We start from the raw sequence: 57,671 nt of genomic DNA on the forward strand, positions 1-57,671 counted from the left end.
ATGTGTAGAATTCCACACGGTCATTTACAGCTAGCGACATGATCCACTTAGATGTCTCAACATGCCAGAATACTTTTGGATCTCGAAAATCAAGCGTTGTATCTGGGAACAAGACCGGGTTACCCAAGTACTTTGTCCAAGTTCGTCCCTTGTCTTTACTGTAGGCAATGCTTTGAACCTGCGGTTTATCAGGAGTGGCCGTGTTACCGTTGTTCGTATAGATTGCCACAAGTCCGGAACCTTCCTCATCAAAAAAACCACTGGTATTTTGCTTGTCGACTACGGCACTACCTGAAAAGATAGCTCCGTCTTCACCTGGCGACAAGGCAGGAGGAAGCTCCTCCCAATGTACAAGATCCGAGCTTACTGCATGCCCCCAATGCATTTTTTCAAAATTTGGTTGGTTTGAAAAAGGGGTATACTGATAGAATAGATGGTACTCACCTTCGTAGTAGGCCATTCCATTCGGATCGTTCATCCAGTTTTTCTCAGGCGTGTAGTGAAACTGGGGACGGTACTTCTCTGTATAGTTCATATTCTTCTCTCCCATTAGATAATAAAAGCAAGAAGACTGTCCGCCTGTGATATGTCGGCAGCAGAATGAGTTTTTGCTCATTTTATGATAAGATCTTTAGCTTATTCTTCCTTTATTAACCCTCTATGAGTAGACTCCATTCCTTTACTTGGAACATCTCATTATATACTTCCATAACCTTATTAGGATCAATATTCTTTAACTTTAAATACTACTCTGGGTCCTAATTTAACAATACATTTCCCAAATCAAATATAATTTTTTTTATCATAGATCTTCTTCTGTTTACCCATGGATTATATTTCAAATCACGATAATCCATTTCTACTAGCTCATGCAAGTCAAAAATATTATACGTCAATCTCTTTAATCACTTTTGCTGGATTACCGCCAACAATCGTATTGTCTGGAACATCCTTTGTCACAACGGCTCCTGATGCAATAACCACATTATGACCGATTGTTACCCCTGGATTAATTACAGCGCGTCCGCCGATCCATACATTATTGCCAATCGTCACTGGTTTTCCGTATTCTGGCCCCTTATTCCGTTCATTTGGGTCTATGGGATGAGTTGCTGTATATATGTGGACACCGGGTCCGAACATACAATTAGAGCCTATTCGCACCTCACAAACATCAAGAATAGTACAATCAAAGTTCACATAAAAGTTTTCACCGACATGTATATTGTAGCCATAGTCAAACCGAATATTTGGCTCCATACCCAGATTATCCCCTGTCGAACCAAGCAGTTTTTTAAGTATTTTAACTCGTAGTTCATCATCCAATTCGGTAGATTGATTGTATATACGCGTCATCTTTCTAGCATAAGCTCGATCACGTGTAAGTTCTTCGTCCCAAGCCATATATAGTTCGCCATCTATCATTTTTTGTTTTTCTGTTTTCATGTTAATTACCCTTTCCTCTGTCAATTTGAAGTGAAGTATTTTGAATTTGTAAAGGTCTAGCCGATCTTGTCAAAGAAGCCGAGATGACTATGCCAATGAGGACAACAATCAAAGCATTTAGTAATCCAAAATGCTCTCCCAAGAAGCCTAGCGCAGGCGGACCGACCAGAGATGCGATGTAGCCCACAGTCGCAACAGCTCCAACTTTCGCAGCAGCACCTTGAGGTTCATCCCCCGCTGCGGATAATCCTACCGGAAAACCAAGTGAAGCTCCAAGTCCCCAAAAAAAGACACCTACCGAAGCGACGAAATAGTGTTGACCCCAGATTACAAGCATCAATCCCAGGATCGCCGCAATAGCACACCCCGATAAGACTCGCACCCTTCCATAACGATCTAAAACCCATCCTCCTGAAAAACGTCCCAGAGTCATTGCTGCAACAAATACGCCATACACTAATGAACCGGTCAGTGAATTGACCCCGTAACCATCTACCATGATCAGTGGCAACCAGTCATTTGCAGAACCTTCCGCAAATGCCATTCCCAGAACCATAATCCCAATTAAGATAATTCTCTTCTCTTTGAATACCTCTAGCTGTTGCTTAGCAGCCGATCTTTTATGAGCAACACCTTCTACCTGTTCCTTTCCAGTTTCCTCTGGTAGATGACGAAAGAAATATATAACAGCGACAGCCATCAACAGAGCGAGAATCGAGAAATGAACCATGATCGGAAGATGGATAGCTACAGCTCCGACTCCCAGAGCCGCTCCAATGAGTGTCCCTACACTAAAAAAGCCATGAAAGGCTGGTAAAAGTGTACGATTCAATGCCTTTTCAACAGCAGAACCTTCTACATTCAGCGCGACCTCTGCTGCACCATAACCACAGCCAAAAATGATCAGCCCCATCATAACGATACTCATCATTGTCAACGCTGCACCAATTCCGATAGTCACAAATCCAATGACAATCATTAAAGTGCTGACCAGTATGACATGGCGCGCGCCTTTTCGTGCGATTACTGAACCTGCCGTAAGTAGACCAATAAGGGATCCTACTGCGATCGCAAATATAATGATACCCATCTCTGCAGTTGAGACTTGCAGCAAATCCCTAATGGCAGGCGTACGGGAAACCCAAGAAGCAAAGGACAGCCCCGGTAAGGCAAACAGCAGAAACAAGATGTTGCGTACCGTTCGGGGATTCTGTTGGTAAACAGTTTTCATGAGTTTTGCTTCACCTCCGCTTCTCTACCAGTTTTAACGAATAGGACAAGCTTTCCAGTGTCATTGTAATCAATCCGTACATGTAGTCCTCATCCGGATGTTCGAGCAGCGTAAGCTTCGGTATATGCATCTCCGGAATATACTTCAGACATTCCTGACGAATGAGATCTAAATCAGAGGAGTCTACCAAGCTCCCCGTCAGAGCAATAGTCTCTGGGTTCATTATTGCAATCAAGCTAGCTACGGCATGACCGGACAAATAATGAAAAGTTGTCCGATCATGCAACTGGCGGTACAGCTCATCATGAGACATGCCAAATGGTAAGAAGGCAATCTCTCCTGCAAAGCAAGTAATGCCTCTGTGGATATGTCCGCCCACCATCATGCCTGCTCCTGGCAAACAACCTTCAATAAAAGTCGCAACCGCAACTGACTTTTCTTCATCATATCCCTGCTTCTGGTAGAATCCATACACGGTCAGATTCATGTCGTTCTCCACGATGACCTCAACCTCATGATTTTCTTGAATGGAGGCTGCTAGCGGAACATTAATAAGTTCCTGGATATCACTGGTATTTATGATCCCCTGATTAACAGCACCCGGCACCCCAATACCAACAGCTCGGATCTGGGGGAAAAGATCTATGAGCTGATCAACCAGTTTGTCGATCACTGTTGAGTCGATTCGATTGTTTTCCTGATATCCTTCACTGATCGTCTCTCCTGCCAGGTTAGCAATAGTATAAGTGAGAGAATGAATCTTCACACCAGCTCTGATGATAATGCAGGCAACATAAGAAAAGTTCTCATTAAAACGATACAATCTTGCCGGCCGGCCGCCGCTTGATTCCTCCATCCCCAACTCCAACAGCTCGCCGGTGTCCAGTAACTCATTTAGAAGGTTACCGCAGGTCGCTATACTTAAACCTGTAGTTGCAGCAACCATGGACTTTGTACCCTGTTTCATTGTTTTAAGAGCCTGCCGTACCATCTCTTGGTTCATTTTTTTGACTCGCACTGTATTATTTGTAATTGAATTATGTATGGTACCTTCACTCCTTTTTTATTTTTATAAGACTTATAATAAGTCATACTTTATATGGTTTTGATCTAGATGTCCACCCTAAAGTTAAAGTAATTAGATATTTCTCGTGTTCAGCGATTTAACATAAACAGGGTATAGTTTTATTTTGTAGCATAGTGGCTTAATATTATGTGATTCCGAATCGGTAACTGAGATAAATCGGCATCGTATATCGCCCAATAGAGTATACGATGCCGCAAATGTAACGAAAATAAATATATTTACCCTTACAAATAACAAAAAGTCGCTATTAAAGCGACTCTCGATCTAAATGTATTTATGCCTTAAGAAGAGTACATGCTCATTATCATACTATTCGGAGGATGGAAATCGTCAATTATTTAAGTTTTTTGACCATTCTGTACAGCGACACAGAGGGTTTATTTATTTCAGATGAGATTTCATATCCAAGTTTAGCGTATAATTTTGCGGCGAGATGGTTTTCTTTTTTAACAGTTAGAGAACTTAGGGTATACCCTTGCTTAATCGCCTGCTCTTCCGCATGCTGAATGAGTAGCGATCCGATTCCCAACCCTCTTACTCTCAGGCATTGTCGCAAGTGTAGCAATATGATACTCCTCTTCAAACCCTTCTTTCAGGGTTAGAGTGGAAAATAGTGCAAGTGGGTGTAGAAGATTGTAAGCGATTAATCCCAGTTTTCTGTAAGAAAATAGTTGTTTTGCTGTAGGACTAGCCAATCGCTCCAAAATGGTAATTGGTAAACACGTAATCATTCCTAAAGTTTTATCCCCCATTTTTGCCTCAAAAGCATATTCATGACTGAAGCGATTGTTCTTATACTGCCATAGTCTTCTAAATGTAGAATCTAGGATGCCTTGTTTACTTGAACCCGCAAGGGTATAAGCCATATTGCCAACCGCCATTAAATTAAGTTTAGCTCCAACTAATGACTGCGAATGAGCTTTTACAATTGAAATATTTGTCATCTTGATCAAGACTCCTGTCGATTGGTTTTATTACTCAAGGAAAGAGGGATACTTCCAGTCTCAATTTTATATTACGGATATACCAGTCAATGTCCTGCATTGCTTCACAACATCAAGTAACTGATTGCAATCGAGTTCGGGCCTGTGTGTGAACCAATCACACAACCGCCCTCAATCACAACCACTTCCTTAAAATGTTTATGCTCTAACAAACGAGCTTGAACCATATCAGTCATTTTCTCCGCAAGCGTTTGAGCGATAATCAAAATGTTTGGACAGATCTGATTCTTCTGACTCATAATTTTCTCTATCGTACCCTCCAAAGCTTTTTCCATTCTGCCACGATATTTTTGTACAGAACGCACCTCCCCATCAAGAATGTTTAAAATTGGGCGCACTCTCAGTACATTAGCAATAAGATGTTGTATACTATTTACGCGACCTCCTTTATGTAGATAATCGAGCCTATCCACCAGTACTTCTATCTTAACCTTCTCTCTCACATTCTCTATATCCGCAGCCACTTCCACAATAGTCCGACCCATTTCAATCGCACGTGCAGCACGAATTACTAACATCGCATAACTTGCTGATAGATGCAGTGAGTCAATGATATGAACACGTCCGGTCGGAAGTTCTCTAGCAGCTATATGGGCATTATGATTGGTAGAAGATACTTTAGATGACATGCTGATATATAAAATATTTTTACCGGCTAGGATCTCTTCATTAAAGACTCGATAAAAATCGGAGGGGGATGGAGCTGCTGTTTTCGGGATGCCCCCTTCTTCCTCGGTGCGACGATATAGCTCAGCTGGAGTTATTTCCAAATTATCTTTATAAGTCTGACGTCCCATTGTAACGTAAAGTGGGACAACACTTATGTTGTATTGTTTAATCCAATCACTCGGTAAATCTGATGTGCTGTCGACTACTAATTTTATAGCATGGTCTACTTTCATAATATTCATCCTTTCACTTTCATCCATATTCCTCTGTTATACTAATAAACCATTACGTAAACGATCATTTTAACCCCACTCTATATAGTGAAATCTAAAATCTCAATTAAAGGATAATCCCACAATAGTGACGTTAACGCGGGCAATAACTAAACCAGTGAAGTTTTCAACAGCTTCCCGAATATTTGACTGCAACTGCCGACCGACTTCTAGCATCATCAAACAATATTGAATAGTTACACGTACGTGAATATCTAAACCTTTATCCGAATTCTTTATCTCAACTCCCTTTTGGGTGCTGCTTCCACCTATCCAATTTGTGATGTTAGTAATCATTCCGTTTGTTGATTCACATAAGATACCACTAGTCTCATTCACTGATTTGAGAATGATTTTCGAAACAATTTGTTCTGAAACAGTAATCTTCCCCAATACATTTTGAATTAGCATGTGCTACCCTACTTTCACTATAATTTCCGAAAATAAGTATCCACTAATCTGCTAAATAAAAATTATACTTATCAAATGATATTGATACATATCAAAAATGAGCATGGATCAACTTTATTTTGAAAGTTGATCGTATGCTTTTTGAGAAAATTTTATAAGCTAAATAAGTTCATACAATGATCTAAAGCTTTTTAAAACCATGATAAAATGTATTTACTAGCAAGTCAGCTGCCGAATTTTTAGCAATATTCCCCTCCGCCACCTGTTGCCAGGTAAGAAATAGCAGTGAATACAAAACATTAACAATCCAATTCTTGTCTACATCTTCACGAAAATGTCCCTTCTGCTGTAGCAAACCGATTGCATTCAGTAAAGGCTCCCTTAAAATTTGGTCCTCTTTCTCGATCTCTTTGTCGCTATTGACGGTAACGTCATGGTTTAGAAAATATATTTTGTCACCTAACGGTATTAACTCCTTAATTAACTCGGGTATATAAGCTTCGTAATTTTCCTCATCCATTTTTATATCTTGCATTGTCTCAGCAACAACTTCAATTGCGCGAAATCCTAAATGGATCATCAGTTGTTCCCTACTCTCAACATAACGATGCAAAGTCGCAATACCAATACCTGCTGATTCGGCAATTTCATGCATTGAAGCACTTGGATTCTCAATCAAACATTTTGTTGCTTCATCCAAAATTGAATTTAAACGCAACTGTTTAATTGAAGTAAGTTCTTTTCTTTTCATAGTTACACCTCTTATTGAGTAATGCTACTTTATTCATAATCGTTCATTGATAATATACATATGGCAAGGTCTCAATCTCTTTTTGTTTATTGTTTTCCTATGGTTGAAGCGTAAACTTAAGTTTTTCTTCAGATCAAAAGTTGAAAATCATACACATTTAAAAGGGATCACGCCTTTGAAACCTCGATTTGCCTAGGATACTAACTTTAAACCAACGATACTTAAAATTATTCCGCCTACAAGAGCCAACTTTTTCACATTTTTAGGCTCTTTGAAAAGATACATCCCTAACAGTACACTCCCCGAGGCACCTATACCTGTCCAGATCCCATACCCAATACTGATTGGGATGTCTTTCAGGGACAACGAGAGAAATATAAAGCTCAGACCAAAGAACAAAGCAAAAGTTAATGTATGTTTTAACTTAGTAAATCCTTCAGATAATTTCAAGAATATAACGCCACCTACTTCAAAAACACCTGCTAAGATTAAGAGAATCCAACTCATATTCTATACACCTGCTTCTTCTTTTGGTTGATTAGAAACTAATTTTAAGCCAATAATACAAAAAATTAATGTAAGGACTAAAAGAATTTTAAGTGCACTTACTTTATCTCCTAAAAATAGCATTCCGACAGTTGCAGTCCCGAAGGAGCCTAATCCTGTAAAAACTGCATAAGCTGTGGATACGGGTAAAATTTTTATTGATTTCGCAAAAAAGTAAAAGCTACCCACCATTAAAATAACGGTAGGAATTACAATCTCAATTTTTGAAAATCCATCAGAAAATGATAAGCCTAAAGCCCAACCTATTTCTAGAACTCCCCCTAAGATAAGAAATAACCATGCCATTTAAATCTCTCCTCTTTGTCTTTAATAGAATTATTGGATAGTGCTGACTCTTCTAATACAAATTACAGCCATAAAATAAAGTTTAATAAATATCTCACATCAGTTCGTCACAATGAAATCAAAATGCTGATCTATAATGCTGGGGTAAATTTTATATTCATTTGTAAACCTTTCTTTTTTCAAAGAAAATGAAATATAATATAATCAAATGATAGTTAATCATATCATTTGATTATATTATATAAACATTACTGTATATTTGCAAATTTAATTATTTTGTAATAAAACAAAGGTTGTTTAGGAGCTGATTTAGAATAAGTCATGTTACTTAAATGAAGTTTTTTTATTTTCGAACCTCGAGCATGGTTGGTGGGCAAATGTTAATGTAATCCCTTTACACACAAGTTCATGGAATGAAAAATAATTGCTATAGCCATAAAAACTGCACTCCTACAATTTCATCGGATAAACGATGGGGGTTCTGATATTTATTCTCAGGGGTGCATTTTGTATTAATCCTCCCAATCAATTTTGTAATTTGGATCAATGGTAGAACCGCTAAACAAACCAATATCAAACCCATTACTGAAATCGAACCCTTTACTTACATCAAATATTTCCAATGTATTCTGTATTGCATTTATACGATCTTTGCGATCTGCTTCTAAATAATATAAAGCATCGGTATAATGATGTTTCTTTAAAAGTTTTGCTAAGTACATTGCGTCCTCTAAGGCAACAGAGCATCCATATCCCGTGTTAGGGTTTATTGTATGTGCAGAATCTCCAATTACTACAACCCGTCCTTTAGACCAACTCGGAATAGGATCAACGCAATAAATTTGTTTAGGGATAATGTTAAATGATTTCTTGATAATCTCTGACAGAGCTCCATGTTCACCATAACGTTGTAATAAATCTGATTTAATTTCATCAAGATTCTTAAATTCGAATTCCTCTTTTGGAATTTTTCTCTCTTGATATCCGGATGATTGCCAAGATAGGTTTAATTCATTAGTTGGGTGGCTTTTAGAAATTAAGAAGTTGGCATTTTCCGTAAAATAAAATAATTCATCTCCACTCATTAGGTTTTGTACTACTTCGTTATCAATATCCTTTGAAGATGCAATTCCATACAACGCCCATGATTTTGCATAATCTAACATATGGTTAGGAAACATTTGGTTCCTTACTGTTGAATGTAAACCATCGGCGCCAACCAACAAACTCCCCATTTCCTGATGACCGTCATCAAAACATGCCGTTACACTCGAAGCGTCCTGTGAGAAACTAGTGAGCTTTTTACTGTAATGTATTTCAACGCCACTAGATTTAGCTTGACTCATCAAAATTTCTATAAGATCTGAACGTTGCATGTAGATGGATCTTTTACTGAAAGTCGAATGCTGCATTAAATTTATCGAGGCAATTTCCGTATTGTCAGTCGTTAAGAGTCTCATTCGATCAGCAGAGTGACTACTCTTTTTGATTTGTTCTTCTATCCCTAATTCTTTCATCACGTGAACACCACTTTTGTTAATGCGGAAACTAGATCCTTCAATTCGCTTGTAGGGATAGTTCTCGTAAACTGCACAATCAATTCCTGCCTTTTTCAAAAAAATTGCTAATGAAAGTCCACTAATTCCAGCGCCAATAATAATGATTTTTTGTCTCATAATCTCTCCCCCTAATATCTCATAATTGTCCTAACATGATCTAACCGGCGAAACGTTTTTGAAGAGATCTACCTTCATCCACAGGATCTCATAAAACACTAAATAAGTTTTGTTCATAAATTTCACAAGTAATTAAACTACAAGTTTGTCTAAATTTTTCGCTTTAAACATCACTTATAGACATCACAACCTTTCAAGTGATATTTTATTATATATTTTGATAGTATTGTATATCAATTTATTCTCGAAATCAAATATACGTACTATTTTAGAAAATTGACTAGGAGTTAGGAAACTTAGGGATAAGGCCTCGGCTAAATTAATTGGACAGAACAAAAGGCCGATTCCTTTTTGAGGATCGGCCTAACAGAGAGATGGGAAAGACTCGAGTTACAACTGAATTAAAAGTTTAATTCAATTCCAATTGACAACATCATAATAGCCCTTTTATTTAATTTTAAACCTTTAGTCGGTGAAATGTTATGTGTTTTAGATTGTAACCCCTTGTTATAAACTTTTTTTCTCTGAATCTTCTTTTGTTGTCTCATTGTATAGTTGCTTCTCGCCAATTAAATGAAGATCCCCAATCAGCTCGTCCCTTAAAGAAGGGTGTCCACTTCGTATCTCAATTATGGAGAAATCGTTTGAATGCAGGCTTTACAGCAAATAAACTTAGCCTTCTATACTCAACATAAACTTGGCTTTTCATTAAATGACCCTTCCTTTTACAAAAGGGTAACTTCCTAATTTATCTTATCAAGACAATCCACATATTGGAACTAACCTACCCGTGAGCTTAATGAAACAGATAATATTCTAATCGAAATTGATTACCATGTTCCCAATCTTTTCAGCAATGGAACTGAGTTCTTGCCTTCAGAAAGCGAATTGTACTTTTAGCTCGCCACATAAGTTCCGTCATGATAAGATTTTGATAACAATCTAATCCGAAATGACACAATGTTCTTGTCCTTTTCGGCAAAGGAACCAAGTTCTTGTCCCTAACAATGACAAATCAGCACTAAGTGCGATATCTGCCCCTTGATCCAAAATCACATTCAGCTTCCTCCCCTTTTCTTTGCTAAAGTGCTTGTTAACGAACTTGTTTTATCTATTTCAAATGGGATTACAGTTCAAGTGGAAGTCTCTCCTAGCGTTGAAGCTGGTCTCTTATTCATAATCCAACCCGTAGTCTGTTAATCGCTCAAAAGAGGCTCACTTCTACACTTAGATATTTATCTAATCGGAAATGGGAACAAGTTCGTGTCCATTTCGGCAATCGGAACAAGTTCGTGTCCTTCAACAGCTAGTTTCATTACGAAATTCCGCTTTTTTAATGCTTAGCAGCCTGTGTTTACCCTCAGAAACGCTGTTGCTTCATCGTGATGTGACAATTGTATAGTTTGTATTTGTCCCAATAAAACTTTACCTGAATACTTAGATATGCACCTAATCGGCAATGGGACGATGTTCTTGTCCATTTCGGTAATCGGTACAAGTTCTTGTCCTTAGCTTGGGACAAGAACTTGTACCGATAAAATAAAAAAGCCGCTAAAATAGCGACTTCAATGGGAATATGTTCTTGTCCCTCGACACAAAAATAGCGTCGACAGGAATCCCGCGACATGTTGTAGTGTCATCGTTTGGATTTTCAAAAGCAGCCGATCAATGTGATCGGCTGCTTACTTAATTCAAGGAACTTGTTACAAGTTTAGATGAACAAACAAACGTTATTTCTGATTGGAGATAATTGCTGCTGCAAAATTGCGTAAATCCTCATCATCAGCGGTTTTAGTGACTACTGCGTAACTCCGATAATTACCATCGGCTACTTTCTTCGACCAATTTATAGACTTTTCACTTCCATTGAGATCCCGATAAAAATAAGCATCGACTCCTTTAATAGAGAGTATTGAGTCCGAGGAAGGTTTACTATCATAAAAAATTGGCATTACTGGTATATTTAATGATGCGTTAACCCTTATTTCTTTTTTCTGCTTGCTATAGAACCAACTCAAAAATTGAGGCTCCGTTCCGCTTGGTCCTATTGTATATTTGTATCTAGTTCCAGTCTGATCATCCGTAGCAAAATTCCATACTTTCTCCTTTGAACTAGTGCTCAAAATATCATTTTGTAGTTCAGCCCGATTAAGACTCCACCCCATCCATTTGGATAGCGGAATATTGATTTCGACTCCACGTTCCAGTAAATAATCATTCATTCGTTCAGGAGAATCGAACTCAAGAGGTTTAACAACCATAGAATAATGAGATCCATTCTGTGGCAAAACTTCACCCTTCTGTTCTTCATCCGCTTTTTTTCCAATAAATACAGTCGCTTGTTCCCCATCTTTCAATGTCTCACGTATATCATCTAATATACTTATCTCCTCTACAGGCGGCGATGGTATATCTGTTGGTGCTATCTGAAATACTGTATCACCTGACTTATTATTAAGTGATAGTACATATTCGAAATAAGCTGCATAACCGGTTCCTCCAACCAGCACAAATACACAGAGCATCACAGCCACGCGAGTAGCCATGTTTTTCCGCACGCTTCTGCTATAGCGAGACCCTTCTCTCTCGTTAAGTAATCGGTTTATCACATTTGTTGTTACTTCACTACTCGAACGTACTGGAGAAGGGATATTGCGATATGCTGCCGAGAGCTCCTCCAAATAATTATCGTTCCGGTGATATAGACGTCCACGATTCTTGCCCATAATCTTCCCCCTCCTCATGCACATAATTGCGTTGTATCTTATATCTCGTTCGCTCGAAACGTTTTCGCACTGTCGCTACCTTGCAGTCGAGGATCACTGAGATCTCTTCAAATGTCAACTCTTCAACGACGCGTAAAAGCATAATCTGTCTCTCTTCCATCGACAATCCTCGCAGCAGTTCATCTACTCTAAATGAGGTATCGTAGTCAGTTGTAACTGCTTCAAGACGGAACAGATGCAACCTGGACATTAAACCTTTACGCTTGCGGATTAAATTTAAGCAATGATTGTAGGCAATCTTATACAACCACGAGGTAAATGAGACCTGTCGAGTATATTTATCTATATTCTTGATTACTTGCAAAAACACATCTTGAACGGCATCTTCTGCTTCCTCCCGATTCCGGATCAAATTGTAGACATAACGATACAAAGGAAGCTGATAGATTTCAATTACATGCCTAAGGGCATTCATGTTCCCAGCTTTAACCCTAATTATCCATTCTTCAATATTTTCAGCATTATTGCGTGTACTGTTTTCCATATGTCCTCCTTTCTTTACTTCTCAAGGCCTTTAATAATTTAAACACTCGAAGTCCTCCATTTGTGACATGCATTAAGATATAATTTTCCAGTTGGCGCGAGCCGGTGATACACTCAATTATTAGATATACATCTAGTCGAAAATTGGGCGATGTTCTTGTCCATTCCGGTAATCGGGACAAGAACTTGTACCGATAAAATAAAAAAGTCGCTAAAATAGCGACTTCAATGGGACCTTGTTCTTGTCCCTCGACATATATCGACTGAATATCTCCTTTATAACCGGGCTGCCTGTTATATAATTGGCATGCCCACTTGTTGTTAGTGTGTGTAAGAATGGTTATAGAAGTATTATCTATATACGTTTTTTGGAAATGTTGCGGCAAAAGATGTTGTAATGACAGCCCAATCAATGCTCCATGACTTATAACTAATATTCTTTTATCAACATGTTCTTTAATCAGTTTTTCGAGAAAAGTTAGACCTCGCTTTGCAACCATTTTGAAATCTTCCATACCAAGATTTTGCTCACGCCAATTTGCTCCCCAACGAGTGATACGCTCTTCCTCGGTGGTGCCTTCAATTAGGCCGCAATTAATCTCTCTAATACGTTCATCATTGAATACGGGTACTCCTAAACATTGCTGAATGATTTCGGCAGTTTGCCTAGCTCTCGTTAGATTACTGGAGAATATAACATCCCATTCTTCGCTTGAAAGTCTTTTTGCCAGTGCAGTTGCTTGCTCTATTCCTTCTTCGTTTAGCGGTATATCAGATATTCCTTGAGCCTTGCTAAGATTATTCCATTCAGTAACCCCATGTCTAATAAGACCTATTGTGGTCGCCATACCTGCCCCGTTAATGATTACAATTTCCCCATCATTGCCCAAACAAATAGTACCACATATTGGAACTATACTGCCCGTTAGTTTAATGAATTGAAGGGCAAGATGACGATTAGTTATGCGTCTAACCGGAAATAGGACCATGTTCTTGTCCCTCGACAGAGGACAAGAACATTGTTCCATTGCCTTCCTCTTCTTATCTTTTTGCGACAACCAAGAGCCGTTAATCAACATTGCACTGATTAACGGCTCTAAAAATTTAATCTTTTCACATATGCTTCAACTGATTTTTGTAATACTTTCTTTTCATCATCCTGGATGCTTCTTCTGATCAGCATCGCAACAGATTGAGGTGTATAAGACTTCATAGTATAAATATTACGTTTGGCGCTTTCATGTTGATATGACGGCTGACGAAAATTGCTAATTGATAGAGTTACTGAAATTAGAAGTCAAAGCTTATAAGCATACCGTTTTCGGTGGTGTAACCTTAAGGGTTAAAATTTGAGATCATATGACGACCGTTATGGAATAGCAGTTAATGGCACAGGTTCTTATCAATAAGTATCAACCGGCTGATAAAGTCACATACAACAAATCCAATGTTCAATGAAGCCACCCTGCCCATTACTTTAATGAATTGACGGGCAGGATATCATAACAATTGGCTAGCTGAATGAATGAATGAATTAATTTAATTTATTTTGAAAAATTTTATTAATAAGAAATAAAACAATATCCCTCCTAAAACCCCAAAAAAAGCATATAAATCAGTAAACATATACGCTATGAAAATAGAAGTTATTAATGTCACAACGGTCCCGGTTTTTATATTAGAAAATTTGTAGACCATAAAACCCAGAAATCCAGAGATTAAAGTCGTAATAAAAGGAATAAAAAGGTACATATTTGCTAACCTCCTAACTTGCACTAAATTTTTACAATGGTATACTCGGTTCATACTAAATTTTGGGAGGTAATAAATTTGATTAAACAGATTCCAGCTTTTAGAACGATATCTTTAGCTCTTATCCTTTTCTTACTTGGTACGCTCGTTTACCCTTCGTCTTATTCCAGCGCCTCTGCTAGCTACTCAGATAAAGATTATCAAAAAATTGCTGAACATATGAGAGAAGATGGTTCTTCACAGGATGATATTAACAGTGTAATCAACAAATTAAAAAAAGGAGAAATACTAGATGCTGATAAACCAAATCCAACTGCTTTAAGAACAACAGATTCGAATAACAACGAAAGTTTAACGGTCACTTCTGAAAATCCAACGATACACCAAAAATTTGAGGATGGTTCATACAAGAAATTAAGTTTAGTGATTGAGCCTTCAGTTACCGTGGCTGCGTCTAATGGACAGTCCATGTATTTTAAGGTTGAAGGAACAAGTGTCTTTGGGACAGCAAGCTTCAATACCTCTGCATTCATAGACACGCACATCGGTAATAGCTATATTACTGGTGTATCCGGCACCTCTATTCATTCCATTATGGGGGTATATTCTGACGAAAAGTTGCTGATTGATAGACTTACTGAAATTAGAAGTCAAAGTATTCCTGCTGAAGCACATTTAACTTATAAGCATACCGCTTTCGGTGGTGTATCAGCTAAAACAAGAACCTTGAGGGTTAAAATCGGAGATCATATTGACGATCGTTATGGAATAGCAGTTACTTTTACTGATGGCACAGGTTCTTATCAATAAATATCAACCGGCTGATAAAGTCACATAAAACAAATCCCAAGTTCAATGAAGCCAACCCTCTCTTATGATATTAACCTTTTTAATGGATGTTCAAAAAAATAATTTAGTAGAACCCTTTTCCGCTTGAGCGAACAAAGGGTTCTACTAAATTATGTGTGATGATTTTGGACTCAGCATTCCTGTGAATCTCCAAGCAATACATAACTTAAATGGCACCGAGTCCTCTTCCCTCTTTAAACATGACTGCCTGCTCCTTCATAAATTCTACAGCTGACAGCTCATTATTCTTCCAGTTGAGATACTCGGTATTCAGGACTGATCTGGTGTATTTGTATTCAAATTCATTTGTGGCCGCCCCAAGTGTTTACCTTTTTTCTTGGCTTCAGCAATACCCTCAGCCTGTGCTTGTTAAATCCATTACGTTCCTCTTCGGCAAGCCAGCTAAGCATCTCACAAGATCCATAATAAGCTGCCCTATCCCTGAAACTCCTAGTACTTTCTCGTATCGAGAATCCTAATGTCGATCACCACAATATGAATTTTTGCAATGATCAGCCATTGCCTCTCTTTTCTACTTTTTATTCCCCCCAACCGTTTGATGAACTTAACAAATTATTTATCACCCTCACGGATGAAACGCTGTACAACCTCACCTTCTCGAATTTCATCTGTATGTTGGCCAGAGCATTTTTAAATATTAGATACTCATAAAATCGGTAATGAGGACGGTTTCTAAAGTCTAAGTAACAAGTGTAAATTTGTCTAGGTCACCATCTAATCGAATTTGACACAATGTTCATATCCTTTTCGGCAACCGAGACAAGAACTTGTACCGATAAAATAAAACAGCCGCTAAAATAGCGACTTTGAATGAAACGTTTTATTGTCCCACGACTATTTACGCAATTTTTTCAACCGGCGTCTTGACTGACGCCAGAGCGTTGTTAATGAATTGTGGAGGCGTAAACACTTAACATCCTTTTATTACTTTTCTCCAACATGAAACACACCAATTACAGTTTTACCATCAACATCAAACAGCGGAATATCAAGACCTCCTGGTGATCTACTGTTCTGTATTGCAATGGCTTCCTCGGGTGATTTTGGTAACTCACCGTCTAAGTCTTTTTTTAGCACATATCCTGAAGTGCCATCCTCACCTATAGCACTGATTAATTCAGGTTCCGTTTCTGGAGAAGTAGCATCTGCGCTTGAACCGTATGTCTGTCCTTTTTTATTTTTAGGATAGTTCATACTCTTAGGGCTAATATGAAAAGAGCCAATTATGGTTTTCCCATAAACATCATACAGTGGGACATCACCAGGTTCACCGAGATAATCTTTTTTCAGTAAGTACCCTTTAATGCCATTTACACTTCCTGCATAGATTAAGTCAGGTAGTATCTCAAAGGAGTTAGACTCTTCAATTGTTCCGAATGTCAGTCCATGTTCATTTTCAGAATAGTCGATAGGCGTTATGTGACTTGGATTAACCGTATTTTTAGCACTTGTATTCTGGGATACCATCAGACCGCCTGAAACACTAATGATAAAAATCGCAAAACCCGATATTAGAGCGCCCTTAGAGTACATTTTCATAACTGTTCACTCCTCATCTTCCATTGTTTCAATACTTTATCGCAATTTATTTTTTGCAATTATATTTTCAGGGTCAATTTTTAAGATGCGGATGTAACAAGCTCTTTCTTTTTCTTTGAAATGGATCAAACTATAAATTTGAGCTAATAGTAACAAAATATCTATATCAATCGGATCTAATGAAGAGGCATGTTCTAATAGTTTGATTGAGGCCTCGTAATTGCCTTGTCTCTCAAGTAACTTACCTTTGAAATAAAGCGCAACAGTATTATTTGGATCAAAACTTAATATTGATTCTAAATAATATGCTGTTAATTCAAATTGATTTTCTTCAAGAAAAATTTTTGCGATTTGTAACCTTACATCGTAATCTTCAGGTTCTGATATTAGGATCTTTTTAAAATCAATAATAGCCTCCTCTTTTTTCCCCATATGCTTTAACACTAATGCTTTGTTATACATTGCATTAGTTGATGAAGGATCTATCTGTAAAGCCCACTGAAATTCGTTGAGCGCTTCTTGATTATTGCCCATTTCATGGAAAATTAATCCTAGGTTAATGTGAGCCTCTTCTTGATTAGTATTAAGCGCTAATGATTTTTGATAGTATTCTATTGCTTTCTTATATTCCTCCTTTTTTTGATAACAAAGGGCAAGATAATACAAAGCATCTTCAGAATTTGAGTTTATCATTACTGCACGTTTACAAAAAATTAGTGCATCTTCAGTATTGCCTAATTGTAAATAGACATAACCTTTATTAAAGTATAATCTTTCCCATGTAGGGAATAGTCTAATTGCCCTGTCGTAAACTTCAATTGCGGCATTATATTCTTTTAACTCTGTAAGACATCTTCCCATGTAATTTAGTGTATCTTGGATATCTATATTATCATTGAGAGCTTTTTTAAAGTAAACTAATGCTTCATCATAATTACCTTCTTCATAGAGCTCTTCCCCTTGTTCAAAAAAAGTCATTTTTCGCATCTCCTTTTTATAATATTGACCCCAACAAATAAGTTGTTGAGATCAAAAATACTAAGATCAAATTGATAATTAATTATCTATACATGTCCAAATCATTCCAACTTCTGTTGTTATCATTTCTAATTTCATTTTGATTTTCTCCTATATTACAATGTAATTATTTTTGATTGTTGTTCTGATTGTGCCATGCTGCAATTTCTTCCATCCTTTGTTTAATTTTAGATTCAGATCCGCTCTTTCATAAGCTTCGTTGGAGCATTCCGAAGTTGCAATGGGACAGGTTCACTCATGGAATGTAAAGCATCTTTTTTCGCATAGCGATAAGCCAAGTAAGCGGAATTCGATTTAGGAGCCAGGGTCAAATAAATAACTGCTTGTGTTAGATGAACATCACACTCTGGCATCCCTATAAATTGACATGCTTGAAATACCGAAACAGTGATTTCCAACGCCCTATTGTCTGCCAAACCTACGTCCTCACTTGCAAACCTAACCAGTCTACGAGCGATAAATAACGGATCTTCACCTGATTCCAACATTCGTGATAACCAATAAATAGATGCATTTACATCACTATTTCGCATGGATTTATGCAATGCAGAAATAATATTGTAGTGTTCTTCACCATCTTTGTCATACAATAGTGATTTTCGATGAATAATTTGAAGTAGCCCTTCTTTGCTAATTAGAATAGCTTCATCTTGTTTCTCTCCATTTAGCACAGCCATTTCTAAGGTGTTTAATGCCATTCGATACATGTTTTCATTTCTAAAACCTCATCCTCAGCATTTTTAAGGGTAGTTTTCACTAAATGAGAATTTATTAAGTTATCCTGCCCGTTAGTTGAACAAAAGCAGCCGGTCACAGGGATCAGCTGCTTTTTTCTACGTTCTATTACACTATCGTTTTCCTTTAGCTTAATGAATTATTACATAAGCCTGCTTCAGCAAGCTTCTCGTCCAGTCTTGCCTTCTGGCGCAAATGATGCCTGCTGTGCATGTTAATCATCTCAAACCATTCACGGGCATTAAGCCAGCCAAACCAGCCATGACGCACCTTGCAAGCCTGATTCGTCCCGTGAATGTGTTCCTCCCAGTATTTCAATTTTTTCTGCACCTGCTCCAGACCGGCTATGATCTCATCCTTACTATCGGGGTTACGGGTCCTGTTGACCGGTTCCTCAAGTTTTACACGGACATCGGGCCATGCTTTTTCGATAAACGCCTTTGTTCCGTCTTCAGTCTTGCCTTCATATATTTCTTGTGTCGCCATAATACAGATTTGAATATGATCGATGTACTCTTCAGCCACATCGATCACGTGAATATACATTTGTCCAATCGACCAAACGTCTTCCTGAGATTTATACCGCAACTGGTCTATCGTATATCCAGCCAGTCTTTGCTTATAGTGTTCGATAATAGCCAGGGAATCATTTATTAACATACGGTTTTCCCCCTATCATATCATAGTCGTTAAAGCACCTGAGCAATCTCCCAAATATGCCCTTCAGGGTCGGCAAAACAAGCTGTCCGCCGCCCCCAAGGACGCGTTATCGGCCCATTTAACCATGTAACGCCCCGCATTTCCAACTCATTGCACCCCCGGTCAACGTCGGGCATTTGGATTGTAAACAAGAACCTTGCACTATCTCCGACACGACCAACCTGAACCGGATCAATCAACTCTCTGGCATTCGATTGATTTAAGAGATTTATGCATGTATTTCCGTAATTAAATACCGCGCAGTTTTCGTCTTCGTATTGGATTAATAGTTGAAATGACTCTTGGTAAAACGTCTTCGATCGCTGCAGATTTTCCATAAATAATGTGATTTCGGTAATTTTATTCGCTCAGCCAGTTATCCCTATCTACATCCGCTCCTATTATTTATTAGTAAACACCCGTAATCATTCCGGTCTTTCGCTTATTCGTTCCTTCTACTCTACATTCTGTAAGTCAATTTCGTTTAGTTGGAGTTTTCTGTTTGCAATATGAGTTTCGACGTTCTCATTAAACTAACCTGCCCGTTAATGAAATGAAGGACAAGATGACGATTAGATACACGCCTAATTGGCAATAGGAACATGTTCTTGTCTCTCGACAGTTCTAGTGCTTATTTCAATTTCAGTTCCTTCGATTGGCTGCTTTTTATGTTTGAATGAGCTTAAGCAATACATTAGCTAATTTTCATTTTTATTTCTCCTTACATACCCATACTTTGATCTTTTGGAACTTTTATTTCATGCTGATCTGTAAAAAAACAAAAAAGCCGCTAATATAGCGACTTTCAATGGGACCATGCTTTTGTCCCTTGACATATAATCTAAAGATGCATCCCGGCTGAACATGTTCCTATGTTGCACGTAAACCCGGCTCCCTCAAGATCTGCTGTTTCTTCCATAAACGAAATATAAAGTAACGGAGGACATGATCATCAATATCACCGAATAAACCAATGTCAACGCTTTGGTATCTGCTAGCGCTTGCGCATCCGTACTGTTCTTGATGACGATTCCTAACGGCTGGTACAAAGGATGATAGAGGAACACGGTAACGTCATAATCGGCCAAAACTCCGTTGAAATTCAAGGCAAGAACAGCTAGCGTCGACGGTAGAATGATCGGCAGCAATACCTTTCTGAACGTATAGAACGGTTTGGCACCCAAATTCCTTGCAGCGTCTTCCAGATTGCTGTCCAAGCTGAAGAAGGAGGCCTTGACCATTCGCAGGGTGAAAGGAATATGGACGATGACATAGGCAATCAGAAGCATCCAGACCGTGCCAACCAGCACCGTATTCCCGATCATCAGCTTTGGCGTGTTAAAGGTTACGATCAGTCCGATTGCAATCAGCGTTGACGGCAGAATCCACGGAATCAGCAATGCGTATTCCAGGGCAAGCGCCCACTTGTTCTTATATTTATGTAAGATCCTTGAGGCGGCCAGCGCCAATGCAACGACAATGACCGAGGCTCCCGCGGCATATAGAATACTTACGAGATAAGGCTTGAATGCCGACATGGATGAAAACACTTGAATGTAATTATCCAACGTGAAGCTGTTCAAATTCAACGTGGCGGTCGAGATACTGGCCGCATCGGTGAACGAAAAGATGATGATCAGCACAACCGGAACGATGTAGAGAACAAACAGGCCGTAAGCCAGAATATGAGCAGCTATGTTACCGGATTTGCTGCGGATTTTTTGTTTGACCAGCTCCGATTTGACTTTGGAGACCGACATGAAGTTGCCCTTACGTTCGAACCGGATCATCACGGTCAACAACACCAGTGTGGCCACCCCGAGAATAAGAGCCAGCAGCGCAGCCAAGTCTCTTGACGTCATGCTTCTCGAGAATGTCAGAATCATCGGCGTAATCGTCTGGAATTCCTTGCCCCCGAGGATAAGCGGCGCGGACGTCGCAGCCAGGCCGGTGAGAAAAGTCAGGATCGTCAGCGCGTAGATCGTAGGCTTCAGGACCGGAAGTACGACCCGCCATAGGATATACCCCGTAGACGCTCCCATATTTCTCGCGGCTTCCACCGTTTGGAAGTCGATTTTGCGAATTGCATTGCTCAGGAACAGGAAGTGGTTGGATGTGCAAGCGAACGTCATGACGAATAGAACCGCCCAATAGCCATGAAACCATGTCGTATCAAAAGAAGGGAACAATTGAACTAAGAGCTTGGTCATAAACCCCTCTTCGCCATAGACGAATTTATAGCCGGACACCAGCACGACTCCGCTGTAAATTAGGGTGGTAAAGTAACCCAACCGCAAAATCTTCGCGCCTTTGATATCGAAATATTCCGAAATCAAAACCAGCGTAATGCCCACCACATTTACCGTAATGACAAGCGAAAAAGCGAGAATAAAGCTGTTGTATAAACTTCTCATCGCGCGTTTGGACGACAGCAGCTTCTCTGCCGCTTCCAGCGTGAATTTGCCGTCCTTAAAGAAGATTTCGCCGTAAATATTCAAGTTCGGAAAAATCAGGAAGGCAATGACAAACCAGACAATCAACCCGTATAAAAGGATCGAGAAAGGGTTTATGGAAGCCAGCCGGGTACTCGGGTTCCGGGCATTCATGCTTCCCCCTCCTTCATCGGATATTGCAAAATATCGCGGGCTGGGAGGTAGATGTCTACATCGTCACCGACCTCATGATGGACGAGCGGGCTTTCTATTTCGATGATTTTTAACCGTCCGCCGCCGGCAATCTCCAATACGTACTTGCTGTATAAACCGTAAAATTCCCGGTCCGCAATCTTGCCTTTCAGTTGGACCGTATCGATCCCCTGCAGGGGCAGCAGGCTTACCTTCTCATTGCGGATATAGGCGATATTCTCTGGCAGAACTATATCCCTCAACCGGCTGTTCTCTACCATCCGCGGATCGAACCGATTAATATCTCCTATGAAATTGCATACAAACTCGGTTTGAGATTGATTGTAAACTTCCATGGGCGTGCCCACTTGCTCCAGGACCCCATGATTGAATACGCCAATCCGGTCGGACAGCGTTAACGCTTCTTCCTGGTCGTGCGTGACATAAATCGTTGTGATCCCGAATTTCTTCTGCAATTGTTTCAGCTCATTGCGCAGCTGTACCCGCAGCTTGGCGTCCAAGTTGGATAAAGGTTCGTCCAGTACCAAGATGCTCGGCTTCAAAACCAGCGCCCTGGCAATCGCAACGCGCTGCTGCTGGCCGCCGGATAGTTCCGATACTTTCTTGAACAGCTGATCATCTTTCAGATCAACCTTCCGAGCAATGTCCTTTACCTTCTGGTCCACTTCCGTCTTGGAAAACTTCTTGACACGCAAGCCAAAAGCGATATTCTCGTACACATTCATCGTCGGAAACAGCGCATAGCTTTGAAATACCATCCCGATCTCTCTTTTTTCGATCGGCAAACGGGTAATGTCGGTGTCTTTCAGCAGGATCTGTCCGCTCGTAGGCATAATAAACCCGACCAGACTGCGGAGGGTCGTCGTCTTCCCGCAACCCGAGGGACCGAGGAACGTGAAGAATTCCCCTTCCCGAATATGCAAATTAAGGTTTTTGACAGCATGAAATTCTCCGAATTTAATGTCAACGTTCTGGAATGTAATCATATTATTATCTTCCTTTTTGTTGGACTTGAATGAACGGCTGCATATTGGCGTTCCCAATATGCAGCCGGCTTGACTCCATTCCGTTATTTAGTGCATAATCTCCAACTCGATTTTCTCCGCCCACAGATCCATGTTTTCGGCAATAAAGGCCCAATCGAAATCTTGTGGTTTTAACGATGTAAACAGTTCCTTGACGGAATCATTGGCTTGCTCGACCGCTTTCGTATTTGCCGGCATGGCATTGAACTCAGCCGCAAATTCCCCTTGAATTTCGCTGGATCCGAGCCATTCTACGAACCGCTCCGCCGTTGCCTGTTTCTTCGTTCCGTTTACGAGCGCTGCATGTTCCACGACCATCGGTACGCCGACTTCAGGACTGACAATGCCTGCTTTCACTTTATATTGCTCTTCCTTCTGCTGCAGGGTTCCGGAAACGAGCGCCCCTAGCGGTGTTTTGCCGCTGGCCAAATTGGCATAGAAGTCTTCGCCCTCGACTGCGCTGACGCCGTTGTCATACAACTGCTGAATTTCATTCCAGCCTTCCTCGGATATACCGAGATCACCATTCGGATCTTGGAAACGGGTCAGAATGCCCGCTACAATAAGACGAGGCGTATTTTGTCCAAGCAGCGTAGGAGCTTCGTACTTCCCTTTGTACGCATCGTTCTTATAAAGATCGGTCCAGTCCTTTGGCGCGGTATCGGCCGTGAATTCGTTCGGGTTATACCCAAGCAGAATCGCTTGCTTCACAAGGCCATGATAGTAGCCTTCCGGATCGTTCAAGCCCTGCTCCACATCTCCGGCCCAGCTTGGAACAAACTTAGCCAGAACGTCTTCCTTTTTCAAATTCTCATAAAGCATATTGTTCAAGCCGTATACGACGTCCGCGATCGGGTTGTTCTTCTCGGCAATCAACCGGTTCGTTAAGTCGGCGCCGCCCGCTCCGACAATTTCGATGTCAAAGCCCGCACCTTTCGCTTTCTCCATCAGCCATTCGCCGCGGCCGTCAGAGTTCGCATTCGTGTACACGATCAACTTTTCATTCTGGACCGGTTCCGTAGACGACAATTCCGACCCGGCCGGAGCTCCGGACTCCGAAGTGCCCGAGTTTGCATTACCGGCATTGTTGCCGCCTCCGCAAGCCGATACAATCACACACATAATGAGAAGTAGCGCCATTGAAAGTTTTCTCATGATTCCCTTAACTCTCCTTTGATCGTGTCATTTTATTTGGTTTAAATGTTGATGATCAACCCGTCATATGCCGGCAAAATTCCGACGGGGCTGAAGATGCGGACAAAATCATCATGAAGCAGCTTGGAATTATGGCTAAAATGTGTGACGACGATTTGGCCTTCAGGCTTAAGGATATTTTCTTTTTGGAACTCGCGCTGGACTTCCAGCACTGTTTCCACGCACATATGATTGCGGTCGTGGGAGTTCCCCGTATATCCATGCGTGCAGTCGAGGATGGCGCAATCCAGATTTTTGCCCTTTAACCATGCCCATGTCGCATCCGGGAACCAGCCCGAATCGTGCCCGTACAGCAGTTTTTTCCCTTCCTTTTCGATCACGTATAACAGACAGGTTTCCATGGGGTCATGATCCGCCAACAATGGCGTTACCCTTGCATTGCCCATAGCGAAGGTCTCAAACGGGCGCAACAGATGGAATTGATACCTTTGTCCCTCAAAGCGGCCGATGGCGGCACGCGTGTGATGCATCACCGTACCATTCCCATAAATGTGCATCGGATGCTGAAGGCCGTGCGCAATTCCCTCCCTGCGGCATTCCAAATCAACGGCATTGTAATGGTCCGAATGCGAATGCGTGACCAACAGGTGCTCGATTGCTCCCAGATCGATATTGTCCCGCAGCGCCTGCATATAAGAATCCGGGGAATAGTCAAACTTGATGACATCGTCCAGGATGGCGGAAGTTCGCGTGCGAATATTTTTCCCTCCAAGCTCCCGCGCTTTGTTACAATGCTCGCAGCGGCAAAAGGCATTGGGAAAGCCCTCTGCGGCTGCAGTTCCTAGAAAGTGAATTTTCAAAGTCATGTCTCCTTGCTACTGTAGTGATCCATTTTACGTCCTGGACTGAACGGATTGTCGTTCTACAATCGATGTTTGAATTTTAATGGTGATTGGATTCTCGTTGGAGTTGCCAACGCGCTTCATCAGCAAATCAACGGCCGATCGGGCAAGCTTCTCGGTATCTTGTCGAACCGTCGTAAGCGGGGTCGGAATATATGCCGCTAACTGGATATCGGAGAACCCGACGATGGACAGCTTTTCAGGAACCGGAATCCCCATTTGCAGTGCGGTGTGAATGGTCGAGATGGCGACATGGTCATCCCCGCACATGATGGCCGTCATCCGGGGGTTGTCCTGAATAAACCGCTCCTGTTCCGGATCACACTCATTAATGCGGCTGGTATCGCAAGCGACGCTTCGAAAATGAATGTTCTGGATCTTCACCGGAATTTTATGGTCGAGCAGCGCTTGGATATAGCCTTGATACCGTTCCTTCCGGCTTGTGATATTGTCGATCGGATTCGAAGTGTATCCGACTTCCCGGTGCCCCTTCTCGATCAAATACTTCGTCATTTGATAAGAGCCCATATAGTGGTCGTGATACACGCAATCAATCTCCACTTCATGGAAAATACGATCGATGATCACCAGCGGCAGTTTGCGCAACTTTAGTCGCAGCACCTGATCGCTGCAGGTCTTCCGGCCCTGAGGAAACAGAATGATACCGGTGATCCCTCCTTCGACCAGCCTTTCCAGACAAAGATCCTCATCGTCGCAGTCCTTGGTCATTTTTAAAATGAGGTCGCACCCGTGCTTTCGCACTTCAGCTTCGGCGGCGGCGATGATTCTGGAAGTGTAATCAGATAGATGTGGCATAATGAGTGCGATCTGTCCGAACGGCCTGTCCACGTTCGGTGCTGCCTCGGTGACATGGGGAGAAGTTCCTCCATCGGCCATCATCTCTTCTGACGGCTGGGCAAGGAAGGTCCCTCTTCGGGGCAAGCGGTACACCAGTCCCTGCTCGGCCAGCTTTTGAAGCGCCAGCTTGCTCGTCATTCTGCTCACCCCGAACAGCTTGGCAAGCTCTCCTTCGGATGGAACAGGATCATGTGGCCGTAGCCTGCGGCTCTGAATAATCTCGATTACCTGATCAGCCACCCGGTGATATAATTGATTCTGTTTAATTAAACGTACATCTTTCATCAAATCATCCCTCTAATCGTTGAGTCGACTCGTATCCACAAGGGATCTATTTTAACCTTAATTAATGTCACTGACATATTCAATGATATATATGTAAAACCCTTGTAAATTCTGTGTTAAATCGAAATTATGTGTTCCTGAATCAAGTATTATATATCAGTGATATATTAATTCGCCTCACATATTTGCTATCAAGGTACACTACACTATGCAAGCTATTGCCATTTCCCCGATCAGCAAAAGAAAAACCTGCCGGTTTGGTATTATCCCCTTTAAGTAGACACTTAAAAAAACCTTCATGTTATCATGAGGGTTCAAGTGACACTTGGAGGGGATATTTTTATGGCGAAAAAAGGACAAACATTTCAGACGTATACCGAAGAATTCAAATTGAATGCCGTTAGATCATATGTCGAAGGTTCCTCTAGTTACAAGGTAGTCGCTGAACGCGAAGGAATTCGAAACTGTTCACAACTGAAGGTGTGGGTGAAAAAGTGGAAAAACGGGGAAGCGTTCGATGAGCGAAAAAACAATGTCTCGAATCCACTGTAGGGGCGTCCCCGTACTGCCTTTAGCCGTGTAGAGGAAGAACGTGACTATCTTCAAGCACAGGTAGATTATTTAAAAAAGCGGTATCCAAATCTAGTAAAGGAGAAGCACTGAACCAACGAGAGAACTACGATATCATCGATGAATTGCGCTGCTCACATGGCATTACACGCCTATTAACCATAGCAGGAATACCCCGATCCAGTTACTACAAATGGCGAGCAATCCAGCCGCAGCGAGGCGCAAGACAAGACCGTGATCGTGAGATCAAAGAATGTATGATGGCCATTCATATGACAAACCGAGAGTTTGGTTATCCTCGCATGACCACGGCGTTGTGGGAGGCCCACTGTTTCTTGAATTGTTGAAATACAAATTCTAAAATTGTCCACCGTTAGCTGGAACATGCACGTTTTCAATCCTAATTCTATACAAGTTCAAGATTCGAACTTGTTACTCGCTGAGCTCTTCAAAATTCCAATACATATGCATCAAGTTATATTCAAATAATTCTTTAAGTTTTAAAAATAGTGGTAATTGCATAAGCACTTTAGAAGAGAGAGCATTCTCTTCCTTATATCCCTCGATCAATTCCTTGGTTATGGATTGTTCATAATCTCGTATGTTTCCTCCCCCGGAGTACGAGAACTCAAGCGCAGAATAGGTTGGAACGGCTAAATCGTATGCATAAAAATGCTTCTCACAATCTTGAAAATCAATCATAGTTAGTTTAGATTCATTGTCTATCTTCTAGCCAAAGGTCTCCATGTTCAGGAATAATTGAGCCGTCGGGAAAATCCAGTTAGCAATAGCATTGCTGTATTCTTTTAGACCCACTTGTTCGAGCTGTTGTATTACGTTTTCTTTGTTCATTATAAGCCCCCAAAAAGGTGCTTTCTTCTGTGCATGGATAAATCATCGATGCACAGAACAGTTCCGGCTAAACGTTTTGCGTTTATCATATAGATTCAACAGCTTCCGGCAATATTCTCTCGTATTCTTTATGTAACACGTAACGATGGACACCTCTTGAAGAATCAACTGCTTCCCTAGCATGCTGAATGGCCTTTTCGCGGTGACCTGCTTTGATTTCTATTTCCGCGAGTAACGCAGATCTCATCCAACGCTTTTTGATTGACTTAAGACGTTCTCTTGCTTCAGAACTTTTCTCATCCTCCGATAATAAAATGGTTTCGTAATATGCACGGTAATCCGAAAAGCGGATATGCGGCACAGCTTCCCGAACATCATTCATATCCTTGCGGTGAACCCCATAAGCTGCCTTGTACACTGCTTGTGCCTTTTCCCTCTTATGTTTGTTCATAATCTGCTCCATAACCATTCTTGCTTCATCCTCGAATCTATTCGCAAGTACATAATTAACATAAAGTTCAGGCGTATTTTTCTGAATAAGTAAAAAGGACTCCACACGATCCATACGCTTTTCAAGGGCCAACGGATAAAAGTAGTGGATGATAAACGCAATAAGGGCTACACCCATACCAACCCCTATGGTCAGGATTTTCGAATACCCATTTAAACTCATAAATAAGACAAGTAAGAACACGGCGACATAAAAAGCAACTTTCCATCGAAACTTCATTATTACTCTCCTTTGAACATAGTAATGAACAAGCAAGTCTCTATTATACCAAAATAAATTCTCTTTTTTGTAAAATGTTAGGAGTGGCGGTTTGCTATTGCCCAGTCGTGTCAGGAGATGATTCTGCTCGTCATAAGGTACAGACTAGTAAAGAATTATCTCTACATAAAGAATGATTACAATGTAAGGAGGAAGCTTGTTCACATCCAAAACTTATGAATTAGGCACTCCACAGGGTTGAAAAAGAACTCCGATATCCCTAAATGTAGTGGGTATGCGGAGTTATTTATTATTCTATTCGATCGTCTCCTGCGTGATGCTCGCCATGACTGTCGAAGGCTCTGGGTGATTAACGTCTGTGAATCATGCATACGTGTAAGGGGTCACATCCGTCTCCTCTATGTACGCTCAAACTTAAAATATAGTAATATACCCATATCATGATAGATCTAAGGAATGGACATTATACGAAAAGATAAATCTTTGAATGTATTATTTTTGTTTTGTCCTAATTATGGGATAAGAAAAATACAATCTCAACGTTGAATTTACACGCCACAAGTAAATACTCCCGATCTCGGGACGGACGTTGGGCTATATGGACATTTGACAGAAGATAAAGATACAGAAGTGTTCCTCCTCATTAACTATGAGACAGTTGAAGTCGTCACTGTAGGCGTTCCTGAAGAGATAATTCAAAAATAGGAATCTAAGCTGCCAATGGGAACAGGCACCCTCCACTCTGATTTTTACTAATTAGAAAGTCCTCACTTTTTATCATTATATATGCCTCCAAATAATCATTTCTACGTTAGCTTAATCACTGTTTTAATTTGTGATACGGTTCGGCGTATTATCTGTAGAGCGAAATCGAAGACACCCAGTAGGGTGCCCTTCGACTTTCTTACTGTCTCTCTTTGGCGAGTTGGATAAACGAACTCAAATCGATCAACCAACCTTGTTGGGACACTCGTTCACTGTACGGAACGTGCAAGTGCTGCAACAGAGCCTCGGAAATCGGGTCTGCCGTCAGCCGTCCACAAAAGCTCTGTCACAAATGTATGGCGATTCGGATCGTACAGCGGATCTCCTATAATGTTCTTGTATGTTCTTGCATGGAACACAAATAGCGTCTTTTCGCCCGTCTCTGACACCGTGAAGGAATTATGACCGGGACCATACATAGAGATGCTCTCATCTGTCGAGAAAACTGCTGCTTGCGACTTGCGCCATGAGGTGGCATCGAGCAAATCAGCATCCGCATCGGCTTCAAGCAGGCCCATGCAATAATTGAAATCTGTGGCGCTAGCCGAGTAAGAGAGGAATACCCGATTCCCCTTGCGAAGAAATGCCGCGCCTTCGTTCACTTTATAACCAATGATCTCCCAGTCATATTCCGGCATCGAAATCATGGTTTGCGGCCCAGTCAGCGTCCACGGATTGCTCATTTTAGATATATACAGATTAGAGTTACCTTCGATATTCGGATCCTTTTGTGCCCATACATAATAACGGCTGCCATTATGCTCAAAGGTAGTGGCATCGAGGGAGAAGCTTTCCCACGCGGTACGAATCTGTCCTCTTTCCGTCCAACTGCCTTCGAGCGGATTGGCATTTTCATTCTCTAGCACGTACATCCGATGGTCGAACAAGCCTTCATTCGTATCCGTCGTGTGTGCGGCAGCGAAATAAACGTACCATTTGTCATCAATAAAATGCAGTTCAGGCGCCCAAATATTGGCACTAAGGATACCAGTCTCGCGCTTTCTCCAGATCATCACAGGAGTTGATGTAACAAGCCCCTCAACGTTCTGGGCTCTACGGATTTCAATTCGATCATACTCCGGAACGGATGCTACGAAGTAATAATAACCGTCCGAATGTCGGTACATAAAAGGATCTGCTCTCTGCTCAATTAATGGTTGAATGTCGTGTAAGGCTCTCTGTTGGATTTCCATCTTATCACCTGTTTCATCTTAATTTTTACTACCCTTTAACAGCACCTGCAGTCATACCGTCTATGAAATATTTCTGGAAAGCAATAAACAGGATGAAAATTGGAATGATGGAGAAAAAGGAGCCCACGATCAATAGGTCATAGTTATTGCCATAAGGAGTTAACAACGTTTTCAAACCGATTGGAAGTGTAAATTTACTCTGATCTCCGAGCACCATGAATGGCCACAACAGATTATTCCAGCTATTCATCCCATTCAAAATAGCCATTGCCGCAAAGGATGGTTTCATAATCGGCATAATTAGTCTGAAATAAATCGTATATTCATTTGCGCCATCAACCCGCCCAGATTGAATAATCTCTTTGGGTATGCTTCTTAGATATTGCCTGAAGAAAAATATTGTCGCGGCATTAGCTATACCCGGCAGAATGATTGCTGAATAGCTATTCACCATTTTCAAATCATTAATTAGGCTGTACAAAGGAACCAGCAGTATTTCGAAAGGCACCATCATAATGAGCAGAACACATATAAAGAGGAAGTTCTTACCTTTAAAATCATATGCTGCAAAACCATATGCAACAAATGCGCTTACAAAAAGTGTTAAAACCACTTGAACGATTGTTAAAGTCATACTGTTCCAAAACCATACAAAATAATCATGTTCTCCAGTAAACAGATAGATGAAATTATCAAAACTCATGATTTCAAAATCCAAACTTAGGTTAAGACCATATCTAACTAATGATTCACCAGGTTTAAAGGAAGATAGGGCCACTGCATAGAAGGGGATCATAATTATAATGAATAGTATAATGAATAAACAAATAATTACTATTCTAGAGATAAAATCACTCCTCGTCTGACTTTTGCCCACTTTAATCCTCCTCCTTTTTGAACATTCCACTAAATTTCAACTGCGTTAAATTGATAATCATAGCAATGACTAACAGAACGATACCAACTGCAGCTGCGTAACCCAGCTTATTCTTCTCAATCCCTTGTCTATACAGATATCCAACAATGGTTAAGCCAATATTTTTGGGTGAATTGTTACCGTTAAACATCATCAGGCTCTCGGTAAACATGGCTAAACCTGCATAAACACTAATTGTCGTAACATATACCGTTGTCGGCTTCAGTAATGGCATTGTGATCGTTCTAAACTTCTGCCAAGCAGATGCCCCGTCAATTGAAGCAGCCTCATAATATTCATTGTCAATGCTTTTCAAACCGGATAGATAGTAAAGCATATTAACACCTGTCCATCTCCAACATGCGAGGATTAACAGTGCTGCCATACTCCAATTTCCGTCTTTCAAAAATTTAATATGCTCTACACCAAATAGACCTAGGAAACTGTTCATTAATGAACCTTCCATTTCACCGAATGTAAGGCGAAAAATGGTACCCGCAACTGCGACAGATGTCAATGCAGGGAGAAAGAACGAAGATTTAAAAAACTCTCTTCCCATCATTAACTTACTGTTGATCATAACGGCGAATAACATGGGAAAAGGAATTAACAGCACTAAGGTTCCTAACATGTACACAACGCTATTTTTAATAGATGTCAAAAACACTTTATCTGTAAGTAATTTCGAATAATTCGCTTCACCAATCCATTTAGGATCCTGTCCCAACATCCTATCTTGAAAGCTCATTACGAATGAATTTCCAAGTGGAAAAAACCAGAATAACAAAAATATGAGTATAAATGGCAATACAAAAACATAAGGCGCAACTTTTTGAGAGTATACAAATTTCTTTATCATATTCTCAATCTCCCTTGACTATGGTTAAACCTGCCGACCACTATACCTGCCGACAGGTTTAATCAAATCATTTACTTATTATATTTATTTCAATTCTTGTTCAATTGCGGCTTGTGCTTCATCCAGCGCTTCCTTTACGTCTTGGCCATCTTCAAAGATCGCATTCAAAGTAACCGTATTGAATATATTGCCGATGGTCGGTGAAGCTTTAACGGACTTGATCGCTCTAATTTCGTCCTTGATTTCATTCAAAGTATCAAATGCATTTGTTTTAAAGTATTGGACGTATTCATTTTCAGGGTTTTTCGTTACTGCATCATCTTTCCATACTTCCATGTTGATTGGGTCAAATCCAAGTGTATTCCAAATTTCAGTAGTAGCTTCTTTCGAAAGCTTAGCAAAGGCTACAAATTCTTTTGCCAACTGAACGTCTTTACCATTCTTAGTAACAACTGTGCCAGTACCGCCTAAGCCAACGGAACGAGGATTACCTTCTTCAAATACTGGCAATGGAGCAATTGCATACTTACCTTTGAGGTCTTTCATTTCGTTTACAAAGCGGGACATGTACCACTCAGGCATCAATGCACTTGCGTAGTTGCCTTTGTTGTATTCGCCTTTTGCTTCTTCTGTGTCGGGTTGTCCGCCAGGGATCGTATGAATAACATTGTTCTTCTGCAGATCGACCAACATTTCATACGCTTTAATCATTTCAGGCGAGTTAACTTTTGGATTACCATTTTCATCTGTAAAATCAGCGTTTTGCTGAGCTAACAGCAGCGATGCTTGCCACGTAGCTGATGTATCAGCAGTACCTAAGTACTTGCCAGTCTTTTCATAAACCTTGATACCTGCTTGTTTGTAATCTTCCCACGTTTTAATTGTCTTGTAGTCAACACCTGCTTGTTCGAGAATTTCAGTATTGTAGAAAGCAAGCGTCGCACCTACGTGATAATCAAAGCCGTAAACCTGATCGGCTTTGGAATAAATCTCGACACGTGAAGGAACAACAACATCTTTGTATGGTGCAAATACATCATTCAAAGATTCCAGTGGAACGTTGTCACCTTCCAGGAATTTAGGGAATTGACCAAGCTCGATATCCGCGATATCAGGAGCACCTTTTCCGCTTGTAACTGCCAATAAGAGCTTGTTGTGCATATCATCGTAAGGCATAACCGTTACATTCAACTTAATCTGTTTGTTTGGGTTCTGTTGGTTCCATAAGCCCAGCATTTTATCCAAATGCTTACCGTGCAAATCTACGAATGTCCAAAATGACAATTCTGTTGCATTCTCACCAGCATTAGCGCCTAATTGCTGTGTTTCCGTTTTTGAATCGGAAGGATTACCACATGCTGTAAAAACAAGTGACATAATAAGGATTGTAACGATGGAGATTAACGTACTGCGTTTTTTCATTTGTTCGTCATCCTCTCTTTTTTGTTATGCATTTGAAAAGTCGGCTGACTAGTTAGTTCTGTTAATTTAAGCGGTTTCAATCTGACTTGGCACCACCATCCTTAACATAATTCTAACCGTTCAAAGAAAAGCCCCTTCGCAACAATTTCTCAGATTCCATATTGTAAGCGCTTTACATGCCGTATTATAATATATATGAAATAAGCTTTATATAACCAATTGATTATAAAATCATAAAGTTTATGGGGAGATGCTACTCTTTGAAAAAGCTGGCGCTCTACAAACAAATTCGAGAAAATATTATACAGAAAATTAAATCAGGACAGCTTCGGCCAACGGACCGCATTCCTTCTGAGCAAGAACTAATGGACGAATTTAGAGTAAGTAAAATAACAGTCAAGAACGCCCTAACCCTACTAGCTGACGAAGGATTAATTATACGCGTACAAGGCAAAGGCTCATTCGTCTCTTCTAGTCTTGATGTTTTTAGCATCAATTCTCTGCCATCCCGCAGCGCGTCGACCATGCCACTCATCGGCTTCATCATTCCAACGATGAGAACCCGTGTCATTCAGAAACTCGTTGACTACACGGAACAATTCCTACAAGAATCCGGCCTCAGCATGGTACTAAGTATCACGCGCGAGTCCTCCTCTATCGAATCCAATGTCATTCGTACACTAACGGAGCTCGGTGTGAAGGGGCTGATCGTTTTTCCGACAGAAGATGAGAAGTACAACGAATCACTACTGCGTCTGTCGCTCGATAAATTCCCGTGCGTTTTCATCGACCGCTATCTGCGCAACATTGAGACGTACACCATTACATCCGACAATTACGGCGGTGCGTACAAAGCTGTCTCCCATTTGCTATCCAAGAGTCATCAACAGATTGCGCTCATCTCACCTGAGAATGTTAATACAGCCGTCGAGGATCGCACGCTCGGCTTCGAAAAGGCTTACACAGATCAAGGCCTATCGATTGACAAGAGCTTGTGGTGTCACATCCCTCTCGACATTCTACGCGGCGAGCAAGCATTGGAATATGTAAGCGACTTCTTGCAGGACCACAGTGGAATTTCGGCCGCCTTCTCCTTGACTGAAGAAACTGCACGCCTTACATCGACCGCTATCAGTCGTCTGAACAATCACTCCAATATCGATTTGCTATCTTTCGATAATCCACATCTTTCAGGCGTAGCTTATGTGCAGCAGGATGAACAGGAAATGGCACGAACAGCCGTAAGGCTGTTACGTGAACAAATGGAAGATGTTTATTCTCCTAAGAACGCCGTCATTCCCGTGCAACTCATCTTACCTTGACACGACAAACGTTGCAGCCAGATGATAGATGAACTGGACATATCAATTGGTTTTACCGGCGATGTTGTTCATGATTGTCTGCCCGGCTTTTTAAGACTCACTACCAATTTAGTCGTGCCCCTTGCAACGGCCATCTCCTACGCGAATGCTAAGGAATCTCAGAGCATAACTGGCACTTATGTTTTACCTTTTCATCGTGTCAGTTCTGTCATAACAATGTGAACATTTTCATGTATTACGGTACTTAATGTGGTTTTAAGTACATATGTTCATTTTTTAGATATCCATCTAATCGGAAATGGGAACATGTTCTTATCCATTTCGGCAATCGGTACAAGTTCTTGTCCTTAGCTTGGGACAAGAACTTGTACCGATAAAATAAAAAAGCCGCTAAAATAGCGACTTCAATAGAATCATGTTCTTGTCTCTCGACAATAATCGTCTCATCTTTCTCATTCCGAAACACCAGTGCTTCTTTAATATTCATCCCCATAGCTAAGAGAAATGCAAGGCTCATTAAAACAATTGCAGGTGTTGTCTCTTTACTTTTTGGAGCTTTTGTTTCGAATTACCCAGGTAGAGCGCACTGGTATGATGTGGGTGTAGATGAGATATTCGTCTCAGTTCAGTTTTGTGCAGTTATCTTATCAACTGCACTATATGTACTTCTACTAAAAGACGAGAGGAAAGTTTTTAATAAAATAGAGACCTATTTTAACTTTATTATCCCTCGGCTTTCTCATATTTAATATTGTTGCCGAGTCCTCTTACTTGATTGCCCAATTGTTAGACACAACTGAATCGCTAGGCTTCCAATCGCCTTAAATCGTTCTACCTCTATCGTTTTGCCGAAATAATCGGCTGGATCAACGTCTTCCATCAGTCCCCATTCGACCATATCTGGCGTACGGGTCAGCAATTTCCGATGCGACTGTCGAGAATCCTCTCTATCGCTGGATATTCCCCGAATCTTCTCTCGATGAAATGTTGAATAACCACCCCGTATAGGGGCGGTTTTCTTAGGCTTGCATAAATGCTTCTAACGGTTCCAGAATCGCGAACGTCTTCTTTGCATCCTTCTTACGTTGCTCATCATAGAGTTTGGTCAACTCTTCGAATGATTTAGCTTTAATCTTCGTATAACTCGATTTGGTGTATCTGATTATGTACGTCTTTAACCCTTCCTCTTCACTCCACTCGTAAACGACATCATATTTGTCCCTTAAATTCTTTAAATGAAGTGACCGGCGCAACACTGCAAAGTGTTCTTCAATGGCTTCATCGCATTCCTCCATAATCTTCTCGTATGTGCAGCCAACTCGCATCAGAATTTCCGATGCCCGTTCATCGCCATATCTCGCGAGAAATTCCTTCAACGAAACCAGCGCATATAGCAATATTTGTTCCTTGTCATTCGGATTCCTGTATTCATAACAGCCTACAACCAAATTGCGGTCGGTCATCTCCTCCTTACTGAATTGCATATTAAACAAATACTCGAGAGTCTTTTGCTTCATAACGGTTTCCAACATCTGTTCTTTATCAATCCTGATGCCCGTTGTCACCCACGGAAACGGTAGTTGGCCGTTACCTTCACGCGGTATGCTACCCCTAAGATTCAAAATCGGCATACCCGTAGCAATTGCGTACGACCTGTTATATCCTTCGCCCGCGAATATTTCCTGTTCTTCTAGCATGTGTCCTGCCTCCTTTTAGTACCAAGTTCCATTCGGCGACTATTGCATATCCATAAAACTACCACTTTTTTTGTGCTGGTCTCTTATTAGTTCATCAGCGCTTTTCATTAACCCACGAAGATATTTCTGGGATATATTGTATCATATGAGAACAATAAGTCCATCTAATGGTTCCGTTATCCTGCCCGTTGGTTAATGCCGGCTGCCAGTCTACAACTTTATTTTCACGGTCTAATACTTTATTTTTCAGTCTAACAATTTATTTTCACAGAACAGCTGAAGCCCAGGCGACCGGCACGCAACTGCTCTCTCCGATCCGGACGAGATCCACGCAGCTTCATACATAGTGCCCAACGGTGCAGCTCATACACACAGGACGGCCCAGGCTGTCCTTTTGTCCGTCTCCGGAAGTATCGAGCAGCCAGGCGCGTACCAGGAGTGCCCACGAGCTGAAGTCCGAGCGACCGGCCCGCGGCTGCTCCCTCCGATCCGGATCCACGCAGCTCCATAGCGCCCGCCGGCGCAGCTCATACACAAATTTCTCTTGCTTTACCGTAACAAACCGTTTGTCCAAGTCCTTCAAATTAGAAATGTCACCTTGAACGCCAGTAACCCGATCACCGATCAATTGTACTGCCGCGTCTAACTCCCTTTTGTCTACGGCCGGAATAAATACGTAGGCTCCTTCCGAAACGAATCGTTGTGCCGTCGTAAGTCCGATCCCGCTTGTTCCTCTAGCCAGCTATCTCTCGTGCCTTGCCATGTTTCATAAAAGATCAAGTCATCCGTCTGATCCAGATCGTCCGAAACTATGGCACTAATGAATGCCTTCTCGGATGAGCGTTCTTTATTCTTCTTTCTAACTTCTTATTTGATGGAACCATTAGTACTTGGAAATGACTTTTGACCCTCTTGTTTACCTGCTGAAAAACTGTCGATTGACCTGTTCTATAAATGGAACTATACTTTGTAGCAAAGAAGGTGAGTAGATGAAACAAATAAGCAGTCGCTTTTCGATGGCAGTCCATATTCTCTCGATGATTACGTTGGATCCCATATATAGTACAGGTGATCGAATTGCACGTAGCATTAATAGTAACCCTGTTGTAATTAGAAGGATTATGGCCCAGCTCAAAAAAGCAGGGTATATTGAAACAAAACCAGGAGTTGCGGGGGCCTCCCTTCTGGTATCGCCCGAAAGATTAACCCTGCTGGATATCTTTCAAGCGGTCGAATCTGTGGAAGGAAATCAGCTTTTCAATTTTCACAAGAATACTGACCCCAATTGCTCTGTAGGTATGAACATTGAATCGATACTATTACCAAAACTCTCTAATGCGCAGAAGGTCATGGAGCATGAACTGGCTTCTGTTACCCTAGCTCAAATTGTGGAGCAAATACGGACAGAGGCAAATGTAAAATAAAGCTACTCCTACGGTGTATGGAGTAGCTTTATTTTACATTTTTTAATTTTTCACCAATCAAACAGTAGATTGCGCAGGCTCTACATATTCAATAAAACTGCCATCGGGATGCTGCACAAAAATGCTTGGACCAATAGGACCATACTGATCCCTTATTATGAGGGTATTTTGTTTTTTTAATTCTTCCTTCAATTCGTTCATAGAATCCACATACACCACGGCACGGAGTGATTTAGCAGGCTCCATGGCATCGGGACTTCCAGATACAATAACGTAAGGATATACTGTGGCTAAAGATAAGCCAGCTTCAGGAATGTCCCACGTCCGATCCGTAGATCGGTTAGCAAGAGATTCATAATAAGCAACGGTTGATTCAAGTTGCTCGGTAAAAACGGGGATAAAATGATTTAAGATTTTCATGTTAGCCTCCAATTTTTTGTTTTCTAATTATAACCACAATAGTTATAACTGTTTTAGTTATACAAGAACATCTTGATTCTGTCAATTTTTTTCGATGAGTATTCTCATGATTTGTATACTTGTCTTGTTTCGTCTACTTGAGATCTGTTTGGTCACTCGATTCCTGGCAATGACATCGTTCTATGACGCCTTAGCTTGGCATCTCTTTTCTACAACACAAAGGGTTTGATAGCTGAGTTTTTCAAACCAAGCAAAAAACACGGGCATTTTCTCTCTACTTCCTAACTGTGTTGAAGTAAGATTCAACGTTTAGGTACTCATCTAATCGTTCATCGGACTATGTTCTTGCCCATTCCGGCAATCGGTACAAGTTCTTGTCCCTCGACAGTCGTCAATATCATCTTCTTTTACAGACTCTTTAATTCTTATATAACAATCTTTTAAACCAAGATTAACAACTATAGAGAGTATAATGTCTATACCTTCGTAAGACTTCGTATTCCATAACCTGCTCAGTGTGATATCTACATCGTATCTTGTTTTGTCCTCTAACAGCTCATAAGTCATGATTTGTCGATCTGTCAATTCGGCGAGGATCAACAAAAACTCTTCTTTATCCATACGCTTACTTTCAAAATCTATTAGCACATTTCTAAATAAAGATATTCTCAACTTTATGAAAATTTTATTTGAGATTCGGGCCAAGGACTAGTTTGTTTTGTTCATTAATATTCTTTACATCCATTGAACGTTAAAAAAATCTGCGATCAGAATCAATATTTTATTCTAACCAATTTGTAAAAAAAGAACATTATATTCATATTTGTGAAACAAAAATTTGCACATGTATTGCTAATATTTAAGGCTAAAGTTGTATATTAAGAATAATACTATAATGGTAAAATAATCCTTTGTATGATTGGTTTTATACTATCCATATTGGGAGAGAAACAATTGAAACTATTGAATTCAAACAAAACTTCTTTAGAAAAAGGAATTCGTTACATCGCACCTGTGACCGTGATGATGCTGGCTCTTTTGGGAGGATGTGATGCTCCTCCAGACACAAATGTACCGGAAACAAACAATATAATGAGTGAGCAGGCGGATGATCTCCATTTGTTTTCTGATGACCGTAAAGTTAGTGTCACTGTACCGGCAGATTGGACGACTTTTTCCAGTGACAAAATCCCTGCTCTCTTGAGCGTCGTAAATAAGCAAGGGGATTATAATTTTGTCATACAACGCAACAGCCAAGTTGATATGGTTTCTGAGATCACTTTGGAAGAGTATGCGTTAGTTGCCCCAAACGGCATCTCTTTTGGTAATGAGGTTATGCTAGAAGCTAAAGATTCAAATACGACAACTACCATAGATTCAGAAGAATCCTATATGAGCGAAGGATCAATAACTTACGACGGTATGGCTACCAATTACATAAGTGCTTCATTCAAAAAAGAAGATCATTATTATCGTGCCCTTTTGATCATCCAACATGAGCTAACCGAAGAGGATCGGGTTCTGTTCCATCAATTAGCCTCTTCCCTGCATGTCGTCGATAATCAACCGGAATCAGATCGTATCGCTTCTCATTCATCGACCCAAGTGGTAAAAGATATTGATACAGAAGTTGAATTACAGATTCCCTCCAGTTGGATTACAAAATTCAAACAAAACACAGAAACAAACATTAAAGCTATAGATCCGACTGGTAATGAACTTGTAACCCTGACCAGATATAGAAAATCAGATTTCGGTGACTCATCTCCCCCTCTTGATTTTATGGCAGATGCCCATATCGAATATATATCGGAAAATTTCAAAGCTGTTAAGCAATTGAGTTCAAGCGAGGAAGAAATAGACGGTAGAAACGTGATTCAGTACGAATTTGTGGCCACAGTTGGAAAAAGCAATCTAGGTTTTCTGGTTTCCGTTTTCGATTACCCTGAAAACTTTACAATTATTGAGTTTATCGCGCCCGTCAGCACTTTTGAACAAACAAAAGAGGCATACCGAAATCATATTAAGAGTTATCGCGAGAACCCTTAAATGTCTGATTAATTTACCTGAACTAGCAAATAATCTAAAAATACCAAACAATTATTGTGAAAATACATACGTTGTCTGAGGAGCGTTGTAGTTTGATATCCACCAATAAAATCATACAGGTTACCTTAGTCACTGGCATCATTGTGGCAATTGCAGGTTGTACCACCAGCAACACCAATGTGGAGAATTCATTTATCGAAAACCAAGAGCTTGAAATTCCAATGCAAGAAACCAAACCGATTCATAAAACCATCTACTCCAAACAAAAGGAAGTCCAAGTCACGCTTCCTAGTGAATGGAAAGCAGAGGATGAGCCTAATTCAATCTCACTCGTTCATGCTGTTTCATCAGATGGAAGTAAAACCTTAGATATGAGTCGATATAAACGCAGTGATCTAGCTTCAAAAATTAATCTTACAGATTATATTGGAATACAACAAGAAATTAAAAATACTAGTACCGATTCACCTAAGAAAAAGGAACGATTGCTCCGGACAAGTGAAGTAACCATTGACGGATACACTTCCTATGTAAAAGAAACAGAAATGGATTACGATTCAAGTCAAATCGGATACATCACTGCTTACTTCGAACGCAAACACCATTTTTATACTATTTCATTAGAATCAAACGGTGGGCTGACGGAGGAGGATCGGATTCTCTTTGAAGAAACTGCAAAGCATGTTCGAATATATCATGATGAACCAACGGATACTTCTACAGTTGAATCTCCATTGGAACTGATAGATCGTTCATTGGATGAATCTGCTTCCCAAATCAGTCTCCCATCCAGTTGGACTGTTGATCCACAATATTCGAAAGAGCAGGAATTCAAATTTTCCGGTTTTCTCAACACCTTCAATAACGAATCTGTAATGATCGCTCGCTATCCCAAATCTTTTGGAACGACATTAACTAAATTCTATTCTTCTATGGTTAAGAGCAGTATAGAGCCTTACAGCTTAATACCTCTTCCTGCTCCTGCCTCCGTAGAGATCAATGGTTTAAAAGGGTTTCAGGTGGAAAACTATTCGGAAGCTACCAAGCTGAAAACTGGTGAACTATACACCTTCTTGGATACTCCAAAGGACTTCGTAATTATCATTTTCACTTCGAAAGCCAGCCGTTTTGAGCGAGTGAAGCCTGATTACATCAAGTACACACAGACTTATCGAGAAATACCATAAAATAAACAAAGAGATCTGCCTGATTCAGGCCAGATCTCTGTTTGTATAATCACCATATTGACCTTAACTACATTTTCGTTATCTAAGATAGGTTTTAGATTCGTAATTTTGTAGAGTCGAACTTCATCATAGGAACTACATTGCCACAGAAGTCTTTTTTGTCTTGCCTCCATATCCGATTAACAACTGCCCTTTAAAGCTTGAGACTACGTTCTTCGGTCATCTACCTTCACTACCAACCATGGTAACATTGTATAATGATTTCATTCCCTATCATAAGGAGGCCTGTAAAATGAGTTACAGTAAATACTTCCCATTGGAAAATTACCTAAACCAAGTGTCAATCACCCTTACATATTCAGAGCTGGAGGAGATCCTTGGATTCAAATTACCACCTACCGCCTATAAACGTGAACAGTGGTGGGAAAATAATACTATGCATCATCCACAAGCTAATTCTTGGTTGAACGCCGGATGGAAAGTTGAAAGAGTAAGTTTGGGAAAGGAAGTTACCTTTGTACGTGACGAATCATAATCTATCTTACTGAAGCTTGAAATCCAATTAAGCTAACTATTCAATGCCTCAATGGTCTGCAATTGTTATGAGCAGTAGCTGCCTTGAAGTGAGGGAATTCTAACTATTGGACAGTTAAAAGCATAATTTTCTTCTCGAACCCACCGCGCTCATCTTGTTTATTTTTACGAATATTTTCTAGTTCCTCTATTGTAGTACCGTGATTAAGGGCAAAACTATAAACTACCTCTAACAAGTCAGCTAGTTCATGTATCTGCTCGTTTTTGTTTTTAGCTTCAAAGAACTCGTTTATGTCACATAATATTGTGAACATTTTCCTGTATTATGGTACTTGATAAAGCTTTAAGTGCATGTGTTCAATGTTTAGATATACATCTAAACGGCAATCGGACTATGTTCTTGTCCATTCCGGCAATCGGTACAAGTTCTTGTCCCTCGACATCTGATTTATATTACCTGGTGCTAGTGGAGCACCACAATTTGTAAACCAATTTATTCTATCTATTCTATCAAAGATTAATTTGTCTACTTTCACTGTAGCTCACCTCTATCTAAGGTTTTTTGGTTTGATTAATTTTACTAGGTATTCGATGCACTGGCATTCCTCCTTTTTGAATTCACAGATTGACGCAGCACCGTCGCATCGACAGGAGATTACTTTTTAAAATTACGTGTCATGTATTTCTAAACTAAAACTGTGAGAGGCTATCACAGTATCTTTTTCAGTCCCCACATTAAATAACCTGCCCGTTAGTTGAACAAAAGCAGCCGGTCACAGGGATCAGCTGCTTTCTACGTTCTATTACACTATCGTTTCCCTTTAGCTTAATGAGTTATTACATAAGCCTGCTTCACAAGCTTCTCGTCCAATCTTGCCTTCTGACGCAAATGATGCCTGCTGTGCATGTTAATCATCTCAAACCATTCACGCGCATTAAGCCAGCCAAACCAGCCATGACGCACCTTGCAAGCCTGATTCGTCCCGTTTTCCCCCTATCATATCATAGTCGTTAAAGCACCTGAGCAATCTCCCAAATTGCCCGTCAGGGTCGGCAAAACAAGCTGTCCGCCGCCCCCAAGGACGCGTTATCGGCCCATTTAACCATGTAACGCCCCGCATTTCCAACTCATTGCACCCCCGGTCAACGTCGGGCATTTGGATTGTAAACAAGAACCTTGCACTATCTCCGACACGACCAACCTGAACCGGATCAATCAACTCTCTGGCATTCGATTGATTTAAGAGATTTATGCATGTATTTCCGTAATTAAATACCGCGCAGTTTTCGTCTTCGTATTGGATTAATAGTTGAAATGACTCTTGGTAAAACGTCTTCGATCGCTGCAGATTTTCCATAAATAATGTGATTATGGCGAAAAAAAAGGTTATTAACTTACTGTGCCTTTTTTATCATATCATCCATATCATCTTTTATAGTGATGCTAGCGAGAACATCTTCCTTTGATTAAGTTTGGCAGTAAATCCATCACGGTGAAATATTCAGAGATTATTTGTCACAAATCGACTTGGAAGCTACAGCAAGGATTGCAAGTGATAATCCTTTAAAAAACTTACCGTCTTACATTCGTCAGTGTACTCCCCCATTCACCGACTGGTTCAAGCCAGCTTACGATTCTATCATCAATAAGGTTGGTAAGTGTACCTTCATACTCAGCACGATAAGGTTTATTAAGTTCGTGTTGAATCCAACTTTCTCTTGTTCCCTGCCAGATCTCATAGATGACAAGATCATCAGAATGATCAAGATCATCGGAGACGATCGCATTGACAAAGGCAGGTTCACTTTTGAAATTGCTAATCATTGCAAATAGGCTTTCACGGAAAGTTTCTTTCTTACCAGGTTTAATTTTAAAACGGATATTGAGAATGATTTGATTGTTGTTTGTTGACATCACTACACACTCCTTTTATTAATTCTTAATTTTCTTCATGGCCACAAGTCTCATTATGTACTATGTATCACTTTTAAAATAGTACGTACTTTTTAGTTATATAGTAACCAAAAAGTGATAATTGTGATAAAGTAAAGAATAAATTAATTTAATTTTTTAAATTACTCTATTCTACATTTAATCTCCGATATTCATCCTTGTTCCATGTCTTCTCTGCGTAATCCTGCCCCCAATCACAAAGAGCTCGCAAAGTGGGTTCAAGTGACATACCCATTTCTGATATTGCATATTCCACTTTTGGTGGTACCTGATTGAACATTTTTCTTATAATCAAATTATTACTCTCCAACTCCCGCAACGACTGTACCAACATTTTCTGAGAAATTGATGGTATGAGCCTTTTCAATTCACCGGTCCGTTTAGGACCTTTTATTAAGTAATACAGAATAAGAGGTCTCCACTTTCCGCCAATGACATCTAAGGTTATTTCCAGATCACAATAAAAAGTTTTCAATTGAGAAACACCATCCCTTATTTAATTTCCATTATTATAGTACATGTGTTGATTAAATCCACCTCCCTTGCCCTATATTCTGTCAGTTTTAATCAATGCTATTACATGATCTGTTTAAATCAGATATTCTTTAAGACGATTGAACTAACGGGAAATGATTGCTCAAAATGCCTGAGTTATTTATCCTTTTTCAAAATTCAAATGCGAACAAAAAGAGCTGAACGCGAACCTTAACTAGGAATGGATAAATCCATGCCCGTTGGCTTTATGAAATAAGGTGAAATACCGATTAGATATACGCCTAATCGGTAATAGGAACATGTTCTTGTCCCTCAACAATGACAGGATCAGCACTAAGTACGATATCGGTATATGTTTTCATTCCTCGAGCCAAAAGACACATCCAGCATCCTCTCCACTTCTTTGCTAAAGTGCTTTTACGAGTTTGTTTTATCTAATTCAAATGAGATCACAGTTTTAATCGAAGTACTTCCGATCATTGAAGCTGGTTTCTTTGACTATAAAACAGCATTCAGTGTTTCTGTCACCCATAAGAGACACAACACTTCTACTCAGATCTGAAATGCGAAAACTGTCCTGTATAATGCTGCTTATTGAGGTTTTAATTACATTTCTTCTCATTTAGATACCCATCTAATCGGTAATCGGACTATGTTCTTGTCCATTCCGGCAATCGGTACAAGTTCTTGTCCTTGGCTCGGGACACGAACTTGTACCGATAAAATAAAAAAGCCGCTAAAATAGCGACTTCAATAGGAACATGTTCTTGTCCCTCGACAAAAATTCTATTCCCCGGCCACACCAGCCTCAATCATATGGCGCAAAAAATAGTTCCATTCAATTGGAAGTATTTCCAAAACTCAATATCCCTTATACTACTTACTAAACAATATGTATGTATAGGCAAACATCCTCCCGTGGAGTTGGTTTACCTATTAAAAGATAAAGACCTCATTCATTTGAATTGATTAATAGACGGCTAATATGAATGGTCAGATAGATCTGTTCCTCTTTGGTTAAAATGAATTTAAATGATTTCTCGATATAAGATTTTATGACAAGGGTACATTGATGCTCTTTAGCAAAGGTGGAGCTTATGTTATCATACAAAAAGAAATTATCAGAATCTAATGTTCGCTCCTCCAGTAAACGCTGAGCCAGAAATTGCAAGTGAGTCACAAAGCGTGAATAATTGATGGAGTTGGTATCCAATTCAATGGCAAAGTAGTGATTTATCATTTTGGTAACATCTTTAATAAACGTGGTGACAAATATAACGTCCTGCAGATTACCTTCATTTTTTTGTGCATTTACGATATGGAAAGCAATGTTCCCCGCCTCTTCTTCTGGTAATTGAAGTCCTAAACCAGATTCAATTTCGTTCAGCGCCATAAGGCCAATTTCAAATTCCTTCGGATAGAATTTTTTGACTTCCCAAAGTAATCTATTCTGTAATGTCATCCCTGACTTGAAGCGGAGAACCGCCATATGAAGGTGGTCTGTCAAAGTAACGTATACCGAATCGAAAAGTTTTGATCCTAATGTCTTTTCTGCCACTTCAACAATTCGCCGGGTGATCTCCAAATACTCTGGTGGTGTCTCCTCCATCAATTTAATCAAATTTTCTGAAACGGACTGGTCTTCAAGAACATAGATTTTTTCGATTTTGGAAGAGTCAATGCGATTACCAATCTTGTTGTTATATCCGATAGCTTTACCCATGACAACGACATCTTCACCAGTATCCTTCTCTGCAAGAACGATACTATTATTCAGAATTTTAATAATTTTCATAATCGATTGCTTCCTCCTTAAAACTACATAAACTCAGAACCCGCATCAGCAGGTCCTGAGCCCATCCATCAAGCTGGAGTTAAAGGTTTTCTCCGTTGCTCGCGATCACTTCTCTATACCAATCAAAAGACTTTTTCTTGATTCGCTTCAAACTTCCAGTGCCGTCATCATGCTTATCCACATAGATAAAACCATAACGTTTCTTCATCTCACCTGTACCAAGTGAAACAGAGTCGATACAAGCCCAGCTCGTGTAACCAATCAGATCAACGCCTTCTGCGATAGCTTGTTTCATTTCTTTAATATGCTCTCTTAAATAATCAATACGATAATCATCATTAATGTTCCCGTTCTCATCCATGGTATCCACGGCACCCAATCCATTCTCTGCAATCATCAACGGTACTTGATAACGGTCATACAGTGTATGCAACGTATAGCGTAAGCCGATCGGATCAATCTGCCACTTCCATTCACTCTCTTGAAGGTATGGATTTTTGACTCCGCCTAGCAGGTTTCCACCCGTCTGTTCTTGGTTTGGATCTGAACTCACGCAGACAGACATGTAATAGCTGAACGTAGTGAAATCAACAGTTCCTTTCCGTAGAATTTCGGCATCACCCGGCTCCTGCTGAAGGGTAACTCCCTCCTGCTGGAAAAATAGTTTTGAATAGGACGGATAATATCCACGGTGAAGCACATCGGAACAGAAGTAAATCTTCATTTGCATTTCACGGGTAGCTAACATAATATCTTCAGGATTACATGTCAGCGGGTAAAACGTAAAATGGGTCAACATGGATCCAAATTGAAAATTCGGATTAATTTCTTTCCCTTTCATCACCGTCAATGCAGAAGCAACAAACTGATGATGTAGAGCCTGGAACCGAAGCTGGGCATTATCTTTCGTGAGATCAATAAGACTACCGTTTTCATCAGAGATAATCCCGCCCGCTTGATATGCTTTATGTGAAAGGGTAATACAGTTAATTTCATTAAATGGAATCCAATATTTCACATCGTCTTTATAACGATTCATGATAACCTCGGAATACCGCAAGTAATGCTCTATCATCTCTCTACTCGCCCAACCGTTAATCGTTTTGGAGAGATGGAACGGAAATTCATAATGAGCGATGGTGACGAGGGGTTCAATATTATATTTTTTCAACTCGGCAAAGATTCGATCATAGAATTCAAGCCCTTTTTGATTTGGCTCCAGTTCATCCCCATTCGGAAAAATCCTCGTCCAGTTTATGGAGAACCGGAACATCTTGAAACCCATTTCTGCAAAAAGTCTAATATCTTCTTCATATCGATGATAAAAATCAATCGCTTCATGGGTAGGATAACGTTCGGCAGGGTCCATTTCCAATGTGATCCGACGTTTTTGGTGAATGGAGCCACCTGTAAACATATCTAGTGTGCTGACTCCTTTACCGTCTTCGTTCCAGGCCCCTTCGATCTGATTGGCAGCTGTGGCTCCTCCCCACAGAAAACCTTTCGGAAATTGATATAAGTTATTCATATTAGACATCTCCTTTAGTTAGTGTCATGATGGCATCTCCAGGTTGTACTTTAGCGGGTGAGTTCCCCGTAATTTCTGAAAATTTGTCTGTGTTGGTTACGATCATCATGGTGGTTGTATCCAAACCAAAAGCTTTTATGGCATCCATATCAAATTCGATCAATTTGTCCCCTTTGGATACCGTATCCCCAGTATTTACGAAAGCTTTAAATCCGGAACCTTTCATCTTTACAGTATCAATTCCAATATGAATCAATAGTTCAACTCCATCTTCCGAGACCAGTCCCAACGCATGCTTGCTTTTATACAAAGGGGAAACCGTCCCATCCATTGGTGAATACAGAATGTTATCTTCAGGAAGAAAGGCAATTCCCTTACCCATCATTTCTTTGGAGAAGACTTCATCGGATACTTCACTCAGAGGAATACTTTTTCCGCGAAGTGGAGCAAATAGGTTAACCGTATCCGTTTTACCTGAAGCTGCCGGTTGAGAAGAAGTAATAACTTCTGTCTGAGCAGCAACGTTATTTACGACTTCGGCATTGGGATCCACAGGATCGTTGAATCCAATGAATCTAGCGATAATAAATGTCGCAATAAATGAAATGATTAACGTGATAATGGCGATTAAAAAGTTATTGTCCGCTCCAACGAACATGGGAAGTGAAGCAAACCCTGGCCCCACTGGAACATAGGCTTTAAGCTGCATTAGTCCTGCAAAAATCCCTGCAATCCCAGCTCCTGCCATGGCAGCATACAATGGTTTTTTGAGCTTCATCGTAACACCGTAAAGTGCAGGTTCTGAAATACCAAAGGAGGCAGTCACGCCGGAAGAAATCGCAAGCTGACGCAAAGACTTGCTTTTTGTACGAGTGGCCACGGCAAAGGAGGCAGCACTCTGGGCAAAGTTTGAGCAAAGATGTGCAACCAGAATCAGCATGTCATACCCAGGGTTGGCGATGGTTGAAACCATAATAGGAATGAACACCTTATGAATACCCAGCGATACGAAGATAGGCATCAATACGGCTAAAATGGCTACGGCAACAAATCCAACATGCTGCTGAATCAACAAGATACCTTCTGTGAGTCCGTTACCCAAGAAAACACCAATCGGGCCGAGCGCCAAAAGAGCTACAGGTCCAGTGATCAATATAACAATGAGTGGACTAAGAAATATTTTCACCACATTAGGCGATACTTTGTCTGCGAAGCGCTGGATATAACCCATGAATAATACGATCAGAATAATCGGCACCACTTGTCCACCGTAATTCGCGGGAGTTACAGGAATACCGAACAATGAAAGTGGATTGCCCTCAGCAAATAATGCTGTAATTTTCGGATGAAGTAATGCTGCACTAACTGTCATGGCTAATGGCACACTCGATCTAAACTTAACAGCTGTCGAATAAGCAACCAGAACAGGCAGGAAATAAAATGCAGCATCTGCAAGGTTATTAAGAATGATATAGGTTTGTGAATCTGTGCTTAGTATTCCGGTCATCGAACACAATAGCAGGAGTACTTTGAGCATCCCTGCTCCTGAAACTGCTGGAACAAGTGGTTGGAATATTGCCGAGATGACTTCCAGTATGGACCCCGCACTAAATTTCTTTTTAGAAGACGCTTTCTCAGAGCTTAAAGAAACATCTCCATTTTGGGGTAGTTCCCGGTATACGTAACTTACGTCGTTTCCAATGATCACCTGGAACTGACCGCCACTATTCACGACACCAATCACTCCATTGATCTGTTCAATTTCTTTTTTGTCAGCTTTAGCATCATCCTTGAGTTTAAATCTCAACCGTGTAGAGCAATGGTATACGTTTTCAATATTCCCTTGCCCGCCTACGCCCCTTAATATCTGGGATGCTGTTTCTTTATAGTTCATCGTTATCCCCTCTTCTTGGTTATCTGAAAACGAAAAAGGCCTGAATAAAGTAGAGGAAAGCACATCAACAATGTACCATTCCAATACTTCATCCAAGCCTTGCCTGCATTATCAGTAACACACTCGGTAAGTAAATTTATAAAGTTATAAAATAAAGAAACCCATGTTCATTCCGGAATAAAGCGATTCCATTTATCTGACAAGATCATACATGATAATTTTATAAAAGTAAAGCTCTTCATCTTAATTTTAAAAAAAGCACTTAAGAGGCGGCAGGTCACTGACACGAGGGATAACTCTGTGTGGCCGGACTACCAACTTTTTACACTCTATAAGAAGAAGTTCCGAATCATGTTGTTGATCTTCTGATATATCCATTCCTCGATTTCTTATCGGTTACCATCTTGTTATGATTGTACTATCTACACTCTAACCTGAAATATTCATGACTATCTAACTAAGGTTAGAAATTAGTTCTAAGTATTCGATCGCCATTTTACAATTAGTTTCTTCAGGGATCCCCATTGAAACGCGGGTCTAATACGATGAGTAATACTGTTCACAAGTCTGAAAGTACTATGATTATGCGCTGAATGCGGGAGAAAACTCATAAATCGGTATGCTCTTTTCCCTTTAGTACTATTACTTTAATTTTTTTACCATTCTGTACAATGACACAGTGGGTTTACTTATTTCAGATGTAATTTCATACCCAAGTCGGGCATATAATTTTGCTGCCAGATGATTTTCTTTTTTTACTTGTTGTTGAGGCTAATTTCTCCAATACGGTGATAGGTAAACACGTTTTAATTGGTTTTGGACACCAAGTTCAGATCGGATGCCCAAAACCGCGAAGTAATAAACCGTTTCATAGAATCAAGCCATTGCTAAAGTCTAAATAGTCTCATTTCCCCAAATGCTTACCAGATCATTAATTTGAAGCGACATGACCTTTAGTTCTCCGCCAAGGGCATAGAGTTCTAGTCCGCAACTTTCCAAGTGCGGGAAAATCATGTCTGAAATAGCGGTTGTTCCATTGTTACCAAAGACCTCTACACTAGACCAATCAACATAGATGCTCAACTGTATCCGTTCATGCTCTGGCTTCATGGGGGCCTTGTGTTTTGCAGCAAAATCGGGATGGAAATCAACGGTGTTCGACTTCGTCCGGTCGACAAACAACTCCTCATTCAAGACAGTATATCCGATGACTGTCTCCTGATCGGAAGAGGAAGATTTTCGCACCTTGAACCCGAATTCTGTTGCAGTACCGATTTCAAATTCCGCAATAATTTCCATCTTCGCAGCAGAAACAGCAGCCAAAACGTTCAGATCTGGTTTAATCGTAATGTCTTGCAGAGACAGCATCGGTCTTCTAAGTTGATTTAACTCAGTTACGGGTGATTGAGTTAAGCGAAGACCTTCCGAATACGTCCTAAGCTGAATCTCGCGTGGGATTGACATGTGGCCACGCCATTCCTTGGAAGGAAGAGTGGAAGCATAACGCCAATTGTTCATCCAGCCGACCCAAATCTTTCGCCCGTCCTCATTCGGGATACTATCCCAGGTCACGGCCGCATAAAAGTCAGATCCGTAATCTATCCATCTGATTGTATCGAATGATTCTAATGTTTCATCTAGTTTAAAAACCTTCCCATCAAAGTCACCAATAAAATACATCATGCCAGAACCACCTGCGGGTGGCTCTGAATCGTTTGGATTTACGCCATTTCTATCTCCGACACTTAGTATCAGAATCCACTTTGTGGTATTAGGGTCCTCATCCACTTGGATTTCAAACACCTCAGGACATTCAAATATTCCACGATGGATACCTGGAATATCGGAACCGAAATCACTTTCAAAAGACCAGTCCTTAAGATTCGAAGATGTGTAAAATTCTACACGGTCTCTTACAGCAAGAACCATTACCCAGTTTGAAGATTCTTCATGCCAGAATACCTTTGGATCCCGAAAGTCTAGCGTTTCTTTGGGGAATAAAACAGGGTTACCTTCGTATTTTGACCAAGTTCGACCTTTATCTTTGCTGTATGCGATGCTTTGAACCTGTGGTTTACCGGGCTGAGCGCTGTTGCCATCATTAGTATAAATTGCAACCAATCCTGATCCTGCTTCGTTGAAGAATCCGCTTGTATTGTTCTTATCGACTACTGCACTTCCCGAAAAGATCGCTCCATCTTCCCCAGGCGGGATGGCTGGTGGAAGTTCATCCCAATGTACTAAATCATTACTTACTGCATGACCCCAATGCATTCTGCCGAAGTCAGGCTGCGTATCGTGAGGAGTATGTTGGTAGAAAAGGTGATATTCTCCTTCGTAATAAACCATTCCGTTAGGATCATTCATCCAATTTCCCTTAGGTGAATAATGTATTTGAGGTCTGTATTCATTTTTATAAATAAAGTTTTCTGGCCCTTTGCTGATACTATTTTCACCTAATAAGTTTACTTTTTTAATTTTGTTCACTCTCCCTTGAGGAAATTTAGAATCTAAAAAAAAGTAATATTAAAACTTTTTTTCTTACTAATAGGATTGCATGCCTTAATGTGTTTAAAAATACATTCCTTATTAACAAAATAATCCAACAGTTTTCATTTGTCAAAGTATTTTTTGTATATTGCACAATATTTATTTGTTTTTTTCTTTCTCAAGTTTACATTTGCACATTTTATGGCGGATTAATCGATAATAACAACTTTTATTTAAGTCAATCTAAATAGTCTTCTTAATTTTTAAACAACGTAATTTGCAAATGTAAACTAAAGATGATATTGAAAAGCGTTAATTTAATCTATCCTGCCATCCCAGCGAGCCTGCATTAGCCACCATTGACAGTAATGAGAGGAGTATCAAGGATGTTCATATAATTTCATCCATTAGTAAAAAAACAGCTGTATCAGATCTCACTTATTGTAATCAAACAACCAATCAGTGAATCTGCACTAGCACTCATGTTTCCTAATCATCAAATGTATGATAATTCTGCAAAATGAAATAACCGTATTCTTGATGAGTATGACTCGTCAAAAATACGGTTATTTCATTTGGACGTTCTTTACCATTTTGTTTGTACTATTTTACATTGTACTGATAGTGCTGTATCACACTAATTCCGAAGTCTCTCATAAACTTCTTTCGATCTGGTGTCAGCAGTAAATAAAGCCTTAGACTGTCGCTATTTTATTGAGCTAACGTTCCTCGTTAGTTTAACAAAAGTTGTCCGTCTTTTGCGTTGAAAAACAGCTTTATAAAGTTCCCTTGGGTATCGTATCCATAGACATTAATACATGTTTGACCGTTGACCATGGCTAGACGGAAATGATATCCCGATGCCCAGTCGGTTCCGGGTTTTAACTGATACTTTGACCTGCTATATCATTCAACAAAGGCAGCCGATCGTGTGACCGACTGCCCTCGTGGGTATATTCTGCTATCATTCTTCGATAGTTCCCACCAAACATAAATTAGTGTGCACATTAATGCTGGATGGACAGAAATCCGGCTATCTCTGCCTGCAACGTTTCGTGAAATCGTAAGCGATCAAAGCCAGGCGGGTCCTGCGAGGGGATAAAGGCTGGTGAAATCATCGCAGATGGGAACGGGCTCAGGAAGGAAAAATGTCCAGCGTTCTCAACAGTCCGATAGAGAACCTTTCGTGGGTCTGCAACACCATTTAAGACGATTTGAGCGTGGAAAGGCGGCGTGTACGGATCATGCTGCGCATCCATCATCAGAATGGGGAGATTCACACTGCTAAGCGCTCCTTCATTCCGGAACCAAACGGACGCCGGCGCCAGCAAAACCAGGGATCGAATGCGCCGATCGCGCGTAACCTTGATCGGGTACGGCTGCCCGTATGGACTTTCGTTAGGGAAGGAAGTCGGGACGCCTCCTGCTACCGCTAACGCTGTGTATCCGCCCATGGAATGCCCAATGACCGAAAAACTGTCCGACTCGATCAGCCCTTTGAATCTCTCATCTTCAGAAAACCAGTCAGCCGCAAGGCAAAGGTGTCGGGGGCGATTGGTGAGATTGGTGACCGTACCTTCCAGACTATTATCATTGCGATTATTGTGCGGATGTTCGGGGAGACCAACGATAAAGCCGCTTCGCGCCAAATGCCGGGCAATTGACCGGTATACAAACGGAGAACCACCTGAACCGTGTGAAATGATAACCAGCGAAAACTTCCCCTTTCGTGGTGCCGCATCTTTGGCCACCTCAATAGGATACGGACCTAACTGATGGGTCTGTTCCGGGGAATCTGCCGGATACATGACGATCATGGGGAAGGTTATCCCCAACGAAGGGTCGGTTATCTTCACCTCGCAGTATCCCGCGTATCCTTCTATAATTTCAGCATTTTTGTTCATCTCGAATTCCCCTCTTCTTGTGATTCGTACTCTTTATGATGGTGAACGAATTGGAATATAAATGTCCAGTACAGAGTCCTCGTTTGTCGGACCTAAAAATCGCTGGTCATAACGCGCGAATTCCGGGGCATTGGTACGAACGCTGCCCGACTGGGGTAACCATGTTTCGTAGATGTACTGGAAAGTATCATTGAGTCTGTCTAACGGCCCCTTGTGTGAAAATACTGCATAAGTTGTTGCTGGGAACAGCTTGGCAATCATCCCTGCTGGAACCGGACTTGCTTCGTTGTCAGCCTCGACACATGCGGTATAAGAGACTTCCCATTGCTCACCTGTAAGTTCAATAACCGCATAATAAATGCCTTCCGAGTTAGGTTTTCGCTTGATTTCAGAAACTCTCTGCCTGAAGCTTCGCCATAACAATCCGACCTCGTCCGATTCGACACCTCTTATCGACATGCCAACCAGATTCAACTTTTCCATGTGAACTAAAGAAGGTTCGAGAGAAATACCAGTGTGCAAATGTTGCAACCTCTCTTCATTCAAAGGATGCATTTCCATGGTCCGGAACAACGTATCCTTCATGTCTCTTTGCTTGCGGAATTGTCCAGGCGAGATGGAGAACATTTTACGAAAGGCGCGTGCGAAAGCTTCTTGGGATTCGAACCCGCACTTTATGGCGATCTCGATAATCCTTTGGTTGGTATGAAACAAATCATATGCCGCGCGAGTCAATCTCCGCTTGCGGATGTACTCCGAAACGGAGCATCGTGTAACAGATAGGAAGATACGGTGAAAATGGTATTGCGAATAGCCTGTGACCTCCGTAATCTTAACGTTTAAATTCTCATCGAACATATGATCTTCAATATAGGATATGGCCTTGATTACTGATTCCTTATAGTTCATTTCAATGCCTCCATGGAGATATTCTCACTTTACGGCATGCGAAACGCCTTGTTTTGATTTTTTTTGCGGATTGTGCTTTTTTCTCGTATATTAACACAGTCAGGTTCCGGATCAGCTGCATTCTTGTTAAACGCCCATCAGGCAACCGAAAGCAAAACTTAAACACAAAGTTTATTTATTCCAAGTAAATCACCTATACCTTCAGTTGGGAACAATTTCGAACCCCTTCGCGCTCAGCGACTGCTTTATAACTTGAAGAACCTTCGACATACGCTCTAACTGCTTTCATTTTGATTTCTTCGGTCTACTTGTCTGAAATGTTTGTCCTTTTTTCGCCATAAAAATATGCCCTCCAAGTTTCACTTGAACCCCCATAATAACATGAAGGTTTTTTTAAGTGTCTACTTGAAGGGGATAATACCACTTTTTATGGTACCATGTTCTTCTCCCTCGACATGGTCTTAGCCTGTTCTACCACTCCCGATTCGGTATCAAGTGGCCGGATGAAAGGATCCATGCTCTGGTAACGTAGTCCCGAGGAATCCAGAATATTGAAAAAAATGCTGAATATAGTTGCTCTGTACAGGTGTATTTTGCAGCCCCTATTCCTCCTGGCAACAGGCTCAAATGAGAATGCCAATGGTCTTTTGCGAGAATGCTTTCCTAAATGCACGGATTTCGCTCCAATGACAGACGAAGCTTTATGCCGTGTTCTTGATCTGATAAGCCACAGACCACGGAAATGTCTGGGCTGGAGGATGAAAAAAGAAGCTGCAACAAAAGGTCCGGGTAACGCCAAACCTCTTGATGCAGCTTCTTTTGTATTTCTACTCGCTTTGCACAGCGAATACATAATAACTTTAAGCCTTGCGAAGCATTTGTCTCTCGCTTAGCTGTGATAGCATATCCTTCGTCATGGCCTTCAGGTCGTAGCGGGCATGAAATCCCCATTCTGTCTTCGCTGCCGTCGCATCAATGGAATGCGGCCAGCTATCGGCAATTGCCTGTCTCTTCGGATCAACGTCATAATCGAGGATAAAGCCGGGAAACTCATCCCGAATCGCTGCAGCGATCGCCTCCGGATCCACGCTCATTGCGGTGACATTAAATGAATTTCGGTGCATCAACCGGGAAGAATCCGCTTCCATCAATTCGATGATAGCGTTCAGGGCATCCGGCATATACATCATGTCCATGTTTGAGTCCTTTGCGATATAAGATGTATATCGGCCAGCCGTCACGGCTGCGTAATAAATTTCCACCGCGTAATCCGTCGTTCCTCCGCCGGGAGGCGTCATATAAGATATCAAACCCGGGAATCGCAGCCCCCTGGTATCCAGGCCGTATTTGTGAAAATAATAATCACAAAGCAGTTCGCCGGACACTTTGTTCACGCCGTACATCGTATTGGGCCTCTGGATCGTATCCTGCGGGGTATTGTCTTTCGGAGTCGAAGGACCAAAAGATCCAATGGAGCTTGGAGTGAAAAATTGGCAGCCGAGCTCTCTGGATATTTCAAGTGCATTCATCAATCCGCCCATATTCAAATTCCAGGCAAGCAGCGGTTTCTCCTCTGCGGTAGCCGACAGCAGCGCAGCCAAATGGATGACGGTATCAACTTCGTACCGCTTGGCGATTTCGAACATCGCCTTATCATTCGTCACGTCCAGCAGCTCGAATGGCCCGGATCGGGTAATTTCGTGGGCTGATGACCTGAGATCCGTAGCAACGACGTGATCCGCACCATAAATTTCACGTAATTTAACAACTAACTCAGAACCGATTTGGCCTAGTGCTCCGGTCACCAAAATTTTGTCCATAAGACATTCCTCCCGAAATATACTCCCGCGAATGCAGCTATATCAGCTTCATTTCCTTGCCAACTTTCTCATAAACGGAGATCACCTGGTCGAGCATCTCCTTGGTATGGGCAGCTGTCGGCATGTTGCGTATTCTTCCGGTTCCTTTCGGAACCGTCGGAAACACGATTGCCTTGGCGTAAACGCCTTCTTCATAGAGCCGTTTGCTGAACTGTTGGGTGGTTACTTCATCGCCAATGATACAAGGTGTGATCGGCGTTTCGCTTTGGCCTACATCATATCCAAGCCGGCTCAAGCCATTTTTCAAATCATTGCCGTTCTCCCACAGCTTCTCGATCAGCTCTTTGTCATTCATCAAAATGTCGACAGAAGCGCTGCAAGAAGCGATTGCAGCCGGAGGTAGCGATGTCGAGAACAGAAACGGACGGCTTCTCAGCTTCAGCCATTCGATCAGTTGTTTTTTACCCGCCACATAACCGCCGACAACGCCGATCGCCTTGGAAAGAGTACCAATTTGAAAGTCAATGCGGTCGGACAATCCAAAATGCTTCACGGTTCCCGCACCTGCTCCGAGAACGCCCGAACCGTGGGCATCATCCACATAAGTAATCAGATCGAATTCTTCTGCTATTTTCACGATTTCGGGCAGCTTTGCTATATCACCATCCATGGAGAAAACTCCGTCGGTGATGACCATAATTTTATGGTACTGACCGGATTCCTTGGCATTTTTGGCCTGCTGTCTTAAATCATTCATATCCGAATGCTTAA

Annotated in this window: 51 protein-coding genes and 5 pseudogenes (2 of these 56 cut by a window edge); 9 read left to right on the forward strand and 47 right to left on the reverse strand. The window is 40.9% G+C overall.

Annotated elements, in window-relative coordinates:
- The 14 genes and pseudogenes from JNUCC31_RS00180 to JNUCC31_RS33895 form a co-directional block, all read right to left on the reverse strand.
- Positions 1-535, reverse strand: partial view of a glycoside hydrolase family 32 protein gene (locus tag JNUCC31_RS00180; RefSeq protein ID WP_228469378.1) — the 5' end (the start) only. It extends 1,028 nt beyond the left edge of the window; only the first 535 of its 1,563 coding nucleotides appear in the window; it begins with the start codon at positions 533-535; its stop codon lies beyond the left edge, outside the window.
- A gap of 350 nt (positions 536-885) precedes the next feature.
- Positions 886-1,446, reverse strand: a complete 561-nt coding sequence (locus JNUCC31_RS00185; protein WP_192267501.1) for a sugar O-acetyltransferase — start codon at positions 1,444-1,446, stop codon at positions 886-888.
- Between the two features lies 1 nt (position 1,447).
- Positions 1,448-2,677, reverse strand: a complete 1,230-nt coding sequence (locus tag JNUCC31_RS00190) for an MFS transporter (RefSeq protein WP_192267502.1) — start codon at positions 2,675-2,677, stop codon at positions 1,448-1,450.
- 10 nt (positions 2,678-2,687) lie between these two features.
- On the reverse strand, positions 2,688-3,680 hold the full coding sequence (locus tag JNUCC31_RS00195; RefSeq protein ID WP_192267503.1) for an ROK family protein: 993 nt from the start codon (positions 3,678-3,680) through the stop codon (positions 2,688-2,690).
- 418 nt (positions 3,681-4,098) lie between these two features.
- Positions 4,099-4,708: pseudogene (locus JNUCC31_RS00200) on the reverse strand (GNAT family N-acetyltransferase).
- A gap of 104 nt (positions 4,709-4,812) precedes the next feature.
- On the reverse strand, positions 4,813-5,670 hold the full coding sequence (locus JNUCC31_RS00205; RefSeq protein ID WP_192267504.1) for a DegV family protein: 858 nt from the start codon (positions 5,668-5,670) through the stop codon (positions 4,813-4,815).
- A gap of 102 nt (positions 5,671-5,772) precedes the next feature.
- Positions 5,773-6,102: an Asp23/Gls24 family envelope stress response protein gene (locus JNUCC31_RS00210; protein WP_228469380.1), complete on the reverse strand. Its 330-nt coding sequence runs from the start codon at positions 6,100-6,102 to the stop codon at positions 5,773-5,775.
- A gap of 199 nt (positions 6,103-6,301) precedes the next feature.
- Positions 6,302-6,871, reverse strand: a complete 570-nt coding sequence (locus JNUCC31_RS00215) for a TetR/AcrR family transcriptional regulator (protein WP_192267506.1) — start codon at positions 6,869-6,871, stop codon at positions 6,302-6,304.
- Between the two features lie 192 nt (positions 6,872-7,063).
- A complete protein-coding gene (locus tag JNUCC31_RS00220; protein WP_192267507.1) occupies positions 7,064-7,378 on the reverse strand; it encodes a DMT family transporter in 315 nt (104 codons plus the stop codon).
- Positions 7,379-7,381: 3 nt separating this feature from the next.
- Positions 7,382-7,723 carry a DMT family transporter gene (locus JNUCC31_RS00225; RefSeq protein ID WP_192267508.1) on the reverse strand — a complete coding sequence of 114 codons (342 nt, stop codon included), beginning with the start codon at positions 7,721-7,723 and terminating at the stop codon, positions 7,382-7,384.
- 512 nt (positions 7,724-8,235) lie between these two features.
- The gene (locus tag JNUCC31_RS00230) at positions 8,236-9,399 is read right to left on the reverse strand and encodes an FAD-dependent oxidoreductase (protein ID WP_192267509.1); all 1,164 of its coding nucleotides are present in this window, start codon (positions 9,397-9,399) and stop codon (positions 8,236-8,238) included.
- 1,730 nt (positions 9,400-11,129) lie between these two features.
- Positions 11,130-12,125: a hypothetical protein gene (locus tag JNUCC31_RS00235; protein ID WP_192267510.1), complete on the reverse strand. Its 996-nt coding sequence runs from the start codon at positions 12,123-12,125 to the stop codon at positions 11,130-11,132.
- A complete protein-coding gene (locus tag JNUCC31_RS00240; RefSeq protein WP_192267511.1) occupies positions 12,085-12,669 on the reverse strand; it encodes an RNA polymerase sigma factor in 585 nt (194 codons plus the stop codon). The genes JNUCC31_RS00235 and JNUCC31_RS00240 overlap by 41 nt, the downstream gene beginning before the upstream one ends.
- A complete protein-coding gene (locus JNUCC31_RS33895; protein ID WP_323374356.1) occupies positions 12,647-13,558 on the reverse strand; it encodes a histidine phosphatase family protein in 912 nt (303 codons plus the stop codon). The genes JNUCC31_RS00240 and JNUCC31_RS33895 overlap by 23 nt, the downstream gene beginning before the upstream one ends.
- Before the next feature lie 940 nt (positions 13,559-14,498).
- On the opposite strand from JNUCC31_RS33895, the gene JNUCC31_RS00250 reads away from it, so the two are divergent.
- The gene (locus JNUCC31_RS00250) at positions 14,499-15,230 is read left to right on the forward strand and encodes a DUF5626 family protein (RefSeq protein WP_192267512.1); all 732 of its coding nucleotides are present in this window, start codon (positions 14,499-14,501) and stop codon (positions 15,228-15,230) included.
- A 984-nt stretch (positions 15,231-16,214) separates the two neighbouring features.
- Here JNUCC31_RS00250 and JNUCC31_RS00255 read toward each other — a convergent pair.
- The 10 genes and pseudogenes from JNUCC31_RS00255 to JNUCC31_RS00300 all read right to left on the reverse strand — a co-directional run bounded on the left by JNUCC31_RS00255 (position 16,215) and on the right by JNUCC31_RS00300 (position 26,171).
- The gene (locus JNUCC31_RS00255) at positions 16,215-16,829 is read right to left on the reverse strand and encodes a hypothetical protein (protein WP_192267513.1); all 615 of its coding nucleotides are present in this window, start codon (positions 16,827-16,829) and stop codon (positions 16,215-16,217) included.
- Positions 16,830-16,865: 36 nt separating this feature from the next.
- Positions 16,866-17,807, reverse strand: coding sequence for a tetratricopeptide repeat protein (locus JNUCC31_RS00260; protein WP_192267514.1), 942 nt, complete (start codon positions 17,805-17,807; stop codon positions 16,866-16,868).
- Positions 17,808-17,973: 166 nt separating this feature from the next.
- Positions 17,974-18,568 (reverse strand): annotated as a pseudogene (locus tag JNUCC31_RS00265) (AAA family ATPase); the annotation flags it as partial.
- A gap of 160 nt (positions 18,569-18,728) precedes the next feature.
- A complete protein-coding gene (locus JNUCC31_RS00270) occupies positions 18,729-19,262 on the reverse strand; it encodes a DinB family protein (RefSeq protein WP_192267515.1) in 534 nt (177 codons plus the stop codon).
- A 29-nt stretch (positions 19,263-19,291) separates the two neighbouring features.
- Positions 19,292-19,660, reverse strand: a complete 369-nt coding sequence (locus JNUCC31_RS00275) for a VOC family protein (protein WP_228469808.1) — start codon at positions 19,658-19,660, stop codon at positions 19,292-19,294.
- 537 nt (positions 19,661-20,197) lie between these two features.
- The gene (locus JNUCC31_RS00280) at positions 20,198-21,907 is read right to left on the reverse strand and encodes an ABC transporter permease (RefSeq protein WP_192267517.1); all 1,710 of its coding nucleotides are present in this window, start codon (positions 21,905-21,907) and stop codon (positions 20,198-20,200) included.
- On the reverse strand, positions 21,904-22,932 hold the full coding sequence (locus JNUCC31_RS00285; RefSeq protein ID WP_192267518.1) for an ABC transporter ATP-binding protein: 1,029 nt from the start codon (positions 22,930-22,932) through the stop codon (positions 21,904-21,906). The genes JNUCC31_RS00280 and JNUCC31_RS00285 overlap by 4 nt, the downstream gene beginning before the upstream one ends.
- A gap of 87 nt (positions 22,933-23,019) precedes the next feature.
- A complete protein-coding gene (locus JNUCC31_RS00290) occupies positions 23,020-24,126 on the reverse strand; it encodes an extracellular solute-binding protein (RefSeq protein ID WP_192267519.1) in 1,107 nt (368 codons plus the stop codon).
- A 41-nt stretch (positions 24,127-24,167) separates the two neighbouring features.
- Positions 24,168-24,986 carry an MBL fold metallo-hydrolase gene (locus JNUCC31_RS00295; protein WP_192267520.1) on the reverse strand — a complete coding sequence of 273 codons (819 nt, stop codon included), beginning with the start codon at positions 24,984-24,986 and terminating at the stop codon, positions 24,168-24,170.
- A 33-nt stretch (positions 24,987-25,019) separates the two neighbouring features.
- On the reverse strand, positions 25,020-26,171 hold the full coding sequence (locus tag JNUCC31_RS00300; protein ID WP_192267521.1) for a GntR family transcriptional regulator: 1,152 nt from the start codon (positions 26,169-26,171) through the stop codon (positions 25,020-25,022).
- Positions 26,172-26,513: 342 nt separating this feature from the next.
- Here JNUCC31_RS00300 and JNUCC31_RS00305 point away from each other — a divergent pair, with 342 nt between their 5' ends.
- Complete coding sequence (locus tag JNUCC31_RS00305) at positions 26,514-26,723, forward strand: transposase (protein WP_228469382.1); 210 nt, start codon at positions 26,514-26,516, stop codon at positions 26,721-26,723.
- 375 nt (positions 26,724-27,098) lie between these two features.
- Here the strand turns inward: JNUCC31_RS00305 and JNUCC31_RS00310 are convergent.
- The 7 genes and pseudogenes from JNUCC31_RS00310 to JNUCC31_RS00335 form a co-directional block, all read right to left on the reverse strand.
- A pseudogene (locus tag JNUCC31_RS00310) lies at positions 27,099-27,489 on the reverse strand (protein kinase); the annotation flags it as partial.
- Positions 27,471-27,593, reverse strand: coding sequence for a hypothetical protein (locus tag JNUCC31_RS33735; RefSeq protein ID WP_267132493.1), 123 nt, complete (start codon positions 27,591-27,593; stop codon positions 27,471-27,473). The gene JNUCC31_RS33735 and the pseudogene JNUCC31_RS00310, both read right to left, overlap by 19 nt.
- A gap of 85 nt (positions 27,594-27,678) precedes the next feature.
- Complete coding sequence (locus JNUCC31_RS00315; RefSeq protein WP_192267522.1) at positions 27,679-28,323, reverse strand: hypothetical protein; 645 nt, start codon at positions 28,321-28,323, stop codon at positions 27,679-27,681.
- 974 nt (positions 28,324-29,297) lie between these two features.
- On the reverse strand, positions 29,298-30,281 hold the full coding sequence (locus tag JNUCC31_RS00320; protein ID WP_192267523.1) for a glycoside hydrolase family 43 protein: 984 nt from the start codon (positions 30,279-30,281) through the stop codon (positions 29,298-29,300).
- Positions 30,282-30,309: 28 nt separating this feature from the next.
- Positions 30,310-31,128, reverse strand: coding sequence for a carbohydrate ABC transporter permease (locus JNUCC31_RS00325; RefSeq protein ID WP_416234478.1), 819 nt, complete (start codon positions 31,126-31,128; stop codon positions 30,310-30,312).
- A 31-nt stretch (positions 31,129-31,159) separates the two neighbouring features.
- Complete coding sequence (locus JNUCC31_RS00330) at positions 31,160-32,056, reverse strand: carbohydrate ABC transporter permease (protein ID WP_192267525.1); 897 nt, start codon at positions 32,054-32,056, stop codon at positions 31,160-31,162.
- A gap of 84 nt (positions 32,057-32,140) precedes the next feature.
- Positions 32,141-33,478 (reverse strand): ABC transporter substrate-binding protein, encoded by a 1,338-nt coding sequence (locus tag JNUCC31_RS00335; RefSeq protein ID WP_192267526.1) that lies wholly within the window; start codon positions 33,476-33,478, stop codon positions 32,141-32,143.
- Positions 33,479-33,738: 260 nt separating this feature from the next.
- Between JNUCC31_RS00335 and JNUCC31_RS00340 the strand changes: the two genes are divergently transcribed.
- Together JNUCC31_RS00340 and ypmT are read left to right on the forward strand one after the other, a co-directional pair.
- Positions 33,739-34,800 (forward strand): GntR family transcriptional regulator, encoded by a 1,062-nt coding sequence (locus tag JNUCC31_RS00340; RefSeq protein WP_192267527.1) that lies wholly within the window; start codon positions 33,739-33,741, stop codon positions 34,798-34,800.
- A 524-nt stretch (positions 34,801-35,324) separates the two neighbouring features.
- Complete coding sequence (gene ypmT, locus JNUCC31_RS34005) at positions 35,325-35,549, forward strand: protein YpmT (protein WP_416234479.1); 225 nt, start codon at positions 35,325-35,327, stop codon at positions 35,547-35,549.
- Here ypmT and JNUCC31_RS33000 read toward each other — a convergent pair.
- The 3 genes and pseudogenes from JNUCC31_RS33000 to JNUCC31_RS00350 form a co-directional block, all read right to left on the reverse strand.
- Positions 35,546-35,719, reverse strand: a complete 174-nt coding sequence (locus JNUCC31_RS33000; protein WP_228469384.1) for a hypothetical protein — start codon at positions 35,717-35,719, stop codon at positions 35,546-35,548. The genes ypmT and JNUCC31_RS33000 overlap by 4 nt on opposite strands.
- A 100-nt stretch (positions 35,720-35,819) precedes the next feature.
- Complete coding sequence (locus JNUCC31_RS00345) at positions 35,820-36,497, reverse strand: hypothetical protein (RefSeq protein WP_228469386.1); 678 nt, start codon at positions 36,495-36,497, stop codon at positions 35,820-35,822.
- Positions 36,498-37,035: 538 nt separating this feature from the next.
- Positions 37,036-37,239 (reverse strand): annotated as a pseudogene (locus JNUCC31_RS00350) (SDR family NAD(P)-dependent oxidoreductase); the annotation flags it as partial.
- A 247-nt stretch (positions 37,240-37,486) separates the two neighbouring features.
- Here JNUCC31_RS00350 and JNUCC31_RS00355 point away from each other — a divergent pair.
- Positions 37,487-37,921, forward strand: coding sequence for an Rrf2 family transcriptional regulator (locus tag JNUCC31_RS00355; protein WP_128102248.1), 435 nt, complete (start codon positions 37,487-37,489; stop codon positions 37,919-37,921).
- 57 nt (positions 37,922-37,978) lie between these two features.
- Here the strand turns inward: JNUCC31_RS00355 and JNUCC31_RS00360 are convergent, their stop codons facing one another.
- Both JNUCC31_RS00360 and JNUCC31_RS33005 read right to left on the reverse strand, forming a co-directional pair.
- Positions 37,979-38,341, reverse strand: coding sequence for a VOC family protein (locus tag JNUCC31_RS00360; RefSeq protein WP_192267528.1), 363 nt, complete (start codon positions 38,339-38,341; stop codon positions 37,979-37,981).
- A 321-nt stretch (positions 38,342-38,662) separates the two neighbouring features.
- Positions 38,663-38,962 (reverse strand): hypothetical protein, encoded by a 300-nt coding sequence (locus JNUCC31_RS33005; protein WP_228469388.1) that lies wholly within the window; start codon positions 38,960-38,962, stop codon positions 38,663-38,665.
- A 333-nt stretch (positions 38,963-39,295) separates the two neighbouring features.
- On the opposite strand from JNUCC31_RS33005, the gene JNUCC31_RS00365 reads away from it, so the two are divergent.
- From JNUCC31_RS00365 to JNUCC31_RS00375, 3 genes are all read left to right on the forward strand, one after another.
- Positions 39,296-40,390, forward strand: a complete 1,095-nt coding sequence (locus tag JNUCC31_RS00365) for a hypothetical protein (protein WP_192267529.1) — start codon at positions 39,296-39,298, stop codon at positions 40,388-40,390.
- A 92-nt stretch (positions 40,391-40,482) separates the two neighbouring features.
- Positions 40,483-41,577, forward strand: coding sequence for a hypothetical protein (locus JNUCC31_RS00370; RefSeq protein ID WP_192267530.1), 1,095 nt, complete (start codon positions 40,483-40,485; stop codon positions 41,575-41,577).
- A 292-nt stretch (positions 41,578-41,869) separates the two neighbouring features.
- Positions 41,870-42,112, forward strand: a complete 243-nt coding sequence (locus JNUCC31_RS00375; protein WP_192267531.1) for a DUF7662 domain-containing protein — start codon at positions 41,870-41,872, stop codon at positions 42,110-42,112.
- A gap of 934 nt (positions 42,113-43,046) precedes the next feature.
- On the opposite strand, the gene JNUCC31_RS00380 is transcribed toward JNUCC31_RS00375, so the two are convergent.
- The 9 genes from JNUCC31_RS00380 to JNUCC31_RS00420 form a co-directional block, all read right to left on the reverse strand.
- Positions 43,047-43,469, reverse strand: coding sequence for a VOC family protein (locus JNUCC31_RS00380; RefSeq protein WP_192267532.1), 423 nt, complete (start codon positions 43,467-43,469; stop codon positions 43,047-43,049).
- 215 nt (positions 43,470-43,684) lie between these two features.
- A complete protein-coding gene (locus tag JNUCC31_RS00385) occupies positions 43,685-44,026 on the reverse strand; it encodes a putative quinol monooxygenase (RefSeq protein ID WP_192267533.1) in 342 nt (113 codons plus the stop codon).
- A 166-nt stretch (positions 44,027-44,192) separates the two neighbouring features.
- Positions 44,193-44,540, reverse strand: coding sequence for a winged helix-turn-helix transcriptional regulator (locus JNUCC31_RS00390; RefSeq protein ID WP_192267534.1), 348 nt, complete (start codon positions 44,538-44,540; stop codon positions 44,193-44,195).
- Between the two features lie 972 nt (positions 44,541-45,512).
- Positions 45,513-46,355: a BglG family transcription antiterminator LicT gene (licT, locus tag JNUCC31_RS00395; RefSeq protein WP_192267535.1), complete on the reverse strand. Its 843-nt coding sequence runs from the start codon at positions 46,353-46,355 to the stop codon at positions 45,513-45,515.
- 79 nt (positions 46,356-46,434) lie between these two features.
- Positions 46,435-47,883 (reverse strand): glycoside hydrolase family 1 protein, encoded by a 1,449-nt coding sequence (locus JNUCC31_RS00400; protein ID WP_192267536.1) that lies wholly within the window; start codon positions 47,881-47,883, stop codon positions 46,435-46,437.
- Between the two features lies 1 nt (position 47,884).
- The gene (locus tag JNUCC31_RS00405; protein WP_192267537.1) at positions 47,885-49,777 is read right to left on the reverse strand and encodes a beta-glucoside-specific PTS transporter subunit IIABC; all 1,893 of its coding nucleotides are present in this window, start codon (positions 49,775-49,777) and stop codon (positions 47,885-47,887) included.
- Positions 49,778-50,671: 894 nt separating this feature from the next.
- Complete coding sequence (locus JNUCC31_RS00410) at positions 50,672-52,264, reverse strand: glycoside hydrolase family 32 protein (RefSeq protein ID WP_192267538.1); 1,593 nt, start codon at positions 52,262-52,264, stop codon at positions 50,672-50,674.
- A gap of 1,010 nt (positions 52,265-53,274) precedes the next feature.
- A complete protein-coding gene (locus JNUCC31_RS00415) occupies positions 53,275-54,171 on the reverse strand; it encodes an alpha/beta hydrolase family protein (RefSeq protein WP_228469390.1) in 897 nt (298 codons plus the stop codon).
- Positions 54,172-54,204: 33 nt separating this feature from the next.
- Complete coding sequence (locus JNUCC31_RS00420) at positions 54,205-55,080, reverse strand: AraC family transcriptional regulator (RefSeq protein ID WP_192267539.1); 876 nt, start codon at positions 55,078-55,080, stop codon at positions 54,205-54,207.
- Positions 55,081-55,671: 591 nt separating this feature from the next.
- Here JNUCC31_RS00420 and JNUCC31_RS33015 point away from each other — a divergent pair.
- A pseudogene (locus tag JNUCC31_RS33015) lies at positions 55,672-55,853 on the forward strand (transposase); the annotation flags it as partial.
- Between the two features lie 87 nt (positions 55,854-55,940).
- Here the strand turns inward: JNUCC31_RS33015 and JNUCC31_RS00425 are convergent.
- Together JNUCC31_RS00425 and JNUCC31_RS00430 are read right to left on the reverse strand one after the other, a co-directional pair.
- Complete coding sequence (locus tag JNUCC31_RS00425) at positions 55,941-56,900, reverse strand: L-threonine 3-dehydrogenase (protein ID WP_192267540.1); 960 nt, start codon at positions 56,898-56,900, stop codon at positions 55,941-55,943.
- Positions 56,901-56,937: 37 nt separating this feature from the next.
- Positions 56,938-57,671 carry the 3' portion of a glycine C-acetyltransferase gene (locus tag JNUCC31_RS00430; RefSeq protein ID WP_192267541.1) on the reverse strand. It continues 457 nt past the right edge of the window, so the window shows 734 of its 1,191 coding nt (coding positions 458-1,191); the start codon falls outside the window, past its right edge; it ends in the stop codon at positions 56,938-56,940.

Source organism: Paenibacillus sp. JNUCC-31 (assembly GCF_014844075.1).
Taxonomy (GTDB): Bacteria; Bacillota; Bacilli; order Paenibacillales; family Paenibacillaceae; genus Paenibacillus.

Excerpts from the sequence above, each read along its gene's own strand:
- JNUCC31_RS00185 (WP_192267501.1), bottom strand. The coding sequence starts at position 1,446 with ATGAAAACAGAAAAACAAAAAATGATAGATGGCGAACTATATATGGCT.
- JNUCC31_RS00190 (WP_192267502.1), bottom strand. The coding sequence starts at position 2,677 with ATGAAAACTGTTTACCAACAGAATCCCCGAACGGTACGCAACATCTTG.
- JNUCC31_RS00195 (WP_192267503.1), bottom strand. The coding sequence starts at position 3,680 with ATGAACCAAGAGATGGTACGGCAGGCTCTTAAAACAATGAAACAGGGT.
- JNUCC31_RS00205 (WP_192267504.1), bottom strand. The coding sequence starts at position 5,670 with ATGAAAGTAGACCATGCTATAAAATTAGTAGTCGACAGCACATCAGAT.
- JNUCC31_RS00215 (WP_192267506.1), bottom strand. The coding sequence starts at position 6,871 with ATGAAAAGAAAAGAACTTACTTCAATTAAACAGTTGCGTTTAAATTCA.
- JNUCC31_RS00220 (WP_192267507.1), bottom strand. The coding sequence starts at position 7,378 with ATGAGTTGGATTCTCTTAATCTTAGCAGGTGTTTTTGAAGTAGGTGGC.
- JNUCC31_RS00225 (WP_192267508.1), bottom strand. The coding sequence starts at position 7,723 with ATGGCATGGTTATTTCTTATCTTAGGGGGAGTTCTAGAAATAGGTTGG.
- JNUCC31_RS00230 (WP_192267509.1), bottom strand. The coding sequence starts at position 9,399 with ATGAGACAAAAAATCATTATTATTGGCGCTGGAATTAGTGGACTTTCA.
- JNUCC31_RS00235 (WP_192267510.1), bottom strand. The coding sequence starts at position 12,125 with ATGGGCAAGAATCGTGGACGTCTATATCACCGGAACGATAATTATTTG.
- JNUCC31_RS00240 (WP_192267511.1), bottom strand. The coding sequence starts at position 12,669 with ATGGAAAACAGTACACGCAATAATGCTGAAAATATTGAAGAATGGATA.
- JNUCC31_RS00255 (WP_192267513.1), bottom strand. The coding sequence starts at position 16,829 with ATGAAAATGTACTCTAAGGGCGCTCTAATATCGGGTTTTGCGATTTTT.
- JNUCC31_RS00260 (WP_192267514.1), bottom strand. The coding sequence starts at position 17,807 with ATGACTTTTTTTGAACAAGGGGAAGAGCTCTATGAAGAAGGTAATTAT.
- JNUCC31_RS00270 (WP_192267515.1), bottom strand. The coding sequence starts at position 19,262 with ATGTTAATAAATGATTCCCTGGCTATTATCGAACACTATAAGCAAAGA.
- JNUCC31_RS00280 (WP_192267517.1), bottom strand. The coding sequence starts at position 21,907 with ATGAATGCCCGGAACCCGAGTACCCGGCTGGCTTCCATAAACCCTTTC.
- JNUCC31_RS00285 (WP_192267518.1), bottom strand. The coding sequence starts at position 22,932 with ATGATTACATTCCAGAACGTTGACATTAAATTCGGAGAATTTCATGCT.
- JNUCC31_RS00290 (WP_192267519.1), bottom strand. The coding sequence starts at position 24,126 with ATGAGAAAACTTTCAATGGCGCTACTTCTCATTATGTGTGTGATTGTA.
- JNUCC31_RS00300 (WP_192267521.1), bottom strand. The coding sequence starts at position 26,171 with ATGAAAGATGTACGTTTAATTAAACAGAATCAATTATATCACCGGGTG.
- JNUCC31_RS00305 (WP_228469382.1), top strand. The coding sequence starts at position 26,514 with ATGGCGAAAAAAGGACAAACATTTCAGACGTATACCGAAGAATTCAAA.
- JNUCC31_RS33735 (WP_267132493.1), bottom strand. The coding sequence starts at position 27,593 with ATGAACAAAGAAAACGTAATACAACAGCTCGAACAAGTGGGTCTAAAA.
- JNUCC31_RS00315 (WP_192267522.1), bottom strand. The coding sequence starts at position 28,323 with ATGAAGTTTCGATGGAAAGTTGCTTTTTATGTCGCCGTGTTCTTACTT.
- JNUCC31_RS00320 (WP_192267523.1), bottom strand. The coding sequence starts at position 30,281 with ATGGAAATCCAACAGAGAGCCTTACACGACATTCAACCATTAATTGAG.
- JNUCC31_RS00330 (WP_192267525.1), bottom strand. The coding sequence starts at position 32,056 with ATGATAAAGAAATTTGTATACTCTCAAAAAGTTGCGCCTTATGTTTTT.
- JNUCC31_RS00335 (WP_192267526.1), bottom strand. The coding sequence starts at position 33,478 with ATGAAAAAACGCAGTACGTTAATCTCCATCGTTACAATCCTTATTATG.
- JNUCC31_RS00345 (WP_228469386.1), bottom strand. The coding sequence starts at position 36,497 with ATGCTAGAAGAACAGGAAATATTCGCGGGCGAAGGATATAACAGGTCG.
- JNUCC31_RS00355 (WP_128102248.1), top strand. The coding sequence starts at position 37,487 with ATGAAACAAATAAGCAGTCGCTTTTCGATGGCAGTCCATATTCTCTCG.
- JNUCC31_RS00360 (WP_192267528.1), bottom strand. The coding sequence starts at position 38,341 with ATGAAAATCTTAAATCATTTTATCCCCGTTTTTACCGAGCAACTTGAA.
- JNUCC31_RS33005 (WP_228469388.1), bottom strand. The coding sequence starts at position 38,962 with ATGGATAAAGAAGAGTTTTTGTTGATCCTCGCCGAATTGACAGATCGA.
- JNUCC31_RS00375 (WP_192267531.1), top strand. The coding sequence starts at position 41,870 with ATGAGTTACAGTAAATACTTCCCATTGGAAAATTACCTAAACCAAGTG.
- JNUCC31_RS00380 (WP_192267532.1), bottom strand. The coding sequence starts at position 43,469 with ATGGAAAATCTGCAGCGATCGAAGACGTTTTACCAAGAGTCATTTCAA.
- JNUCC31_RS00385 (WP_192267533.1), bottom strand. The coding sequence starts at position 44,026 with ATGTCAACAAACAACAATCAAATCATTCTCAATATCCGTTTTAAAATT.
- licT (WP_192267535.1), bottom strand. The coding sequence starts at position 46,355 with ATGAAAATTATTAAAATTCTGAATAATAGTATCGTTCTTGCAGAGAAG.
- JNUCC31_RS00400 (WP_192267536.1), bottom strand. The coding sequence starts at position 47,883 with ATGAATAACTTATATCAATTTCCGAAAGGTTTTCTGTGGGGAGGAGCC.
- JNUCC31_RS00405 (WP_192267537.1), bottom strand. The coding sequence starts at position 49,777 with ATGAACTATAAAGAAACAGCATCCCAGATATTAAGGGGCGTAGGCGGG.
- JNUCC31_RS00415 (WP_228469390.1), bottom strand. The coding sequence starts at position 54,171 with ATGAACAAAAATGCTGAAATTATAGAAGGATACGCGGGATACTGCGAG.
- JNUCC31_RS00420 (WP_192267539.1), bottom strand. The coding sequence starts at position 55,080 with ATGAACTATAAGGAATCAGTAATCAAGGCCATATCCTATATTGAAGAT.
- JNUCC31_RS00425 (WP_192267540.1), bottom strand. The coding sequence starts at position 56,900 with ATGGACAAAATTTTGGTGACCGGAGCACTAGGCCAAATCGGTTCTGAG.